The organism is Ruegeria sp. HKCCA5426 (assembly GCF_013034585.1).
Classification (GTDB): domain Bacteria; phylum Pseudomonadota; class Alphaproteobacteria; order Rhodobacterales; family Rhodobacteraceae; genus Ruegeria.
The window spans coordinates 1-57,671 of the sequence record NZ_WQGH01000015.1; the positions used below are offsets into that span (position 1 = coordinate 1).

General features: G+C 54.5%; 44 protein-coding genes (1 of these 44 running past the window's edge). 28 read left to right on the forward strand and 16 right to left on the reverse strand.

The genetic code is table 11. The features are described 5' to 3' along the window. Positions 1 to 3,335 (reverse strand): DUF5801 repeats-in-toxin domain-containing protein (locus GOV87_RS18725; protein ID WP_217360904.1); only part of this gene is annotated, 3,335 nt, incomplete at its 3' end. Positions 3,336 to 3,869: 534 nt separating this feature from the next. Between GOV87_RS18725 and GOV87_RS20615 the strand changes: the two genes are divergently transcribed. From GOV87_RS20615 to GOV87_RS18740, 3 genes are all read left to right on the forward strand, one after another. Further along, the gene (locus GOV87_RS20615; protein ID WP_171212779.1) at positions 3,870 to 6,101 is read left to right on the forward strand and encodes an Ig-like domain-containing protein; all 2,232 of its coding nucleotides are present in this window, start codon (positions 3,870 to 3,872) and stop codon (positions 6,099 to 6,101) included. A gap of 276 nt (positions 6,102 to 6,377) precedes the next feature. Next, positions 6,378 to 8,102: a type I secretion system permease/ATPase gene (locus GOV87_RS18735; RefSeq protein ID WP_171212780.1), complete on the forward strand. Its 1,725-nt coding sequence runs from the start codon at positions 6,378 to 6,380 to the stop codon at positions 8,100 to 8,102. Further along, entirely contained in the window at positions 8,102 to 9,406 is a 1,305-nt protein-coding gene (locus GOV87_RS18740; protein WP_171212781.1) for an HlyD family type I secretion periplasmic adaptor subunit, read from the forward strand. The genes GOV87_RS18735 and GOV87_RS18740 overlap by 1 nt, the downstream gene beginning before the upstream one ends. 88 nt (positions 9,407 to 9,494) lie before the next feature. Here GOV87_RS18740 and GOV87_RS18745 read toward each other — a convergent pair whose 3' ends face one another. The 3 genes from GOV87_RS18745 to GOV87_RS18755 form a co-directional block, all read right to left on the reverse strand. Continuing rightward, positions 9,495 to 10,802, reverse strand: a complete 1,308-nt coding sequence (locus GOV87_RS18745; RefSeq protein WP_171212782.1) for a recombinase family protein — start codon at positions 10,800 to 10,802, stop codon at positions 9,495 to 9,497. Further along, positions 10,799 to 11,137 (reverse strand): flavodoxin domain-containing protein, encoded by a 339-nt coding sequence (locus GOV87_RS18750; protein WP_171212783.1) that lies wholly within the window; start codon positions 11,135 to 11,137, stop codon positions 10,799 to 10,801. The genes GOV87_RS18745 and GOV87_RS18750 overlap by 4 nt, the downstream gene beginning before the upstream one ends. A 327-nt stretch (positions 11,138 to 11,464) precedes the next feature. Beyond that, positions 11,465 to 12,769, reverse strand: a complete 1,305-nt coding sequence (locus GOV87_RS18755; RefSeq protein ID WP_171212784.1) for a ferredoxin reductase family protein — start codon at positions 12,767 to 12,769, stop codon at positions 11,465 to 11,467. Positions 12,770 to 13,049: 280 nt separating this feature from the next. On the opposite strand from GOV87_RS18755, the gene GOV87_RS18760 reads away from it, so the two are divergent. Further along, positions 13,050 to 13,553 (forward strand): Hsp20/alpha crystallin family protein, encoded by a 504-nt coding sequence (locus GOV87_RS18760; protein WP_171212785.1) that lies wholly within the window; start codon positions 13,050 to 13,052, stop codon positions 13,551 to 13,553. A gap of 219 nt (positions 13,554 to 13,772) precedes the next feature. Continuing rightward, entirely contained in the window at positions 13,773 to 15,365 is a 1,593-nt protein-coding gene (locus tag GOV87_RS18765; RefSeq protein WP_171212786.1) for a trypsin-like peptidase domain-containing protein, read from the forward strand. Here the strand turns inward: GOV87_RS18765 and GOV87_RS18770 are convergent, their stop codons facing one another. Beyond that, the gene (locus tag GOV87_RS18770; protein WP_171124658.1) at positions 15,366 to 16,982 is read right to left on the reverse strand and encodes a hypothetical protein; all 1,617 of its coding nucleotides are present in this window, start codon (positions 16,980 to 16,982) and stop codon (positions 15,366 to 15,368) included. Between the two features lie 43 nt (positions 16,983 to 17,025). Beyond that, positions 17,026 to 18,339: an APC family permease gene (locus GOV87_RS18775; RefSeq protein WP_171212787.1), complete on the reverse strand. Its 1,314-nt coding sequence runs from the start codon at positions 18,337 to 18,339 to the stop codon at positions 17,026 to 17,028. A 343-nt stretch (positions 18,340 to 18,682) separates the two neighbouring features. Between GOV87_RS18775 and GOV87_RS18780 the strand changes: the two genes are divergently transcribed. Together GOV87_RS18780 and GOV87_RS18785 are read left to right on the forward strand one after the other, a co-directional pair. Continuing rightward, positions 18,683 to 20,287: a Na/Pi cotransporter family protein gene (locus GOV87_RS18780; RefSeq protein WP_171212816.1), complete on the forward strand. Its 1,605-nt coding sequence runs from the start codon at positions 18,683 to 18,685 to the stop codon at positions 20,285 to 20,287. Positions 20,288 to 20,447: 160 nt separating this feature from the next. Continuing rightward, entirely contained in the window at positions 20,448 to 20,855 is a 408-nt protein-coding gene (locus GOV87_RS18785) for a cytochrome c (protein WP_171212788.1), read from the forward strand. Between the two features lie 15 nt (positions 20,856 to 20,870). Here GOV87_RS18785 and GOV87_RS18790 read toward each other — a convergent pair whose 3' ends face one another. Both GOV87_RS18790 and GOV87_RS18795 read right to left on the reverse strand, forming a co-directional pair. Beyond that, complete coding sequence (locus tag GOV87_RS18790) at positions 20,871 to 22,028, reverse strand: cation:proton antiporter (RefSeq protein ID WP_171124652.1); 1,158 nt, start codon at positions 22,026 to 22,028, stop codon at positions 20,871 to 20,873. A 111-nt stretch (positions 22,029 to 22,139) separates the two neighbouring features. After that, positions 22,140 to 22,613 carry an amidohydrolase family protein gene (locus GOV87_RS18795; RefSeq protein ID WP_171212789.1) on the reverse strand — a complete coding sequence of 158 codons (474 nt, stop codon included), beginning with the start codon at positions 22,611 to 22,613 and terminating at the stop codon, positions 22,140 to 22,142. Between the two features lie 366 nt (positions 22,614 to 22,979). On the opposite strand from GOV87_RS18795, the gene GOV87_RS18800 reads away from it, so the two are divergent. The 5 genes from GOV87_RS18800 (at position 22,980) to GOV87_RS18820 (ending at position 32,514) form a co-directional block, all read left to right on the forward strand. Then, complete coding sequence (locus GOV87_RS18800; RefSeq protein WP_171212790.1) at positions 22,980 to 24,866, forward strand: glycosyltransferase; 1,887 nt, start codon at positions 22,980 to 22,982, stop codon at positions 24,864 to 24,866. 349 nt (positions 24,867 to 25,215) lie between these two features. After that, positions 25,216 to 28,686 carry a glycosyltransferase gene (locus GOV87_RS18805; protein WP_254447420.1) on the forward strand — a complete coding sequence of 1,157 codons (3,471 nt, stop codon included), beginning with the start codon at positions 25,216 to 25,218 and terminating at the stop codon, positions 28,684 to 28,686. Between the two features lie 2 nt (positions 28,687 to 28,688). Beyond that, positions 28,689 to 29,768, forward strand: coding sequence for a hypothetical protein (locus GOV87_RS18810; RefSeq protein WP_171212792.1), 1,080 nt, complete (start codon positions 28,689 to 28,691; stop codon positions 29,766 to 29,768). Between the two features lie 368 nt (positions 29,769 to 30,136). Continuing rightward, positions 30,137 to 30,562, forward strand: a complete 426-nt coding sequence (locus GOV87_RS18815) for a sulfotransferase family 2 domain-containing protein (protein WP_171212793.1) — start codon at positions 30,137 to 30,139, stop codon at positions 30,560 to 30,562. A gap of 179 nt (positions 30,563 to 30,741) precedes the next feature. After that, a complete protein-coding gene (locus GOV87_RS18820) occupies positions 30,742 to 32,514 on the forward strand; it encodes a DUF4422 domain-containing protein (protein ID WP_171212794.1) in 1,773 nt (590 codons plus the stop codon). Between the two features lie 278 nt (positions 32,515 to 32,792). Here GOV87_RS18820 and xylB read toward each other — a convergent pair whose 3' ends face one another. Further along, positions 32,793 to 34,229 carry a xylulokinase gene (xylB, locus tag GOV87_RS18825; protein ID WP_171212795.1) on the reverse strand — a complete coding sequence of 479 codons (1,437 nt, stop codon included), beginning with the start codon at positions 34,227 to 34,229 and terminating at the stop codon, positions 32,793 to 32,795. Positions 34,230 to 34,350: 121 nt separating this feature from the next. Here xylB and GOV87_RS18830 point away from each other — a divergent pair, with 121 nt between their 5' ends. The 7 genes from GOV87_RS18830 (at position 34,351) to GOV87_RS18860 (ending at position 41,889) form a co-directional block, all read left to right on the forward strand. Further along, positions 34,351 to 35,376, forward strand: a complete 1,026-nt coding sequence (locus GOV87_RS18830) for a LacI family DNA-binding transcriptional regulator (RefSeq protein ID WP_171212796.1) — start codon at positions 34,351 to 34,353, stop codon at positions 35,374 to 35,376. Positions 35,377 to 35,471: 95 nt separating this feature from the next. Next, entirely contained in the window at positions 35,472 to 36,773 is a 1,302-nt protein-coding gene (locus GOV87_RS18835) for a sugar ABC transporter substrate-binding protein (protein WP_171212797.1), read from the forward strand. Positions 36,774 to 36,881: 108 nt separating this feature from the next. Beyond that, on the forward strand, positions 36,882 to 37,748 hold the full coding sequence (locus GOV87_RS18840) for a carbohydrate ABC transporter permease (protein WP_171125479.1): 867 nt from the start codon (positions 36,882 to 36,884) through the stop codon (positions 37,746 to 37,748). Positions 37,749 to 37,760: 12 nt separating this feature from the next. After that, positions 37,761 to 38,591 (forward strand): carbohydrate ABC transporter permease, encoded by an 831-nt coding sequence (locus tag GOV87_RS18845; RefSeq protein ID WP_170448185.1) that lies wholly within the window; start codon positions 37,761 to 37,763, stop codon positions 38,589 to 38,591. Between the two features lie 12 nt (positions 38,592 to 38,603). Beyond that, on the forward strand, positions 38,604 to 39,608 hold the full coding sequence (locus GOV87_RS18850; protein ID WP_171127047.1) for an ABC transporter ATP-binding protein: 1,005 nt from the start codon (positions 38,604 to 38,606) through the stop codon (positions 39,606 to 39,608). Further along, entirely contained in the window at positions 39,605 to 40,378 is a 774-nt protein-coding gene (locus GOV87_RS18855; protein WP_171212798.1) for an L-iditol 2-dehydrogenase, read from the forward strand. The genes GOV87_RS18850 and GOV87_RS18855 overlap by 4 nt, the downstream gene beginning before the upstream one ends. Further along, positions 40,378 to 41,889 carry a mannitol dehydrogenase family protein gene (locus tag GOV87_RS18860; protein WP_171212799.1) on the forward strand — a complete coding sequence of 504 codons (1,512 nt, stop codon included), beginning with the start codon at positions 40,378 to 40,380 and terminating at the stop codon, positions 41,887 to 41,889. The genes GOV87_RS18855 and GOV87_RS18860 overlap by 1 nt, the downstream gene beginning before the upstream one ends. 158 nt (positions 41,890 to 42,047) lie before the next feature. Here the strand turns inward: GOV87_RS18860 and GOV87_RS18865 are convergent, their stop codons facing one another. The 4 genes from GOV87_RS18865 to GOV87_RS18880 all read right to left on the reverse strand — a co-directional run bounded on the left by GOV87_RS18865 (position 42,048) and on the right by GOV87_RS18880 (position 45,284). Continuing rightward, entirely contained in the window at positions 42,048 to 42,695 is a 648-nt protein-coding gene (locus tag GOV87_RS18865) for a DUF3299 domain-containing protein (protein WP_171212800.1), read from the reverse strand. A 10-nt stretch (positions 42,696 to 42,705) separates the two neighbouring features. Beyond that, positions 42,706 to 44,052, reverse strand: a complete 1,347-nt coding sequence (gntH, locus tag GOV87_RS18870) for a guanitoxin biosynthesis MBL fold metallo-hydrolase GntH (RefSeq protein ID WP_171212801.1) — start codon at positions 44,050 to 44,052, stop codon at positions 42,706 to 42,708. Between the two features lie 194 nt (positions 44,053 to 44,246). After that, positions 44,247 to 44,453: a hypothetical protein gene (locus tag GOV87_RS18875; protein WP_171212802.1), complete on the reverse strand. Its 207-nt coding sequence runs from the start codon at positions 44,451 to 44,453 to the stop codon at positions 44,247 to 44,249. Between the two features lie 240 nt (positions 44,454 to 44,693). Next, on the reverse strand, positions 44,694 to 45,284 hold the full coding sequence (locus GOV87_RS18880; RefSeq protein WP_171212803.1) for a hypothetical protein: 591 nt from the start codon (positions 45,282 to 45,284) through the stop codon (positions 44,694 to 44,696). Between the two features lie 379 nt (positions 45,285 to 45,663). Between GOV87_RS18880 and iolG the strand changes: the two genes are divergently transcribed. The 8 genes from iolG (at position 45,664) to iolB (ending at position 54,668) form a co-directional block, all read left to right on the forward strand. Next, entirely contained in the window at positions 45,664 to 46,677 is a 1,014-nt protein-coding gene (iolG, locus tag GOV87_RS18885) for an inositol 2-dehydrogenase (protein WP_171212804.1), read from the forward strand. Positions 46,678 to 46,801: 124 nt separating this feature from the next. After that, complete coding sequence (locus GOV87_RS18890; RefSeq protein WP_170427125.1) at positions 46,802 to 47,743, forward strand: sugar ABC transporter substrate-binding protein; 942 nt, start codon at positions 46,802 to 46,804, stop codon at positions 47,741 to 47,743. An 81-nt stretch (positions 47,744 to 47,824) separates the two neighbouring features. Continuing rightward, positions 47,825 to 48,949 carry an ABC transporter permease gene (locus GOV87_RS18895; protein ID WP_171212805.1) on the forward strand — a complete coding sequence of 375 codons (1,125 nt, stop codon included), beginning with the start codon at positions 47,825 to 47,827 and terminating at the stop codon, positions 48,947 to 48,949. 1 nt (position 48,950) lies between these two features. After that, positions 48,951 to 49,769, forward strand: a complete 819-nt coding sequence (locus GOV87_RS18900) for an ATP-binding cassette domain-containing protein (protein ID WP_170466954.1) — start codon at positions 48,951 to 48,953, stop codon at positions 49,767 to 49,769. Between the two features lie 84 nt (positions 49,770 to 49,853). Beyond that, positions 49,854 to 51,686, forward strand: a complete 1,833-nt coding sequence (gene iolD / locus GOV87_RS18905) for a 3D-(3,5/4)-trihydroxycyclohexane-1,2-dione acylhydrolase (decyclizing) (RefSeq protein ID WP_171212806.1) — start codon at positions 49,854 to 49,856, stop codon at positions 51,684 to 51,686. Then, complete coding sequence (gene iolE, locus GOV87_RS18910) at positions 51,683 to 52,582, forward strand: myo-inosose-2 dehydratase (protein WP_171212807.1); 900 nt, start codon at positions 51,683 to 51,685, stop codon at positions 52,580 to 52,582. Before iolD ends, iolE begins: the two co-directional genes overlap by 4 nt. Before the next feature lie 50 nt (positions 52,583 to 52,632). After that, entirely contained in the window at positions 52,633 to 53,814 is a 1,182-nt protein-coding gene (locus tag GOV87_RS18915) for a phytanoyl-CoA dioxygenase family protein (RefSeq protein ID WP_171212808.1), read from the forward strand. A gap of 47 nt (positions 53,815 to 53,861) precedes the next feature. Next, the gene (gene iolB, locus GOV87_RS18920) at positions 53,862 to 54,668 is read left to right on the forward strand and encodes a 5-deoxy-glucuronate isomerase (protein WP_171212809.1); all 807 of its coding nucleotides are present in this window, start codon (positions 53,862 to 53,864) and stop codon (positions 54,666 to 54,668) included. 24 nt (positions 54,669 to 54,692) lie between these two features. On the opposite strand, the gene GOV87_RS18925 is transcribed toward iolB, so the two are convergent. From GOV87_RS18925 to iolC, 3 genes are read right to left on the reverse strand one after another with little or no spacing between them, the layout of a single operon-like run. Continuing rightward, on the reverse strand, positions 54,693 to 55,532 hold the full coding sequence (locus tag GOV87_RS18925; RefSeq protein WP_171212810.1) for a class II fructose-bisphosphate aldolase: 840 nt from the start codon (positions 55,530 to 55,532) through the stop codon (positions 54,693 to 54,695). Continuing rightward, complete coding sequence (locus tag GOV87_RS18930) at positions 55,529 to 56,365, reverse strand: 5-deoxy-glucuronate isomerase (protein WP_171125442.1); 837 nt, start codon at positions 56,363 to 56,365, stop codon at positions 55,529 to 55,531. The genes GOV87_RS18925 and GOV87_RS18930 overlap by 4 nt, the downstream gene beginning before the upstream one ends. Positions 56,366 to 56,374: 9 nt before the next feature. Next, positions 56,375 to 57,355 carry a 5-dehydro-2-deoxygluconokinase gene (gene iolC / locus GOV87_RS18935; protein WP_171212811.1) on the reverse strand — a complete coding sequence of 327 codons (981 nt, stop codon included), beginning with the start codon at positions 57,353 to 57,355 and terminating at the stop codon, positions 56,375 to 56,377. A gap of 115 nt (positions 57,356 to 57,470) precedes the next feature. Here iolC and GOV87_RS18940 point away from each other — a divergent pair, with 115 nt between their 5' ends. Next, on the forward strand, positions 57,471 to 57,671 hold the 5' portion of the coding sequence (locus GOV87_RS18940; RefSeq protein ID WP_171212812.1) for a Gfo/Idh/MocA family protein. 903 nt of this gene lie beyond the right edge of the window; the window shows 201 of its 1,104 coding nt (coding positions 1–201); the start codon lies at positions 57,471 to 57,473; its stop codon lies beyond the right edge, outside the window.

Below are 57,671 nucleotides of genomic sequence, written 5' to 3' on the forward strand. Positions count from 1 at the left end.
GCCGGCCCGTCATCGGTGAACGAGATTTTTTGGGTGAGGTCGACATAGTCCGTCGCGGTATCTGCGGCGGTCTCGGCATCGCTGAGGGTGCCGACCAGACGGATCGCATCGGTCAGGGCCGCGCCCAATCCGGTGATATCCGAAGCATAGCCCGAGGTATCTGCCGAACTGTGTTCGACCGCCCGGTTCTGGGTCAGCGTCACCGCGCCGGTGCTGCTGACGACCGAGACCGAGAACACGACGTCGCCGAACGAGTTTTTGCCCTCGATGACGCCAGCATTGTTGCTGAGAACCACGGTATCTCCGGTGGCGGTGTCTTTCAGGGTCACCGACCCGGCATTGTTGCCCAGTTCAAGACTGTAGACCAGCGCGCCCAGACCATCTTCACCCGGATCATTCGTGGTCACGTTGAACAGATCGCCCACACCTTCGGTGTCCGTATCCGGACCTCCCGTCAGATCGGCATCATCCGTCTGCAGGTCTGCGGTGCCAAGGGTCATGGCAAAGGCCGGCCCGTCATCGGTGAACGAGATTTTTTGGGTGAGGTCGACATAGTCCGTCGCGGTATCTGCGGCGGTCTCGGCATCGCTGAGGGTGCCGACCAGACGGATCGCATCGGTCAGGGCCGCGCCCAATCCGGTGATATCCGAAGCATAGCCCGAGGTATCTGCCGAACTGTGTTCGACCGCCCGGTTCTGGGTCAGCGTCACCGCGCCGGTGCTGCTGACGACCGAGACCGAGAACACGACGTCGCCGAACGAGTTTTTGCCCTCGATGACGCCAGCATTGTTGCTGAGAACCACGGTATCTCCGGTGGCGGTGTCTTTCAGGGTCACCGACCCGGCATTGTTGCCCAGTTCAAGACTGTAGACCAGCGCGCCCAGACCATCTTCACCCGGATCATTCGTGGTCACGTTGAACAGATCGCCCACACCTTCGGTGTCCGTATCCGGACCTCCCGTCAGATCGGCATCATCCGTCTGCAGGTCTGCGGTGCCAAGGGTCATGGCAAAGGCCGGCCCGTCATCGGTGAACGAGATGGCAGGCGCAATGTTGACGGCATCGGTGGCTTGGTCTGGCGGTGTCTCAGTATCGCTGAGAGTGCCGACCAGGTTAATGTAATCCCCGGCACCAAGACCCAGCCCGACAGCGTCGCCGTTATATGGCGCTTCAGTGTCAGCCGTACTGTGTTCGACCGCCCGTTCCTGGGTCAGCGTCACCGCGCCGGTGCTGCTGTTGACCGAGACCGAGAACACGACATCGCCGGTTGCGGCGTTCGAGGCATCCGTACCTTCACGACCGACGATGTCGCCGAGTTCGTCAAACAGGTACACTGTGTTGCCGGTGGCGGTGTCCTTCAAAGTCGTTGTAACTGAGGCAGCGCTCAATGCCAGGGAGTAGACAAGGCCACCGTTACCGTCGGCACCTGGTGAATTGGTTTCGACCGTAAACAATTCGCCGATGCCCTTGGTGTCGGTGTCCGGACCGCCTGCCAGATCTGCATCGTCTGTCTGCAATCCACCTGTACCAAGCTCGATGTCGAAGAGTGGTGCGTCGTCCTCAATGAGGCCACGGACATCATTCGCTGAGAAGTTCTGCTTGTCACCATCCTCGTCAAAGGCTTCGAAGAGTTCCCCAAGACCAATCCCGAGGATGTCGTTATCGGGGTTGCCCGTCGTCACCGCGCCGTGCTCGACAGCGGCGAGTAGTTCCAGCCGGATATCTCCGTCGGTATTCACAAGAACCCGGAGATGATCGGTGCTGCTGATCGACAGGATGACTTCGTCGTTATAGGTCGTGCCGCCCACGTCGACGTTAACACCTTTATTCACCTCAACGTCAAATGTTTGACCATCGTCACTGTTCAGCGTCGTTCCGTCTTTCGTCGCATCCGCGCCAAAACCCAGGCCCGGTGCGTCCTGGCCAGATTGGAATATGCCGCTCAGATTGTCAGTCGCGACCAGCACGTCACCCGAGCCGTCAAGGTTGCCGCCGGTCAAGGCGTCCTCATAAACCGTCAGATTGACATCCTGTGCGCCTTGGGAAGGGCCATCGTCGTAAAAATCGAGCTTGGACCCCGCCTCGGCCCGTTCGGAGGAGGTGCTTTCCAGGCTGAAGGCCTGAATACTGAACGCGACCTGATCATCGCCGTCGTTTTTGATCGCTATCCGGTTGAAGGACGGAGCCACGATACTGATCCGGTCATTTTCAACCGCGCCGATTACGGTAAATGTGCCGTCACCGTTATCCTGAACCATCGTTGGGTCGCCGGTGACGTCGACACCATTCACGAAGACTGCGGTAATGTTCACCTGAACATCATCGCTATGGCCGGATATGAAATCTGTTCCGGTCTCAAGATTTATGCCCGCGCCTTCGGTATTCCACGCAGACAGATGGACCAAGGGGTTTGTGGTTGGGCCACCTCCAGTGACCTTCACAACATTGAACGCCGCACCGGTCGTCTGGAACACGTCCGTGAATAGAATGTTGTTCTGGTCACTGGCCTCGGTGGGGGTCAGCCCGGGTACGATATATTCGGTGTCAAACCCAGTGGTGAAATTGAAGTTCAAAATCTCTCCAGCGCCAATGTCCTGAGAGTTGGTACCAAGCGCGGTTTTATCTGAACCGTCGCCCAGATTGGCACCCTGGCCACTGTTCACTGAATCGCCGTTGGCCTCGCCGGAGGCCACAATCGTAACGTTCCCCGAGCTGAAGGCCATGAATTCATTCTGGCCGGACGGGGCGCCCTCGAATGAAAAGTCGATGACCTGCTCGGCCGAGACAAAGACTTTATTGGCTAAATCCACTACATCGTCGGGGTTGCTCCCATCCGGATGTTTTATCGGCTCGAATAAGGCGATCCAGAAATCGCCGCCGATGATATTGCCGCTAACCGGATCAGTGACTTCTTCCAGGTAAATCGCAAAGATGACTTCCTGGGTAACCGAATCAATTCCCAAAACGACATTATCGTTCGCAGCCGACAAGAGGTTGATGTTGTTTCCCGCAAGCGAGTCGAGGCCGGAATCAAACGTACCATCGAATAAGAACCCGCTGTCATCGGTCAGGCTCAGCCCAGTGATCGGGGGATCAGCGGTGATCTGCACATCATTGCCGCCGGTTCCGTCAGTGGGATCGCCCGCGATCTCAATCGCATCACCGACTGCCACGCTATAGCCTGTGACTGTTGCGCTATAGGCCGCCAACGCGGTGTTGAAAACCGACTCTACATCAGTCGGGAAAACGGCAGGGGTTCCAACAATGTCTTGCCGTTGGTCACCAAGGGATTCATCAATACCAGTAATGCCGTCAATATTAATCGTAAGTGCCATAATACTTCCCCCAATGGTTTACACTGGAAGCAATGAAGACAACGAGATGCACCGCTCAAATTCTATGTCTCGGATAACTTCAGATTCCAGCAGTCAATCAAGACGCAATAATGTACTCAGAAGGAGACGGCTTTGGTGGGGGCAGATGATGAGCCAGATAAAGTCACAAATAGGCCGTGCACCGCTGAAACGGATTCGCACAGCTTAGGTTTCTACAATTTCGATTTTTTGACTTTAAGAGATGTGAACCGCGACATTGGCACCCCCATGCCAGATAACAGGTTCTCCTTCAAACTGTGGCAGCACGCTACCACATTGTTCCAAATTTCTCAACGTTTTCAAAAGGTCAGGCGAGTGCGTCAAGGGTGGTTCGCGTAAAGGTAGGTTCCGCTATGTGATTTTTTGCCTGCTTTTCGAGCAAAGTCCTGCCCAAAAAACGCTCAAATTTCGGCAGCTCTTGCGACCACCATTGTTCGGGTTTTATCAACAATCCAACCGCAAAAGTTACAAAAGCGGGAAGTTTGAGGACAAGCGATGGCTAAGGGCAAGGGCAGCGCCGGTCACGGCGGCAATACCGTGCTAAAAGGTGGGCGCGGAGACGATACCTATATCGTGCATACATCTGGAATTTCCGTTAGCGAAAGAAAGAATGGCGGTATAGATACCGTTGTCTCGAGCGTGGACTATGCGCTTGATGATAATGTGGAAAACCTTTTCCTGGATGGCGCCGACGATCTTAACGGAACCGGCAATGAGCTTGACAATGTTCTCGAAGGCAACGACGGGGACAACATTTTTTCTGGCTTGGATGGCGACGACACGATTCTGGGTTTTGCTGGCGACGATACTTTGCTGGGCGGTGAGGGATTTGACCTGATCGACGGTGGCGAGGGGTATGACACCGTTCGCTTTGAAGGGAAGTTGGAAGACTACTCTTTCGAAATAGTGGGTGAAAGTATTTATGTCACCTCTTCTTCTGGCGAGCGGGACTACCTGATAGATGTCGAGGTGCTGTCCTTTTCTGACATAGATTTGTTGGTCGTAGACTTGGAAACGCCCGACGATCCTAACGCTGATTCGCCGCAAGCACTTGACGACTATGGGACGGTGCAGAGGGATGGTGCGGTGATCCTGGCTGTTCTGACGAATGACCTTGGCGCGGGATTGCGAATAGCTTCTGTAACGGAAGGTGTGTCCGGTGCAGTAACAATCAACGAAGACGGGACCCTCACTTATGTTCCTTATGAAGGAGTCTCTGGCGCGGACACTTTCAGCTATACCGTTGTTGACGACCAAGGGCGCACCTCGACTGCGCAGGTGACGATGGAGATTGTAGACGGCAACTCGGCCCCAGTCGCTGTCAACGATACCTTTATGGCCGCTGAGGGTGAAACTCTCGAGAGTTCGGCCAGTATTCTCGACAATGACAGCGACGGCGATGGTGATACGCTGACCATTACGCAATACGATGCGGTCAGCACCAACAATGGATCAGTCGTTGTGAACGCCGACGGGACGTTCAGCTATACTGCGGCCATGGGTTTCACCGGCACCGACGCCTTCAGCTATACGGTTGAAGACGGTCACGGAGGTAGTTCTTCCGCCGTTGTGACAATAGAAGTCGAGGGTGCCTCAGAGCCGGAAGTCCCTTACTATGTTACTGGGCTGATTGTAGGAGACGATTATCGTCTGAACCCCAACGATCCGGTCGGGACAAGCGTCATTGTAACTTATTCTTTCGCTTCTGCGACACCGGATTACTACCACGACGGCCATTTTGCCTGGACTGACTTCGAAGCTTTCACGGCAGAAATGCAGGCGATTACGCGTAGCGCGCTTTCCAGTATTTCGGAGTTCGCGAACATTACGTTCGTCGAAGCCCCACTTGAAGAAGCCAGCATTGTATTCGGGATCGCGGATATCGGCGGGTCCGCCCGAGGGTTAGCCTATTATCCGAATGCCTATACAGTTGGTGCACCTGCCGGAGATGTCTGGATCGATTCATCATTGTCAGGACTTTCTTTTGAGCCTGGGACTGAGGAATATAAAACGCTGATTCATGAAATCGGGCATGTATTGGGGCTTCAGCACCCAGAAAACCTGCCGCTTGATGAGTTGAATCGGCAATATACTGTGATGTCGGATTATGTGCATCCGTCCTTCGACGGCGAGGCAAGTTCGATGTTATTGTATGACGTCGCGGCTATCCAATATGTATATGGAGCCAACGAGACCACTAGAACAACCGACGACGTATATGACTTCGATGCGTTGTCCGAGACTGTGGAAATAATCTGGGATGCGGGTGGGCGTGATGCCATCGACCTCTCAGCTTCAACGCATGGCGTTGAAATCGATTTGCGCGAGGGTTCATTTAGTACCGTTAGCCAGTCAGGTAGCAACAACATTGCTATCGCTCATGGGACAGAGATCGAAGACGCTATTGGCTCTTCTTTCGATGATACGATAGTTGGCAATGATGGCGACAATTACATTTTCGGGGGCGGCGGAAATGATGTCTTGTTCGGCGGTGGCGGAGATGACTATTTCGATTTCGATTTCGACGGCTCCAACGGAAATGACCAGATTTCTGATTTCACGAACGGACAAGATGTACTTGCATTCAGCGGTCCAGAGACGTCGATTGACGACCTGACAGTCACGACGCAGGATTCTGGGGTTTTGGTAGAGTATTCCGGTGGCTCAATCCATCTTGATAATGTTCTGTACCTGACAAGTGACGATGTAGTCTTCGGGGTCGCATAATCTGCAATTTTAGCACTGTAAGCACCGCTGGCTCTGTCGGAACGAACAGGTTTGAGACGAGGGAGGGCTTTGGTTGGTAAAACTTCTGCAGAATAATCGGGATAAATGAGACCGATATTAGGAGGCTGCCAACTTCAGGGCAAAGCAGACAAGTTTGCAATGACACCTCGCGACTCCATTAGGGAAATTTCCTTGAGAACCCTACCTATTTTGTGCTGAGATGGAGCCGGTTTCAAAATCACTGTCGTTTACAGAATGTATTGGCGGGCATCTCTTATGGTTTCGACTACCGGTGGCGACAAACCTAAGAAGATCCGACCGCATATTCGCCGGCTTGTCGCAACGGTCATCGTTTTCAGCATTTTCACCAATCTTTTGATGCTGACAGGGCCTCTCTTCATGCTTCAGGTCTATGACCGGGTGCTTGCCTCTCGATCAGAGGAAACCCTGGTTGCCCTGTTCGGTCTTGTCGCGATCCTTTACCTGTTTTACGGGCTCATCGAGTTTGCCCGCGGACGCATCGCTGCGCGTGCCGGTGCCCGGTTTCAGACGGCTTTCGACGAGTCCGTTTTCCGAGCCGTACTTGAAGACACTGCCGTACGGGGTGGACAACATAAGCAGACCGCCCCGCTCGACGCGCTGGCCTCAATTCGAACTTTCTTCACAGCTCCAGTTTTCTTGTCGCTACTGGATCTTCCATGGACCCCCATTTTTATTGGCTGCATTTTTATCTTCCATCCCTATCTGGGATGGATGGCCGGCGCAGGCGGCCTGACTCTGATCGCTGTCGCTTTCATTAACCAATTCGTAACTTATAAAAGGCTTACCGAGGCCAACGGGCTCTCACACCGGGCAGATCGCTTCGCGGATCAAGCCGAAGAAGGGGGCGAACTCATCTGGGCACAGGGCATGTCGCAAGCAATGGTAAAGCGGTGGCAAGACATGCGAGCGGAAGGTGTTAAACGCACGATCGCTGCCACCGATTGGACGGGCTCTTTCACCGCCAGTAGCAAAGCATTCAGGCTCTTCCTTCAATCTGCAATTCTGGCGGTTGGTGCCTGGCTCGTTTTACAAAATGAAATCAGCGCAGGAGCCATGATTGCGGCCTCTATTCTGATGGGTCGTGCTCTCGCACCGGTCGAGCAGAGCCTTGGAAGCTGGCAAATCGTGCAGAATGCGCTATCTGGCAGGAAGCGCCTGAAAACCTTTCTTGCCGACAACTGCGAGCGTGAGCCAACTCTTGAGTTACCGCGACCCGAGGCCAAACTCCTTATCAATGATGTGTCTGTCGTTGTCCGCCGAGGCGATGAACCGATCCTGAAATACGTGAAGGTCCAGGTTTCGCCAGGAGAATCGCTCGGTGTAATCGGAAAGAGCGGCTCCGGCAAAACCACTCTTGCTCGCGTGATCGTAGGTCTTGTGACGCCCGTCGCCGGCGAGGTGCGCCTAAATGGGGCCAAGCTGGAACATTATGGCCCGGAACAATTGGGTCAGCATATTGGCTATCTTCCACAGGACGTTGTGCTTTTTGATGGTAGCGTCGCCGAAAACATCGCGCAAATGGACTTAAACCCGGATTCTGAACTTGTCATCAAGGCCGCTAAAAAAGCGCGGGTGCACGGCATTATTCAGAAACTCCCTGACGGGTACAATACTCGGATCGGAACCCACGATGCGCAATTGTCGGGTGGACAAAAGCAACGGCTTGCATTGGCTCGCGCGCTTTATCGCGATCCTGTGCTTTTGGTCCTCGACGAGCCGAACTCGGCACTGGATGCTGATGGATCTGAGGCCCTAAACTCGGTCGTGCGGGAAATGAAGGCGGACAACAGAGCCGTTGTTATTATGACTCATCGACCGACGGCGATCTCAGAGTGTAACAACCTGGTTATTCTGGACCAGGGTAAAGTCGCGGCGCAGGGCCCGCGAGACGAAGTTATTAAGTCGACGTTGAAGAATGCCAACCAGGTTCAAAGCGTCGTCAGCGGAAAGACAAGCTGATGTCAGAACAGAAGGAGAGCTGGAGTGCCGTCGTGCCAACCACAATTGGTGCAACGGCGATCATCGTGATCTTGGGTGTCCTTGGGGTTTGGAGCGTCAAGACGCAGATTGCCGGTGCCGTGGTGGCCTCCGGGGTGATTGAGGTTGAAAGCGAGCGGCAGGTGATCCAGCATCCAGACGGTGGGGTGGTTGGGGCTATTTTCGCGCGCGATGGCGATCTAGTGGCTGCCGGCGATGTGCTTGTGCGGTTCGACGATACATTTCTCAAAAATGAACTCGCGATCGTCGAAGGTCAGCTCTTGGAAATCTTCGCGCGCATGGCGCGCTTCGAAGCCGAGCGTGATGACGTTGAGAACGTGACATTCGACACTCCTCCAGAGCTGATTTTAGTGCCAGATGACAAAATCACGGAGCAACTAGAAGGGCAGAAACGTCTTTTTCAAGCGCGTCGCATATCACTCGCGCAAAACGCCCAGCAAATAGCTGAACAGAAGACTCAAGTTGCACAACAAATTGAAGGCGTAGAGGCGCAGCGCAGGGCACTTGATCGCCAGCTCAAGCTCATCGAGCAGGAACTGGCTGATGTACAAAACCTCTTTGATCAGGGACTGACGAAATCGTCGCGCCTCCTCGAATTGCAACGCGCCCAAGCTAAGCTCGAAGGAGAAATCGGCAGTCTGACGGCGCGCGTTGCCGAAGCGCGCGCGCAGATATCAGGTTTGGAAATCCAGAGACTTAATCTTTTTGACCAACGCCGCGAAGAAGCAATAAGCCGATTAAGGGACTTAGGTTTCAACGAACTCGAATTGGTAGAGCAGCGTCTTGGGCTTATCGAAAGGCTGTCCCGACTCGATGTCCGAGCGCCTGTCGCCGGCATTACTTTTGGATCAAGCGTCTTTGCAGAACAGTCTGTAGTCCGTGCAGCCGATCCAATGATGTATATCGTGCCCGGAGATCAACCGCTTCACGTGTCCGCACGGATATCACCGACAGATATCGAGCAGGTCTACACCGGTCAGGATGTATCGCTGATGTTTACCACGTTCAATCGACGCACGACTCCGGAAGTTGCAGGTAAAGTCGTCCGCGTTGCCGCTGATGCTGCGCGAGATGAAGCCACAGGCGAAACGTTCTACGAGGCGATCCTCATGCCCGACGCGGCATCGCTCGAGGCCCTGGAAAATGTCTCACTTGTCCCAGGCATGCCGGCCGAAGCCTTCCTCAAGACCGAGAACCGGACTCCGCTAAGTTATCTGACGCAACCGCTCACTGTGTATTTTCAGCGTGCGTTTCGCGAGGATTAATTCACCGGCCCCAATAATGCCGGTGGTGCATACGTCCAAACTTTTCTACTTATCATGACTAAGCTAAGAGTTGCGCACGGGAGTATCGTTAGGACGTCAATTTTGAGGACGTTCGGCAAAGGCCAAATCCTGCTCCCGCAACCAATTTTAGCAAACAGAGTCTCGAACAAGCCGCCGCAAGGTGGCTTTTGTCGTTCTGGGCCAGCCCAATCATTGCTGCCAGCGCACCCTCCAGTTCGATCTGCACGCCATCCCGTTCATGTTGGTCCGAGACACGTTCGATCAGGCTCCGAATGATCTCCAAAGCCCCTGTGCGGATCGACGGATCCGATAGCGCCTGTGCAAGATCGGAGACCTTGGAGCGATAGAGTTCGGACAGATTTGGGTGCAGTCGCACCGGTGAGGGCGCAGGCTCAGACAGCTTCGCCTCAAGATCGGCAATCTGCGCTTCGAGTTCTTCGAGCCTCGCTTGAAGTCCGGGGGTGCGAATGCCCTCAGAGATTGCATCATAAAACCCATTCAGTTTGCGCGCAGCTTTGTCCCGCTCGGATTGCAGACGCGTCCGGGCTACCTCCGCTGTGCCTGCTTCTGCGTTGGCGGCTTCGCTGAAGGACTTGGTAAAAGTGGCCACTGCGTCGGGCTGCATCAGACGCTGACGAAGCAAATCCAGAACGGCGTCTTCCAGGACATTGCGACGAATGGATTGCTTATGGGAACAAGTACCGAGTTTGCGAGCGGCAGAGCAGGCGAGGTAGTCGCGCCCGACTGTGGCGAGTGGCCCTCCGCAGGTGCCGCAGAATGCAAGACCTGTCAAAAGGTGCTTCTTGCGACGCTTCTCCCAAAACTTGGTTTCCTTGATGGCTTTGACGCGGGGCTCGGCCTCGATCTCACCTTGTCGCTGCTTGACGGCCTCCCAAAGTTCATCCCCGACGATCCGCAGCTCAGGGACCTCCGCGATGATCCATTTGGACGGATCGTTGAGACGGGAAACACGTCTTCCGGTCTCCGGGTCCTTGATGTAGCGCAGCCGGTTCCAAACCAGGCGGCCGAAATAAAGCTCATTGTTGAGAAGGCCCGTCCCACGCACTCGGTGCCCTCGATTGGCGGTGTCACGCCATAACTTGCCACGGGGACCGGGGACACCCTCGGTGTTCAGGCGGCGCGCAATGGCTTTCGGGGAGTGCCCTTCGGTGAAGTTATGTAATACCTGCCGGATAATCTCAGCTTCCGCTGCGTTGATCATTCGTTCTCCCGTGACGGGTTGGCCGTCGGGCCCAAGACGCCGGACGACGTCGTAACCATAGCTGTTGCCGCCGCCGGAACGGCCAAGCTCGACCCGCCCGCGGAGACCACGCCGGGTTTTGTCGGCCAGGTCTTTGAGGAACAGTTGGTTCATGGTCCCCTTAGCATTTCGTTGAGATAGTCGCGCGCTTCTTCTCGACCTGACACGAAAGCAGCTTTTAGACCGATGGAAAGCACGAGAGACTTTCGTTTCATTAGGGCATCTCTATTTGAAGCGACAAAAGCCTCGAATGACTCGGGGTGTCTACGCTCGTGGACAGGGGCCAGAAGAACAACCTTGACCACATCGTCAAGCGATACGTGGCTGGACATTTCATCGGTATTGAACAGCTTTGCATTGAAACCGGCATTCTTCGCGACACTGCTGATGAAGCGCGCAATCTTTGCTGTCTGGCCTTCAACTGTAGCGAAGGCGATGAGTACGGTCATTCCGATCCTCCCATAAATCGGTCTGAATAGATTGCTGATTATGAATAAGAGGCGTGCTTTGCCCTTGAACTCCATCAAAGGCGTTACTTGGGAGAGTTGTGAAATTCCTTTTCTGTCCACGCAGATCATGTCTTTTGAGTAAGTTCGCGACGACATACATCTCCACGCAAATCAGCCTTTTTCGGCTGATAATTTTGAAGTTAGCCAAGGCTCAATAGTCTGCCTGGTTACCGTAAGGAAAAGGCCAAGACAGCGATGAAGACTATGAAACTGATGCACCAAACTGCGAACTTCACCTGTTTGCGTGTGGGCAGGTTTCTGAGCAGTCTAATCATAGTCAAACCTTTCAGACAAAATCCGGTGGGGCGCGGTGCCCCGTGCGATCAGATGATCTTCGACGGCGTCCATCATGGCAGGGGGGCCGCAGAGAACAAAAAGCCAGCTTTCAAATTGTTCAGAAGACAAATTGCGATCCAACAGGGGACCGTCGATCAAGCCTGTCTCTCCGGACCAATCCCTTGGCGGTTCGGATAGAACAAATACTGTTTCTTCTTTGGACAATTCCTGGCGAAAAACAATCTGCTCCTCCACCCGGTTGCCATAGATAAGCTTGAGATCGCGCTGTGTTCTACTCAGTCGAACTTGACGCATAATGCTCAACATGGGCGCGATCCCGACACCACCTGCGATTAAAACAATTCCTGTCTCAGGGCGGTGGCTGATCGACAGATTCCCATGTGGGGCATCCAGATAGACCCGGGTTTGCGGGGCGATCTGTCCGAGACTGCATGTAAAATCCCCAAGTTCCTTTATCAGGAATGAAACTTCGGAGCCTTCGGCTGGTGCCGAACTAATCGAGAATGGGTTCTCGTGCAGCGAGAAAGCACTGTGGCCGACGTTTAGCCAGGCAAACTGCCCTGCTTCGAAGGTTAGTCCGTTGTGACCATCTGGCTTGATGCGAAACTCCCATTGCCTCGGTGTTAGTCGAGACACAGAAGTGACGCGCCACGGCCTTTTCCTCTGACGTAAAGGCCGAACGAGATAGACATACAGCACAGTTCCAACTGCAATACTGGTCAGGGTAAGCCAGAGATACGCCAATAGCGGATGCCCACCGTAGCGCCCAGCATAGACCGTGTGGTGCAACAGCAGGCAAGCAATCACCAAGGCTCCCAGCCCGTGAAAGAGGCGCCATGTCTCGTACTTGTAATCAAGGGATTTACGGGCAGTTGCCGAGGCGACCAGAATGAACAGTAAAAAATATGCGCCGATGCCCGATACCAGCGCTGAAAAGTCGGTCAAAATCGTAATTTGATTTGTTTCATCCCATGGTCGGCGTCCGCCAGAAGGCGTACCCTGATACAGAAGCGGGTGTATCAGCGCAAAGCCGAGTGCTGTACGCGCCATCAACTGATGCACCCGCATGGTCACATCCATACCCAAGCCGGAAGAGATGAACCTGAACCGCCCAGACAGCAGGAACTCGACTAAGATTATTGAAAACGCAAGCATTCCAAGCCCGGACGCGAGCTCTTGATGAAAGGATCGTGGTGGCCATCCCAGAGACCAAGAAAAACCCAAGGGAGCCAAGATCAGCAAAACGTAAATCAGCGCCAGATAAAGCCATTTCATACGGTTTCGCTCCACTGTGCTAAAGCTAGGCAGCTCGGGCTCATTCAAAATAAACGCTAGGCTGACCTGGGGTTCCGATCAAGACTACTGAGATTGGTGTTAAATCCACCACGACATGGCAAGCTTGGTGGGCGATGTTACCCGATTCTGTTCGTTCAACCGGTGCGTGCGATCTGGCGAAGGATGAGGTTGCATGCTTGCGCAAGATCAAGGTCCTTGACGGCTTTTTCTGTCATAATGTTGCGCGCGCGAAATCAGACCAAAGGAGGAGGCTCAAAAAATGCTAGAAGACAAAAAATCCCCGCAACTTTTCACTGGAACGCATCCGCTCTCCGACAACTTTTGGCGTGAAATGGAAACCCTGATGTCGCGTTTTTTCGGGGGAGGATCACCTTTCCTACCAATGGAAACGGCTGCGCAACGCACGGGTTTTCCGTCTCTTGACATGACAGGTGCGATTTCACCTGCAATCGATGTCCAAGAAACGGATTCTGCGATTGTCCTGACGGCTGAATTGCCAGGGCTCGAAGAGGATGATGTGGAAATTGAAATCAAGGATCGCAGGCTAATCCTGCGCGGTCAGAAGAAGATTGCGCATGATGAAACGGGCGATCTACGTGTCAGCGAAAGAAGCTATGGCAGTTTTTCTAGAGCCATGTCGCTGCCAGACACTGTGGAAATCGACAAGATTTCAGCTGAATTTGACAAAGGCGTTCTGCACATCGAAATGCCGAAGTCTGAGCCTCAGAATCCAAGCCGTAAGATCAAGGTATCGTCGAAATAGACGGTCTGTTGGCTCGATACCATGCAAAAAAATGCCAATGCAGAGGGTCGATCATGGATCGGCCTTCTTAGAGTTGCGGCCTGATAAGTGTCTTTGGTTGAATCCGGGCAGGTATCGCAAGTGTTTGTATAAATGCGTTTTTTGTACATTCGCACCAGGCCATGGGTTTGGTGTTGCAGCGTGGTAGAATGCCCTCACGCGTTTGGATAGGGGGCCATAATGCGAAAACCAGAAGCGAGTAGCATTACATCCTCAGGAAATGCTGGTGAAGGTGAGGTGCGAGCCTTTCTGGAGAGCCTGACCGGACCCTCGCGCGGAAACGTGAACTGGCTTGTAGATAAAACCCTAACGGTTTCAGTTGACAATGGCAGGGTGCTAAACCTTCGACCTAAAGACAACCTGCCTCCCCATGATAACGATATTGCGACCCTACAGTGGGCTGACGACGGTTACACAATAACCGCATCGGTAGGGCGCAATGTATGGGTAAACGGACAAAAAACCTCATCGGCGTCTCTTAACCATGGCGACATGATCGAGTTTGGCGAAATGGGTCCTATGTCTCGATACAGGTTGTGCGATCACTCATTTCCCGCGCACCATACAGTCGAGGATATCCTCAGTGATGCATATGCTTACACCCGAACGAGCCGTCGACCTTTCGCTAAAAAGATGTCTGGTGCCCTGCGCGATAGTGGGCGGCGGCTTGCCTCTCAAACGACGATATTGTTCAGGATCACAGTTCTTTCGACGCTTCTTGTGATCGCGTGGTTTGGGTACCTGCTTTACCAAAACGACCGGCGCTTGGCGGATAGTATTGAACAGGAGTCCCGCAAGATTGAAGCGGTCGCAGTTATGCTCGCTCAGACGCGAGAAGACGCGCTTACGCCTGATGACTTGGCTTCGTTGCGTGACGCTTTTGAGAACCAGGTTTTGTCGACCGAGCAGCGTCTTGGAACCTTGGAGCAACGGGCGGGGGCACCCACACGGGTGATAGCTGCCTCCACTCGATCTGTAGCTTTCCTTCAGGGGGCTTATGGATTGCGCCACGTGGAAAGCGGGAAGATATTGCGGCACGTTTTGGGACCGAACGGAGAAAACCAGAGGACCCCGTTTGGCCAGCCTTGGATAGAACCGGACGGGACCGGCGAACCTGCAGAATTTCAGTTCACCGGAACAGGGTTTTTGATTGCTGGGGTGCCATTGATGGCCACCAACCGCCATGTCGCTTTGCCCTGGACCTCGGGGAACCGAGAGAAAGCGCTGAGCGACGCTGGTCTTGAGCCAGAGATGTTGAGGCTGCTGGCCTATTTGCCTGATCAGACGAAACCAATAGAGGCGCGTTTGGTCCGGTTCAGTGAAGCGGCAGACTTGGCGATTTTGGCAGTTGAGCCAAGCCGCGTTCAGGACCGCGGCCTTCCTTTGGCGGATGCCACGTCGCGCGTCGGTGAAGAGCTTTATCTGTTGGGATATCCAACGGGTTTGAAAGCTTTGATCGCGCAGGCTGGTCCGAGCTTTCTAGAGGAACTGGAGGCAGAAGGAACGATGAACTTTTGGTCGATAGCGTCCCGGCTTTCCGCTCAAAGCAAGATTCACCCGCTAGCAAGCCGGGGGATCGTTGCGCGGACGAGTGGGAGCGCCATCGTTTATGACGCTGAGACTACGACCGGTGGGAGCGGAGGGCCAGCATTGAATCGGCGGGGCGAAGTAGTTGCCATCAATGCTGCGATCCTGCCCGAGTTTGGTGGTTCAAACATCGGCGTCCCGGTCTCACATCTCAGAGTTCTGCTGGGAGAGGTGGAAAGCCAGTAATCATTCGCTCGTTCGGAAGCGCGAGTTTTGAACGACGAACACTGTAGCCAGTGGAACGATCACTGAGATCACGGCCACAGAGATCAGCAAGTATCCAAGTTGACTATAGTCCGCGGTGGACGTGACCTCACCGGTCTCAGGGTTGGTGACAGCGCGCGTGATTACGTACGTCTGGTTGAGGTACTTGGTGCTGAGGCTGCTGGCCGACAATGCCATGTTTGTGAACGATGCCATCACGGCAAAAAAGGTCGCTTTCAATTGAACTGGGGCATTGCGTGCGATCCAAGCCAACATCGGGACCATGGCAATCTGCCCAAGCGGCGATTCAACCGCTGTATCAAGAATGGCAATGAACCTTGCGTCGACAACTCCGCCGGTATGCGCCGCCGTCCATTCATGTACACCGTAGTAGAGGGCAAGGTTGGGCAGTGCGAGAACGCCCGCGGCGATCGTCAGCAATGCTACCACATGCGCAATGGAGCGATTGGCCATAAACGGCCGGAGAACGATTAACCCCAGCAACGCCAGCAGCGAAGTTAACAGAGCCAGAATTGCTAGGAATTGTTCATCGAACCCCAGTTCATCGATTTCAAACCAAGTCAGGCCTGGTCCCGGCAGAGGAACGGCACGGAAAACAAAAATGATTGTCGCTGTCCCGATTAAGGCTTTGGCTTGGGCCGGTTCCAGCTCTTTGAGCAGGCGCGACATGAGGTACAAGATTACCGCCAGGGAAACCGCAAAGACTGTTTCCTGCGCAAATTCGAAATCAGCGGTTCCCAGCACGATGCTAAGCACAACGAATGCCAGGCCGCCCAGCAATATGGACCATTTGACTTCGGTGACTTCATCCGGTGTGTAGGGCGGGTGGCCCGATCTTATACGCTGACGCTGGATCAAGCTGTGAAGGACGACGCCGCTTACGGACAATACAGGGATAGCCAGAGCTATCAGGTAAACTTGGCCATAAAGTGCAAGACGATCGGGCTTTTGCAAGTCCTCTTTTCCAGAGAAAATCCAGATGTTTACAGCCGCAACCGCGGCAAACCCTGAAATAATGGAAACTCTGCCCAAGGTTTGCATCGTCGTGTGCTGAGCACGGGTTTCTTCAGGCGAAAATGGTAGGCCGTTTGGGTCAACCTTTGGCACCGCCTCAACCGTCATGGCGTCGGCAACAACGTCCTGAATGGCATAGCCCGAAGGCGCCAATAGCAACGCGACGACATACCAGTCTTCCAGTGGCATAATGGACGCCATTTGCACGGGAGCGGTCACAAGCCCATACATTGTGAGCAAAGAGAATGTGATCAGGGATGCGCCGAACAGTATCAGCAGGGACTTCCAGCGCCAGAACAGGTCCACGACATGGCCAAGCGGCATTTTGAGGATCCAAGGGATACCGGCCCAAAACGCGAGTCCTGCAACGAAAGAGGCGGATAAATCGAGGTAATCTTTCAGGAAAAAAGCGCCGACGACCGAGGTCAGGCCGGACACGCCGGCCGCAAAATAGACCATCAATGGCGGCAGATAGGACCATTGCAGCTGCTGAACTAGATCCACAAACGTTCTATGCCACCAGGCCGAGAGTTTTGATCCTATAGAAGTTTGGTCAGTCGTCATATGCCGTGGTAGCTCGTGCAAGCCTTTGGGTCGTTGTATTTAGTTAGAGAAATCCAGATCCGAAAAGCAATGCGCTGGTGATCACCCCAAGGATCGGTACCATAAGAGGAACGCGGACGTGCTTGGCAGCCTCGTCCGTCTGCATCTTCAGCAGGATCAGCGAAATGTTGACAAGTACAAAGACACCCAGAACGATCTGGGATGTGCGCTCTGCCAGAGTACCAATCGGTAAAGTTTGAGTCAGCAGTACGATGATCGCCACGACCAGCAAAGTAGCAACTACTGGTGTCTGTGTTGCTTTAGGGACTATCGCCAGAACCTTCGGCAAATGGTCACGGTCAGCTAGTCCGTAGATCACCCGCGAGGCCATGATCATCTGGATCAGTACTCCGTTGACTGTCGCCACAATCGCGACTGCGGAAAAGCCCTGTTTAATCACCTCGGGGGCGTTTGAAAACACAAGCGCGAGGGGTGCTGCGGACGTCGAAAGAACATCGATCGGAACAACAAGTAGAACGGTCATTGAGGTTCCAAGATACAACACGGTCGCCAGAACGAGCGTTAGCATAATCGCTTTTGGGATGGTGCGCACAGGGTCTTTAACCTCTTCAGCGACATTGGCCATGTCCTCAAAGCCAACAAATGCAAAGAAGGCGAGAAGTGATGCTGCGAAAATGCCTCTCCACGCGTCGAGTTCCAGCGGCGGAAGCATCGAACTGATCCCATATCCCTGCGGATCTTGGATCGACATGCCCCAGCCAATCACAAAAAGAAGACCTGCGATCTCAATGATCGTGATGACAGCCGCGACAAAGACCGACTCAGTGATCCCCCAAAGCGCGATTAGACCCATGATCAAAACAACACTGATAGTCAAAATAGGGATCGCAAAACCGGTCAAAGCGTGAAGGTATGATGCTGCGCCAATCGCAACGGCAGAAGCGGAGATAACGCCCGAGGCTGCCACCGCGAGCCCAACGAAAACCGCCATCCAGTTTTTCCGAAATCCGGCCTCAACATAGGCTGCTTCACCTGCGCTGACAGGAAATCGAGTTGCGAGTTCTGCATACGAAAGCGCGGTGAGTGATACGACGAGCGCAGCTACAACGAACGACAACGCCGCAAACGGTCCGGCAATGTCTGCTGTTGCACCGACTAAAACGTAAATGCCAGCTCCGACCGTTACCCCAAGGCCATAAAGCGTGAGCAACGGGGTAGTAAGGGCCCGTCTGAGTTTCTGTTCGTTTGGATCAACAGAGTTCATAAGTGATTTCCGCCAACTGCCCATTCCGAACGCCGTCAGTGGCGTCCTTCTCTTTTTGTCTCGATTGGCGCAGCGACTTAATCCTTTGGTCAAAGCTGCACCGAATGCCTTGTGTCTCAACGTCTGGGCGCATTCGGCGCCAATCAACTAACTGGGGGCTCGCCATCACTCCTGCCGAGCCCCCGTGGGTGGAACCTCCACTCCTTCAAAATTCCGTTCACCTTTGTGTTACTTGGGGACAGGACGGTGAACGTAGAATATGTTGAAACATTCGAATTTCACTATGTATTTCATGTTGGTGCTTTGATCTATGTCAATCAACTCGCGGCGTCGGGTCTGCGAGGCTGAACGCAAACCAACTGTCGTTTGTCGTCGAACTTAAAGGCAAAGCAAACGTGTTAGGCGGTGTGAGATTTAGGGTGGAAAGCTATTCGTGATGTTTTGGAACCTGTTACCAGCCTTGGGCGGCATCGGCCTGTTCCTTGTCGGAATGCTGTTGATGACGGACGGATTGAAGGCTTTGGCAGGGGCGCGACTGCGGGATATTTTGGGCCGGTTCACGTCGACACCGTTTACCGGGGCCGTAACAGGCGCGGTCACGACAGCTGCAATCCAATCTTCCAGTGCGACCACAGTTGCGGCCGTCGGATTTGTCGCGTCTGGTCTGCTCACGTTTCCCCAAGCGCTTGGGATCATCTTTGGGGCCAATATCGGAACTACCATGACAGGTTGGCTCGTCGCGCTCTTGGGGTTCAAGTTAGAGTCGGGGCAAGTGATGTTGCCCGTTGTTTTTGTTGGGGCTTTGCTGGCGCTTTCGGGAAGGAAAGCGGTTGCCGGCCTTGGGCTGGCGTTGGCCGGATTCAGCTTGATTTTCATTGGGATCGAGCAACTCAAATCCGGGCTTGACGCCTTTCGCGGCGTAGTTACCCCTGCCGATTTTCCACCTGATACGCTGCTGGGCAGGCTGAAGCTTGTATTGATCGGTGTCGTTATCACCATGGTGACGCAGTCTTCGAGTGCTGGTGTTGCAACGGCATTGGCTGCGTTGAGCGCCGGTGCCGTGAACTTCCCCCAAGCAGCGGCACTGGTCATTGGAATGGACGTGGGGACAACTTTCACCGCTGTTCTGGCCACCTTGGGTGGGGGCACGATGGCGCGCCGCACCGGTTTTGCTCATGTGATCTACAACGTGATGACAGGGGCAATGGCATTTTTCCTGCTAGGGCCGTTTACTGCGGTCTTTGTAAGCGGGACGGGGGCTGGAAACTCTCTGACCGCGCTTGTCGCGTTCCATAGTTTCTTCAACGCCATAGGTGTGGCGCTGATCTTGCCGTTCGCGAAACCTTTCGCCAGATTTGTCGAGGCGCTCGTATCCGACAAAGGGGCTGACTTAACGAGACCTCTGGATCCTCTCGTCCTCGGGATGCCGGAAATAGCGGTGGATGCAGCAAAAGCCGCAGTCGAACAAATTGTAAGGGCCGAAGTGGCGCACCTTCGGTCATGTATCGGGGCATCTCAGCCAAGCGGACCCGACTATGGGCGGGACAGCATTGAGACTGCTGTATCGGAAGCGCGCTCGTACCTAGACAAGATTGAACTGCCCAGCAGGTCCGACGCAGAGATATCCAGCATCAAGGGTATGTACCATGTCCTCGACCATCTTGACCGGCTGCTTTACCGGTGTAGCCAAGATGATCGGATAAGCGAGTTACCAAAAGACCGGCGTTTGAAACGGCTTGCTTCGGTGTTGATTACAGCGACTGACGGCTATTTGGAGATCGACAATCCAGTGCAGTGTGAAAGCACGCTGAACCGTCTTCGCCGTTTTATGCGGCGACAGAGGAAACTTCGCAGAGACTTGCTCATCTCCGACGCTGCAACTGACAGTCTGCCGGACGACGTCGTTTGGGCTCGGTTGGATGCTCTCAGATGGCTGCATCGGGTGTCTTATCACCTCTGGCGAATTCGCTGGCATTTGAACGCATTGGAAGGAGTGCCGTCTGGGCGCAAGGGTGCTGAGGTCAATGACGACGTGGCGTAGTTGGAGGCTGGCCTTGATTAGATTTGGCACGTGCTCAAGCGCCATTCGACCTAAACGCCAATCTTCGTGCTGAAGGGTGCAACATGAGCGAGGTCAAAGAAGTTTCTTAAGGATGCGCATTAATAAGATTTGCATCCGGGGCAGCTAATTGGAGGAGCGTATGCAGATTGTTCGCGGGATTTTACTGGCACTGTTCGTCACGGGGCCCGTACTAGCGCAGGAGGTCAGCGTCGATGAGGGACGAGATTTGTACCGGACGTATTGCTGGCAATGTCACGGTTTCGAAGCGACCGGAGACGGACCAATGGCCGAAATGCTGGCTATTCGAACACCCGACCTAACCAAATTGGCGGGCGAAAACGACGGTGTGTTTCCGATAGTTCGCATAGCTGAACAGATTGATGGTCGTTCACAATTGCTCGCCCATGGCGGCGAAATGCCAATCTTTGGCGCGGTGTTTGAGACAGACCAACAAATCGCAGTGGCTCTAACTAATGGGCAACCTATGATGGTAGGCCTGCCGTTGTCGAATTTGCTCGCCTTCCTTGAGTCAATCCAGTCTGAATAGTCACTGACCAATCTGCTAGTCCGTGTCAGCCGTGCGTTTGATTGACATGAGAGTCAGTGGCGGCCCCAACACCTCGAAGACCACAGTACTGGCTAGAGTAAAGGCCATGATCGACGCGGCCCAATGCGGAAATTGTTCTCCAGCTACAAGGGCCATACCTACCGCGACACCAGCCTGTGGCAACAAAGCGGGACCGTACCAGCGGGTCTGACGGCGAGGCAGGCCGCCCAGTTTTGCTCCGCAGTAACCTCCGACAAGGCGGGCCACGGCACGCAAGAATAGGAAAAGAGCACCAGCCCAGCCCATCAAACCGAAGGCTTCAATTTCCAACGTGGCGCCAGCCAGTAGGAAGAACAAAATCATGAACGGCCACTGAATATGTTCGATCTCGTGAAAAGCACGATCATGATGGCGGGCAAGATTCCCGATCACTGCGCCCGCAACCATGCCTGCGACCAAGAATGAAACCTCCAGCCAAAGCGCGAGGCCCGCTGTAAGAAAGACTATTCCCACTGCTTCTGCCTGCATTGGCTCTCCCGGTTTCAAGCGGCCAGTCAGGTAAGCGGATGGCACGCCTAGTGCGGAACCCAACAAAATAGCCCCTCCGAAATCCCAAATCGCCGTGGTCGTGACTGTGGCCCAACCATCCGAATGACCGGCCAGAACTAAGGCGATGCTGAAAACTAACAGACCCCAAGCGTCATCAATTGCGACGACGCCCTTTAATGTCTCGGTGAAGCTGTTGGACACCCCAGATTGATTGATCACGTCTGTCATTGCGGCCGGAGCTGTAGCCGTAGCAATTGCCGCCAGCACCAACGCCAACCCGAAGGGTACGCCAATTGCGGTCAGTCCGGCAGATACAATAACAAGGGTTGCCACCACGATTGAAACCGAAATCGTCAGAATGGCTCGGCCATGTTGGACCAGGTTCTCGCGAGTCAAAGATCCTCCAAGAAGAAACGCGACCATCGTCAAGGCCACAATGGATATCTCGTCGAACCACATTGCAACGTCGAGTGGGATCAACCCCATTCCGGCGTTCCCGGCGATCAGACCGAGGAAAAGCAAGGTTGTAACACGAGGAAGATGCGTGGCCCGACCAAATTGATCGGCCGCCAATCCGGCAAGGAAGAGGACACCAAGGGTAATCAGAAAGCCGGCAACGTGCATAGAAAACAAAGCGTTAAGTTCTTGTCTGGATTACTCTAACTCCAACCCTGCCTGCTAGGAACCGGTGTCGGAGAGAATGCGAGCGCCCTGTCGCGGTTTAAGCCGAGAGTGCTAAAGATAAGGGATACGCGGTCCGGGAACGATACCTTCGTCAATGGCCTTTGCTATACCGTAGGACGGGCCGCCCGCATCCCGCAGGGTCGTGAAGCCCCGCATCAGCATGCGCTCCGCTTCGCGCGTGACGAGGGCACCGGTGTATGTCCAGTGAAGGTTGTACGCCAATGCCAGCGGTGAAGTCGGCAGCATGATGTGGTTGTGCCCGTCTATCAAGCCCGGGATCAAGGTCCGCCCTTGGCCGTCAATAACAACAGCGCTATCCGGTTCGATCGGGTCTGTCGAAACCTTGGCAATCAGATTGTCCTCGACAAGAACATTGGCGTTTTCGATAACCACCGCATTCTCGCTGTCGAAAACATCGACATTGATAAAGAGGGTGCGCGGCAAGGTTTCTTGGGCATTCGCTCCGACGGCTAATAGAATTGCTATTGTAGCCGAGAGAATTACCCGCATTGAGACCATCGTCATTGTTCAACCCATTCGTATTTTTTGGACCGCAATCCAACATTGCTTGCGAGGGTATTCAAGTCAACTTGGCCGCCTGTTTTGATGCCCCGGCTTGAGTTCCTGTTCCGTAATTTACATCGCTGCGCCGTGCTTGCTGAGTGATCTCGGCACGGTGCGCCGTCGTTCGTCTGCAATCGAATTGGTACTGTTTAGTAATTGCCGATCCCGGCACTTCGAGATTTTGCTCTCTCTTGCTTGCAGTCGGGTTCGTAAACGGCGTTGCACCCATGCACAAAGATGGTAGACACTAAATATTGTCAATTCAGGGCGTCTTCTTCAGGTCGGGCCGGAAGAATTGTCTAAGGGATTTCAGTTTCAGTGAGCCGAATGAGCATCGAAGTCACCAAGTCGATTAACGGTCAAAAAGACCTAGTAGATGAAGTCATTGCCAGTTTTCCGGAAAAAGGGCGCATTATTGACATTGGGACAGGTTCGGGGCTGGCGGCGCGAAGCTTTTTCAATGCGGGTTGGGAAGTCGTGGCATCTGGCATGGATATGGATGCCTATCTTGATGCCGACAACGCCGGCTTTCCGCCGGGTATCGAGTTGTTGCCAGACCTAGACATTTGCGACATGCACCCGCTCGCGGATGCCAGCCTTGACTGTGTCTGGTGTGCGCATGTGTTAGAGCATGTGTCTGATACGGGACGCGCGCTCAGTGAAATTCGCAGAGTGCTGAAGCCGGATGGACGCTTGTTCATTGCTGTCCCGCCTTTCAAGCACAATGTTGTTGGCGGGCATGTAAACTCGGGTTGGAACCTTGGGACGCTGATGTATGTTCTGGCTGACGCTGGGTTCGATCTTTCGGATGGCAGGTTTATCCATCACGGTTACAACGTGTTCGGAATTGCCAGACGTGGAAAAGGCCCCTTGCCAACAGGGGCTTTGCGACGGGCGAACGGGGACATTGAAACGCTAAAAAACGACGGGCGTTTCCCCGCAGGGTTCGCTGCCGAGCAAGGGTTCAATGGCCAACTGAAGCAAGTCAACTGGATGTGGAACACGACGCCTGAGCAAGTCCCAGTTGCCAGAAAGATGTTGATGTCCCCGCCGCCCATCCAAAAGATGAAAATTGGATTTTTCATTCCCTTTATCACAAAGGGAAGAGGGGGCACTGAAAACGTCGGTCAGATGATGGCGAATTCGATGGCCAAACGAGGTCACGATGTGACGGTTTTCACCTTTGAAGACGAGGATGTGCCGTCGCAGTGGCCCCTTGACGAAACCATTGACCTAGTTCGCTTGAGCGAGGCAGGGAATGAGCGCACCGATGACCAGATGTTATTGGCGATCGCAAGCCGAACACTGGATTTGCTTGTTGGTTTGCATATGAACCGCACATTCAAACGCTATGTGCGATGCGCGCATCGCGCCGGCGTGCCGTTGGTGTTGTCCGAACATATTGATCCTCGCTTTCCACGCTGGATAGGCACAAATACCATGCATGAGAGACAAGTGGCTTTTTATGGAGCCAGTCTCATTCACTTGCTGACCGAGGGGTTCCGGTCAACATTGCCGGGGTTTATGCGTGAACGTATTCGCGTCATACCAAATACGGTTAAGGCGCCAGAGCAAGCGGCTTGCCCCGGGGATGCAACCAAGCAAAAAAAAGTTTTGCTGACTGTCGCCAGACTTGTTCCCAGAAAGAATGTTCACTTGACGATTGAGGCGTTCGCAAAAAGCTTGCCGGAAGCTGAGGAATGGGTTCTACGGATCGTCGGAGACGGGCCAGAGCGTCAAAACCTTGAAGAACAGGTTTCTGATCTGAAGATTGCCGATAGCGTTGAATTCGTAGGTGAAACCAGCGACCCATATGCATGTTACAGGGACGCGGATGCTTTTGTCCTGTCGTCCTTCTTCGAAGGTTTTCCGTTATCCACGCTCGAGGCTATGGCACACGGGTTGCCTTTGATAGGCTTCGCAAATTGCAGCGGAGTGAATGAACAGATCACAGAGGACAACGGTATTTTGTGCGACGCGAGCTGTCCGTCCGAAAGCTTGGCCGCTGCGATCCAGCGCGTAATGGCTGATGCGAAACTGCGGGAAGAGATGGGTCAAGCGTCGCTAAAGCGGTTCGAATCGCATTATTCTGAAGAGCAAATATTCGCGCAATGGGAAGAAATGTTTGCCGAAGCGGTCGAGCGCGGTTTGCCAAATTCAGGTTCAAACCTTGAAACAAAATTGCGGGTAGCTGTGTCCGAATTGACCAAATGACCCCGAATTATGATGCCCTGAGAAAGGCCGAATGGCGCCACAAATGAAAAGAAACTTTACGCAAAAGAAAACCAGCTTTTTGGAGTTTTTGGCGCTTCGGCAATCTAGTCATGTGCCTGGCCGAGATATTCGCGAATACGTTCTTTCATTGAAAGATGAGGCAGTCACCTTTGGCTATGTCGAGCAGACACTTCAAAGAAGCTACGGCGCCAACCTTAGAAATCTGTTTCCAAATATCGTTTCGTTCAAGCAATCCAACGCCAAAAAGGGCAAGGTGTTTTTTGGATTAGGCACGATTCTGCAAAAAGAAGAACAATCCCATAAGGGCCTATTGGGTTTGTTCGATGTCATGCCAGCCAATGCCGAACTAATCTTGTTTGAGCAGGGTTTCCTGGCAAGCACCCATAGTTGGTCACACGCCTTTCGCGAGAATAATCCCCGCTATGCTTGTCTGGGATATGTATATGACGACATTGCTCATTACTTTATGGCCGATTTCCCAAACCGTCTGAACCAAAAGCTAAACAGTCAAGACACGCTGTCCGAGGCGGAACTTTCACGTGCGAAAGTACTTATTCAGCGCATCGCAGGTCAGCGGATCAGCAAGTACAACGCACAACCCATGCGGGCGCCTGCTGCAAACCCGGCTTATAAGCGACGTGTTCTGGTATGCGATCAGGCGTATGCAGATGCATCCACCATTTATGGGAAGGTCGATAAGGCTGACTTCCAGAATATGCTGGTGGCTGCGCTTAACGAAAACCCGGATGCCGAGGTTTTGGTTAAAACGCACCCCGACACGGCTTGGGAAAAGGGAACCCGAAGCGGATACTATTCTCATCTCACATCCACAGGCCGGGTCCGTCTGATCCGAGAGCCGGTCAACCCGTTCGCGATATTTGATCAGGTCGACAAAGTATATGTGGGCACCAGCCAGATGGGGCTGGAAGCTTTGTTTGCCGGGAAAGAGGTCGTTTGCTTCGGCGCGCCGTTCTATGCCGGGTGGGGGCTGACGGATGATCGGAAGCGCATTCCTCATCGTACTCGGGAACGTAGTCTCGAAGAGTTGTTCCACTATTTCTACCTTTGGTACACGATCTACAACGTGCCAGGGAAAGAAGCGCCGAGCGAAATTGAAGACGTTTTGGATTTTATCGAGGAAAATCGGCCCTACGAACTTCCTTGTCATTCCAGTCAAGCCGATCAGCCGCCCAAGGTATCAGTCATAATCCCCGTCCATGGCGTCGAGGCTTATATTGAACAATGCATATCCTCTGTTCAAAATCAGACTTTGCGCGAGATCGAAATAATTCCGGTCAACGATTGCTCGCCAGATTCAAGTCAGGACATCATTGATCGTCTGGCAACCGAAGACGAGAGAATTCGCCCAATTGTCCTGGAAAAGAATGTTGGACAGGGATTCGCGCGTAACAAGGCAATTGAAGCGGCGCGAGGTGAGTACATTTGGTTTCTTGACGGCGACGATTGGCTGGAAGATCCAAGTGCGTTTGCCAAGCTGTATGAGCGTGCGGACTCTGGCAAGTTTGATATGGTGCGTGGCCGTAAAGCCTATGAAGCGATCTTCGTCGGTGACGATCTTGTGGAAAAGCGACCTGATCGAAGTGAGAGGTTTTTCACCGAAGATGTTCCCCGGACCAGTTTCGTGTCCGACCCAATCATTCTGAACAACAGGCATTTTTGGGTATGGTTATACCGGCGTGACTTTTTGCTGCAGAAAGAAATCCGCTTTCAGACGCCGCAGTGGGAAGAAAGGGCATTTCTTGTCAATGCCCTGGTGAATGCGGGTGATGTCAGCTTGTGCAATGTCGATGCGACAGCCTATCGCGTTCGCGTCGGTTCAACAGCACGTCGAGCACGCAACGCGCGTGACTTCGAACTGATGTTCAGAAACTTCCGATCAACATTCGAAACTCTGGTTGCGGCTGGAGCCAACGATCCGAACAGCCCGCTGCGAGAGCATTTGGCCTATAATGCCGCGCAATTTCTAGCGTCGATGGTTGACGGAGATGCGTACACATTTGCGGCGTCTGCTGGGCAGGGCGAACGGAGCACGTTCTTGCAGCGTGTAAAAGAGTTGCTGGAATTCTGCCAATTGTCGGCAAATGAGATTCCGTCTGAATTTGTTCACAGTAACAAGGAACTATCACGTACGTCCGGGTATCCGTTGATTGCGGCCAGTATTCTCGCAGATCGCCAGGATATTCTTGAATATGTGATTTCGCGAAAGCCGATACCACAAGACGAACTCTACAAGGTAACGCTCAAGGAAGCTCCTGCGGGCTCTTCCGAACATGACCTTCAGGTTTTGCTCAATACCTACGCGCGCAATGAACGCGTGACCTTGGCCGAGAAGAAAAGCAAAGCGTCGTTCAAGAAACCTAGAATCGTTGTTCATATAGGTTCGACCAAAACGGGCAGCACGTTCATTCAACACCTGTTGGAACAGAACAGGCCAGAGTTAATGCGCAATGGCGTCTGGTATCCGGAAATTGGGCTGTTCTGGCAGAAAACCCGACCACACAAACAAGCAGGGCACGCCGAAGTAGTGCCTTATGTTGTCGCGGACAACCGGTATTTCAGGCAATACATAGAGCGCGGCCTGCAATTGATGGAAGATCGAGTGCACACCATTGTTCTCTCGAGCGAAGCCTATTTTCTGCAGAAAAACGCGCACAGGATTCCTGATTATTTCGACGGCTACGAAGTTGAAATGATCGTTTACCTTCGCGATCAGGTCGAATGGGCGAATGCGCAATACTGCGAGTTCGTCGCAGGCGGCGCAATGGGGCGCGTAGATGTCCCGATTTCCCAGTGGCTGGAACGGCCCGAGGTCGCAGGGTTCTTGGATTACCGGAACGTCCTTAACGCCTGGGCCGGTAAAATTGGCCGGGACAATATCAAGGTCAGGCTATTCCAGAGCTCGAAAATTCTGAACAACGACCTGATTTTTGACTTTGCTCATTCAACGAGCCTGGAGATGTTGGCTGAACTTCCGCGCCCCTCGCAGTCTCAGGCAAATTCGGTTCAATTGTCGGGCCCACATGTGGAACTCATCCGCAGTTACAATTCCCGATCTTTCCGCACGCGGGAATCCTATCTGGATTTCATCGAAGAAATCACAACGAAGTTAAGCAATTGGCGAAAGTCGCGCGGCCTTCCAATGCCTAAACCTTGGCAATTGTCTATAGAGGACGAGGACCACATCAAGGCGTTGACCCATGACGCAAACGCGGAAATTGCGAAGGACTGGCTGGGATTGACGTCCAACTCCCTGTTTGAAGGCGAGCGTAAACAGCCTGAAAGCACCTCGTTGTATCAAGAAGAAATCGCGTTGGTCGCCGAAGTGTATGACCGATATAAGCCGATTGAAGATGTACCCGAAAAGCGACCCCAGGCTGTTAGGAAGCGGCCGAAGATCATTGTAAATTACGGTATCTTCGGTTGGAGGCTTTGGCTTTTGGCGCCAATTCTCAGAAAAGTCTGGAAGCGCCGACTTACGCCTGAAACCAAGGCGCAATACAAGCGAAACCCAGCTAAATATGCCCGCTCTCACTGGACAAAAAAAAGGCGTGATCGCCGAATTGTAAAAATGTGCTTTCCAGATTGGGATGTACTGGGCCCGTTCGGGGTGCTGCGCATTTGGCGCCCGATCCTTCGTCCGATTATTAAGTCCAAACGTCGGGCCGGTTGGGTCGAACAATTTGACTCTGACCCAGTTAAGTTTGCACGAAGCCAAGACAAGAAGTTTCGCCGTGTCATTGGACGATTGTTATACCCGATGGGCGAGTTGAGGGATTAACCGTGTCAGATACCGCTGTAGAAGTTATTCTTGAGCTGTCGGAGGGCCATCTGTTCAACCAGGCAGATGGCGATCGGCATAGGATGTTCTACACATCACTCATGCTGGCGCTCAGTGATCTTTCGGTTCGCGTTCAACCGATCAGGTTGCCGTTTGGGGCTGACAAAGGCCCTCGTGTTTATAAGCCAAATCAGTTGGTTATCAGTTTTCACTCCATTGGTCCCGAAGGTAACATTCTGCGGTTCAAAGAGAGCTACATCTCTCCCTATTACACATTGGACAGACTTGGGTATTCGGGGTTTTCTGAGCTTGCCAAAACGCCGTCAAAATTTCTGGAAAGTATTGAAGCGATTGCACCGCAGGAGGCTGACAGCTTTGTAAGTCGGCTGGCCAAGTCGCAAGCGGAAAGCAATTCCTCAAAATACAAACAACCGAGCCATACGGGACGTCCGCAAGGCGGATATGTGTTTCTGCCTTTACAGACGATTGATGATACCGTTGCTGAACTCAATCACGTAGAGCCAGGCGAAGTCGCTTTTGCTTTGGCTGAACTTTGTGACAAGCTGGGTCAAACCCTCGTCATCAAGCGTCATCCATCCTGTAAAGCGGGGGCAGTGACGTCTTTGTTGAGCGATCTGCAACGGAGGTTCGAAAGCGTCCAAATTTCTGACGGCTCGATTCATGGATTGATCCGCGGAGCTTCATGCGTTGTCGGTGGAAACTCAGGCGTGTTGTTCGAAGCCTTGGTGCAAGGCGCACATGTGGTTTCATTCGCCAAGTCTGACTATGCGCTTGCGACCACACATGTGAATAACATTGACAGCCTGCTAAAGGCCTGTGTTCGGCCAAGCGAGGTTGATCCGGTGTTCCAGCGAAAGTTTGTGACGTGGTATCTGACAAGATACTGTGTGCAGGCGGATGACGTACCAGAAATAAGAGCCCGGATTTCCGAAGCTCTATTTCAGTTGGATATTCCCACGCGGCAGGTAAATTCGAAACAGCAGAGCCTTTTCGAGCGTTATGCAAGTTCTGAAATGCAGCGGCGTGGCGACATACTTTTTGCTGATGGTCAGTCGACTTAGGTCTGAGCTTGGTTGAAGTTTTGGCTATCGAAACGAGAATTATGCCGCCAGTCGGAAAAACAATGAGCGGGCCATTATTCTTTCATAGTTTAATGGTGAAAAGGTCTTCGGATCAGGATGGTAATAGTGTTAACCATTTTGGGACCTAATAGGTAAGACCAAGTCTAAGCCATTGGGGACTTACAACCGCTTGAAATGACAGGACTGTCGATGCCGATTTTCCGGTTTGCAACCAAACTAGTGCAATTTGTTCATATTCCCAAAACAGGCGGCAGCAGTATAGAGCATGCGCTTCGCGGTCTGGGGGGGGGAAGAGCGCTCTGATACATAGGTCGCCGCTTGGCTACGCCAAGTGCACACCGCAGCATATGCACGCCGAGTTATTAGAAGCGTTTGTTTCCCACGACTTCTGTGACTTTACATTTGCCCTGGTGCGTGACCCACGCGAGAGACTGATAAGCGAGTACAAAATGCGCAAGGACAAGGCGCAGTTGCCGTTCAAAGAGTGGGTTGTTTCGACCTTCGGAAGGTATCAGAAAAACCCTTACGTTTATGACAACCATATCAGGCCACAGGTTGAATTTGTCACGAAATACACAAAGGTCTTTAAGTTCGAAGAAGGGTTGTCTGCACCTGTGTCCGAAGTGTGTGACCTTGTTGGTCAGGAGCTACCAAACATGCCACACAAGCGAAAATCTATTTCCTTTTTTCCGGAAGAGGATAGGGAGTTGCTTGATTTGATTTTCGACTTTTACCGGGAAGACTATGAAGCGTTTAACTACTCGCTTTCGTGAAAACGGGAATACAAAACTTGGTTGCATGGCCAAGAAAGCATCTTCCACTTGTTCAAAAAAGAGGGAAACTGCACTTCATAATGAGCAGTATGAGTTCATTGCCAACTGAAGTCGCATGTCGCTAGATTTTGCTTTTCCACTTGCCCGAAAGTGAATGGCTGTTGAAAGCCTAAAAGAAAATGAAACACAAAGACGTATTCATCGGCGTTTGTTACCATAAAAATTCACCCGCAATCCGTTCGCAGTGCTTTACGCCTATCCACGTTGGCGCTGCACTCTCGTCTGAAAGGCTGGAGTTTGCGGTGCGTGACGACACAGGAGACTCGATATCTGAGCGCAATCCAAACTGGTGCGAACTTACAGGTTTGTATTGGATGTGGAAGAACGTCGACGCAGAGCACTATGGGTTGATGCACTATCGCAGGCTCCTGAATTTCAATCAAAGAGCGTCGGGCCGTACCAAGGTTTTTGAAGAGATATCCGAGCGCGAAATTTTCAAGTTTGGCTGGGATGATACCAGCGTACGTCGCGCCTGTTCGTCGGCGGACATTCTGACGGCACCTATCTATCCGGTTCATCCTGTTGAGGCGCCGGACTCAATAATGACGAACTACGAGTTTTATGAGTGGGAGCATTATGCAAAAGACTTAGACGTCGTCGAGAAGATCGTCGCTGAACTAAGCCCGCATATTCGCCCATTTTTCATCAAGATGCTGAACTCGAAAACGGCTTTCTTCGGCAATGTCACGGTGATGAAAAAAGCGCTGTTTCATGAGTACTGCGAATGGCTGTTTCAGGTTCTGTTTGAAGCGGAAAAGCGGATCGATATCTCGGGCTATGATGCGTATCAAAAACGCATCTGGGGGTTCCTGGCAGAACGCATGACCGTTGCTTTCGTCGATTATGCCATGACTGTTCGTGGTGCGTCACGTCGCACGCTTCCCTTGGTGTTTCGACCGATCCCACCTGCCAAAATTGACGCGAAGTCCCAGCTTGCTGGGGCTGCTGCAGCGATCTCTTCGCCAAACAAGGTCGGGCAACGAGGTGGCGGGGAAATCATCAATATTCTGATGGCCGTAGACAGTGCTTATGTTCCGCACGCAGCAGCGACGATTCATTCAGCCCTGACCCGAGCGTCTGAACCGCAGAGTTTTTGCTTTCACTTTCTGGACAACGGCTCGTTGACCGAAGACGATACAACCAACCTTCAAGCCTTAGTTGCTCAGTTTGGTGCCGAGTTGCGAGTTGTAAATATTGACGACGACAGCTTGCGTTGGCTTCCTCTGAATCGCGCGCATATTTCGCTGCAGACCTATTACAGACTACTTGCTGCAGAGGTTCTACCAGACGTTCAGGAAGTAGTTTATCTGGACGCCGACATCATTGTGACCGCTGACCTTAAGGAACTTTGGGATCACCCGATGGAGGGAAGCCCGATTGCTGCGGCGCCGGACGAAGGCGGGCGTTTGCAATCGCGCCGCCTGCAACTGCCCCTGACACATGACTACTTCAACGCAGGGGTCTGTGTGCTGGATCTTGATGCACTGCGCAGCGTGAACCTTCACGAAGGAGTTTTGCTAGCCTGTCGAAAGTTTGGTGAATTGATAACGCTTCAGGACCAAGACCTGTTGAACATCATCTTTGCAGAAAAAACGCAAAAGTTGCCGCTGGAGTGGAATGTGAACACTCGGATTTACAGCGGCAACTTACTGGAGCCTGCTTATACTGAACAAGAGGCGCAGGCGGCGGCCAACCATCCCAAGATCATTCATTTCACCGATCGGCACAAACCGTGGGACGTGAAGTGTCTACATCCGTTGGCACCACTGTATTGGTTGCACAGGAATCAAACTGTTTGGCGAGAAACGCGGTATCAGTCCGTCCAAAGGCACGTTCTAGGCTGGGTTCGGAGTTGGGCCGTCGCAAAAAACCGAAAGGCGCGCCAGCGATAACCTACAGAATTGATCCCAAAAGCTCATCGCCGTTACCGGCGCGGCATCTCTGTAAACTCGCTGTGCAGCGTTCAGGGGGAGCCTTTGTTGGGCAAACTTCGTCAGGTTTTTCCGGACTAGAAAACAGAGGAAGAAGTGGTTCCGTAGCGCATCTATTAGAAATCGAATGCTCTGTCGGTCAAGGTGAGCGTGTTTGCGGATATCCGGATCGTTGAGATAGCAACAAACCCACCGTGGGAAGGGCAGGCGGCGTAAATTTGGTTGACCGTGCCGGGTAATTATTCAGCCAGACTGACTGCTGTATAAAGCTTCCGAAACCGCGCCAACCGTTCGAACAATGGTGCCATATCCGCCGGTTCAAACATGTCTGTTGTTGGTGGTTGAAATGCAAGGTCAGCTCTGTCCAATGCACCTTCTCCAAAAGCCGCCAGCCGGACGGCGCCATATGCCGGACCGGAATCTGCCCCATCCGACCTCACAACCGGCTTTTCGGTCACTGTCGCGATCAGTCTCAACAGCAGTTCTGATTTGCTGCCTCCTCCGATTGCTGCGAGTTCCGGCAATTCTTTAATACTGTCACCGAAACTCTGTGCCGCATCGGCAAAGCAGAAGGCAATCGCTTCCACCACGGAACGGCAGATGTCTGCGCGTGTTGTGGAATCCTCCAGGCCAAAGAAACAGGCTCGGATATGCGGGTCGCCATGCGGGCTACGTTCCCCCGTTAGATAGGGCAGAAAAATTGGTACACGGTCCCCGCTGACCGTTTCGGCAAGCGCGACAACTTCGGCTGCGGACAGTCCCAATTGACCGCCAATCCATGAAATAGGCCTCGCGCCATTCAACATCGCTGCCATTTGATACCAACGGTCGGGCAAAGTGTGCGCAAAAGCATGTACGTAACGTTCGGGATTGGGTTTGTAGGCCCGGTCCGCCACGAACAACTGGCCGGAAGTTCCTAAAGAGATGAAACCTCGCCCCGGTTCGGTGGCGCCCAAAGACACTGCCCCGGTTGCTGCATCTCCACCTCCTGCAACGACTGGCGTGCCGGGTTTCAAGCCCGTCTCAGTTGCCGCTTGCGCTGACACAGCCCCAACGCAATTGTGGCCATCGAATATCTGCGGAAGCCAGTCCCCTGCAACATCAGTGGCTTCGACGATACCGGCGTGCCAGTCGCGCGACGCTTGATCGAGCCACAATGTTCCGGCGGCATCGGATGCGTCGGTTGCCAACTCTCCATGCAGGCGCAACCCAACATAGTCCTTGGGCAGCAGAATATGGGAAAGTTTTGCATAGTTGGCAGGCTCATGTTTTTTCAACCAAGCAATTTTGGGCGCGGTAAAGCCCGGCAAGGGAGGGACGCCGGCAATATGACCAATCTCCGGCTGGGCCGCGCGTAGGTCCTCACATTCCTGTACTGCCCTGCTGTCATTCCACAGGATTGCCGGGCGGATTGGGCGCAAATCACGGTTCAGCAAAACGGCTCCGTGCATCTGGCCTGACAACCCGATCGCTTTCACCTCGGACAGCGTGATTTGCCCAGATAGTTGGTCCAAGGCGTCGCGTGTCGCCTGCCACCAAAGATCCGGATGCTGCTCTGACCAACCGGGCTGCGGTGAGGACGTTTTTATCCCTACAGAAGACGTCGTCAGAATTCGATCAGTGTCTGCACAGACAAGTTTGACCGCAGACGTTCCGATGTCGATCCCGAGATACATTCAAACCCCTTACCTGCACTAAAGTTCGGAACTTGTCTTACTATTGATCTTTTTGCCGCGCGCAAAGAATATGTAAAAATAGGATAAGATCAAGGCGGCTCAGGTCGGCAGGCAGACAGGTATGACCAAGATAAAGAACATGGAAGAGTTCGCAGCCCTCAGCGGTATCTCGCGGCCAACGGTGTCCAAATACTTCCACGATCCCGATAGCGTTCGCCCAACGACGAGGGCGCGGATAGAAGAGGCGTTGGAGCGGTTTGACTACCGCCCAAACATCTATGCAGTGAACCAGAACCGCAAGCTGACCAAGAATATCGGCATCGTCGTACCCTATCTGGCCGATCCGTTCTTTGCCGAAATCGCACGGTATCTAGAGCAAAGCTGTATCGCGGCAGGCTATCGCCCGTTTCTGTTCAGCTCTCATGGCGAACAAAAACTGGAAAATGAAATCCTGGACGGCTTGCAATCTTTGAAGCCTGCGGGCGTTTTGTTGGCGCCTTTGGGACGTATCTCGGACAAGTCCGCGATCGAGAAATTCTGCGCCAGAGTGCCGACGGTTTTGTTTGACAGCAATCTCGACGGTTTGGGCGCGGCGTTTATCGGGTCCGACAACTTCAGCTTTGTGTCTCAGACCGTGGAATACATGACCCGCACGGGTGAGCCGCCTTCGTTCTTCGAAATGCGGACACCTGCGAACCCCAATGCCAATAAGCGACGTAAGGCTTATGTAGACGTAATGGACCGACTGGGCTTTGAGCCTCATGTGATCAAAATTGAAGGCACGGGCTGGGCCTTTGAAGAGATTGGCCGAAAGGGTGCGCTCAAGATTTTGGGTGAACGCAAGCTGCGCACGGATTCGGTCCTGTGCAGCAATGACCGATTGGCCATCGGTTTTCTGGCGGCGTGTTTCGAACAGGGGATTCGGGTTGGGCGGAAAGACGATTGTGCATTGCGGGTGGCGTCGAACGACGATCATCCGTTCGCAAAATTCACATGTCCGTCGCTGACAACCGCCGCGCATGACTATGATAATGTGGCGGCGCGAAGCGTCGAAACGCTTTTTGAACTTATTGAAAACGGTGGAAAATTTGAGAAACGGACAGAAACCCTTTTCCCGGCGCGATTGGTCCTGAGGGAATCTGCATGACAGTTAAAAATTAACGCGCGTAAAGTTTTTATTGACGGCGCGACAAATCCTGAACTAGGCTCTCTGCACAGCATCCAAGCTCAGGGAGGACAGGGATGTACTTGAAACACGCACTTCGTGCGGCGACTGCGCTGACTTTCGTCGCAACGGCAGCGGCCCACGCACAATCCATAACGATCGCAACCGTAAACAACGGCGATATGATCCGGATGCAGGGCTATACCGACAAATTCACCGAAGCGACGGGCGTTGAAGTCGAATGGGTGACGCTGGAAGAGAACGTTTTGCGCCAGCGCGTGACCACCGACATCACCACCAAGGGTGGCCAGTTCGACATCATGACAATCGGCATGTACGAAACCCCGATCTGGGGTGCGAACGGCTGGCTGGTTCCGCTGGATGGTTTGTCAGAGGAATATGACGTCGGTGACATCCTGCCTGCTATGTCGGGCGGTCTGAGCCATGACGGAACACTTTTTGCTGCGCCGTTTTACGGCGAAAGCTCGATGATCATGTATCGCACCGACTTGATGGAAAAAGCAGGCATGGAAATGCCCGAAGCGCCAAGTTGGCAATTCATCAAAGAGGCCGCTGCGGCCATGACTGACCGGGACGCTGACATCAACGGCATCTGCCTGCGTGGTAAAGCCGGGTGGGGTGAAGGTGGCGCGTTCATCACGGCCATGTCCAACTCGTTCGGCGCACGCTGGTTCGACGAAGATTGGAAGCCCCAGTTTGATCAGCCTGAATGGTCCGACACGCTGAATTTCTACGTTGAAATGATGACAGAATCCGGTCCCGCAGGCTATGCGACCAACGGGTTCAACGAGAACCTGTCATTGTTCCAACAGGGTAAATGCGGCATGTGGATCGACGCCACTGTTGCGGCGTCATTTGTGACTAACCCCGATGACTCGACCGTTGCGGACAGCGTTGATTTTGCTCTGGCACCCGACACCGGATTGGGCAAGCGCTCCAACTGGCTTTGGGCTTGGGCACTGGCCATTCCGGCCGGTACACAGCAAGAAGACGCGGCCAAGCAATTCATCGAATGGGCCACGTCAAAAGACTACATCGAGTTGGTCGCAGAAAACGAAGGCTGGGCAAATGTCCCACCGGGCGCGCGATCTTCTTTGTATGAGAACCCGGAATACCAGAAGGTTCCATTTGCCAAGATGACATTGGACTCGATCCTGTCGGCTGATCCGAATAACCCGACGGTCAAGCCGGTGCCATATGTCGGCATTCAGTTTGCGGCGATCCCGGAATTTGCAGGTATTGCGACGCAAGTCAGCCAGGAGTTCTCAGCCGTCTATGCCGGACAGCAAACGGTTGAGGAAGCTCTGGCCAAAGCGCAGGCTTTCACAGCCGAAGAAATGGAAGCCGCAGGGTACTGAGGCCTCCTCCCCGGCGGGCGGGCAGCATTGATGCCCCCCGCAATTCTCTTCCACGACTAGCGTTTTTCTCGCAGGCTAAGCTACGCCTGAAAATAGAGGGTTTGCGTTATGGCAACTCAACATTCCCGCTCGGTTGCTCGCCTGATGATGGCACCTGCAGTGGTCCTGCTGCTTGGCTGGATGCTCGTGCCGCTGACGATGACGCTTTATTTCTCCTTCAAGAAATATCTGCCTCTGCGCGGTGGGGATCTGGGCTGGGTTGGAATTGACAACTACGTTCGGTTCGTGTCGTCCAGCTCCTTCTGGCCCGCAGTTCAGGCAACGCTGGTGATCGTCGGAGGCGTTCTGATCATTACTGTTATCCTGGGCATCCTACTGGCAATGCTTCTGGATCAACCGATGTGGGGCCAAGGTATTGTCCGCATCCTCGTGATCGCGCCCTTCTTCGTTATGCCAACGGTATCCGCGCTGGTCTGGAAGAACATGTTCATGGACCCCGTCAACGGTCTGTTGGCCCACCTGTGGCGCTTTTTTGGGGCCGAGCCGATCTCGTGGTTGTCCGAGGCATCCATGACCTCGATCATCATGATCGTGTCCTGGCAGTGGTTGCCCTTTGCCACGCTCATCCTGCTAACCGCGATCCAATCGCTGGACAGCGAGCAGTTGGAAGCAGCCGAGATGGATGGTGCGCCGGTACTGAAGCGCTTCTACCACATCATCCTGCCGCATCTGAGCCGGGCGATCACCATCGTGATCCTGATCCAAACAATCTTTCTTCTGTCGATCTTTGCCGAAATCTTCGTGACCACCGGCGGCGCATTCGGCACCCGCACACTCACCTACCTGATCTTCCAGCGTGTGCTGGAAAGCCAGAACGTTGGCCTCGGATCAGCCGGAGGTGTCTACGCAATCATCTTAGCCAACATCGTTGCGATCTTCCTGATGCGCATCGTCGGCAAGAACCTGGACGCGTGAGGAGGTAAGACCATGGCCCGCGCTGTCACCACCCGCCGTAAATCGCTGAATACCGCTCTCGCTTGGGCCGTTGGTTTGCTGATCTTTTTCCCGATCCTCTGGACCATCCTGACCAGCTTCAAGACCGAGGCGCAGGCGATTGCCAGCCCACCGCTGTTCTTGAACTTCAATTGGACGTTGGAAAACTATGCCATCGTGCAGGAACGCTCGGACTATATGCGGTTCTTGTGGAATTCGGTCATTATCGCCGGGGGCTCGACTGTTCTGGGTGTGATCATCGCCGTCCCCGCCGCATGGGCCATGGCCTTCGTGCCCTCGAAACGCACCAAAGACATCCTACTGTGGATGCTGTCCACGAAGATGCTGCCAGCGGTTGGCGTTCTCTATCCGATCTACCTGCTGTTCATTCGGCTGGGACTGCTGGACACGCGCGGAGGGTTGGTCGTGGTCCTGATGCTGATCAACCTGCCGATCATTGTCTGGATGCTTTACACTTATTTCCGCGAAATCCCCGGCGAAATTCTGGAGGCCGCGCGGATGGACGGGGCGACCTTGAAAGAGGAAATCCTCTATGTCCTGACGCCCATGGCTATCCCCGGCATCGCCTCGACCGTCTTGCTGAACTTCATACTAGCCTGGAACGAGGCGTTCTGGACCCTCAACCTGACCGCCGTCGACGCGGCCCCATTGACGGCCTTTATCGCCAGCTATTCCAGCCCCGAGGGCCTGTTCTTTGCCAAACTTAGCGCGGCCTCGACAATGGCAATTGCACCAATCCTGATCCTTGGCTGGTTCAGCCAGAAACAACTTGTCCGCGGCCTGACCTTCGGCGCTGTGAAATAAGGAACACGACACATGGGACGCATCCAACTCAAGTCCGTGACCAAAAGCTTCGGCGATGTGCAGGTCATTCCACCACTTGACCTGACCATCGAAGATGGCGAGTTCACTGTCTTCGTCGGTCCGTCAGGTTGCGGCAAATCAACCCTGCTGCGTCTGATCGCGGGGCTGGAGGACATTACCTCGGGCTCCATCGACATCGACGGTTCTGATGCCACCGATGTCCCGCCGGCGAAACGAGGGCTGGCGATGGTGTTCCAATCCTATGCTTTGTATCCGCATATGACGGTGCGTAAGAACATCGCTTTTCCCCTTCGGATGGCAAAACTGGATCAGGCCGAGATCGACAAACGCGTCGAAGGTGCCGCCAGCGTCCTGAACCTGACCGACTATCTGGACCGCCGCCCAGGACAGCTATCGGGCGGCCAACGCCAGCGGGTTGCCATCGGGCGCGCGATTGTGCGCGAACCGGCGGCATTTCTGTTCGACGAACCTCTGTCCAACCTCGACGCGGCGCTGCGGGTCGGTATGCGGCTAGAGATCAGCGAATTGCACGAACGCCTCGCCACCACAATGATCTACGTAACCCACGATCAGGTCGAAGCCATGACCATGGCCGACAAGATTGTCGTCCTTCAGGCTGGCGTTATCGAACAGGTCGGGAGCCCGCTAGAGCTGTACCGGACACCGCGCAACCTGTTTGTTGCGGGCTTCATCGGCTCCCCCAAAATGAACTTCATTGAGGGCGAAGAGGCCGCGAAACACGGCGCTCAGACCATCGGAATACGGCCTGAGCATATCACAGTTTCAGAAGCCGAAGGGGACTGGTCCGGGGTGGTGAGCGTTTCCGAACATCTGGGCTCGGATACATTTTTCCATGTCCACGAAACCGGGCTGGCCGATACGATCACTGTCCGCGCAGATGGCGAGGTCGGTTTCCGACATGGCGACCGCATTCACCTGACACCACGCGCCGATGTGATCCACCGGTTCGATGCGAAAGGCTTGCGGATCGAATGACACGTCTGGCTGGTAAAACCGCCCTGATAACAGGGGCTGCGCGCGGCATAGGGCTGGCCTTTGCCAAAGCCTATGTTGCTGAAGGCGCCCGTGTCGCGATCGCCGATATCGACATCCAGCGCGCGCAGCGGGCCGCGACCGAGATCGGCGTGACGGCTTTAGCAATCGAGATGGACGTGACAAACCAGCAATGTATCGACGACGCCATCACCCGTACGGCATCCCATTTCGGCCCGATCGACATATTGATCAACAACGCGGCGATCTTCACTGCCGCTCCGATTGTTGAGATTGAGCGCGCCGACTACCAGCGTGTCTTCGACATCAACGTCGCCGGTGCCTTGTTCACCATGCAGGCCGTCGCGCGCCACATGATTGCGCATGGCACCAAAGGCAGGATCATCAACATGGCGTCGCAAGCCGGGCGGCGCGGTGAGCCTCTGGTCGCCGTTTATTGCGCCAGCAAGGCTGCGATCATTTCCCTGACTCAATCTGCGGGCCTGAACCTGATCTCAAACGGGATAAATGTGAACGCGATAGCTCCGGGTGTGGTGGATGGCGAACACTGGGACGGTGTCGATGCGTTCTTTGCCAAACACGAAGACAAACCTTCGGGGCAGAAGAAACGCGAAGTGGCGGCGGCCGTTCCCTATGGCCGCATGGGCCGGGCTGAAGACCTAACCGGGATGGCAGTGTTTCTAGCCTCGGACGAGGCCAAGTACATCGTCGCCCAGACCTACAATGTTGACGGCGGAAATTGGATGAGCTGATGACCCCTGTGGCAGATTCAACCCCTCCCATCCAGCTAAGGCGCGACAGGCTTGCAGACCTGCCAGCGACTGTCAGAACCCCTGCTTATCAACGTTCGGACCTGACGCCGGGCATCGTCCATATCGGGCTTGGCAATTTCCACCGCGCCCATCAGGCTTGGTACATTCATCAGCTTTTGCAGCAGGGCCAGGCCCGCGATTGGGCCATCATTGGAGCAGGCGTACGCAGTTATGATGCCAAGATGCGCGAGAAGTTGCAGGCGCAAGATTGTCTGACCACCCTGATTGAGCTGGATCCCAAAGGAGTATCCGCAGAGGTCATAGGCCCGTTGATTGATTACCTGCCGATCGAAGAGGACAACGCCGCGCTTATCCGGGCGATGGCTGATCCGTCTATTCGGATTGTGTCCCTGACTGTGACCGAGGGCGGCTATTTCCTTAGTGCAAGCACCGGCGGTTTGGACACGGATCACGATGATATCCGCTATGATGCCGCAAACCCAAACCATCCGCGAACGGTTTTTGGTGCAATGGTCGCAGCGCTCGGGATACGCCGCGCGAACGGCTTGTCCCCCTTCACCGCGCTGAGCTGTGATAATCTCCAGGGTAATGGCACTATCCTTCGAAATTGTATTGTAGGACTGGCCCACCTGTCGGACCCTAATCTGGCCGATTGGATCGACCGGAACGGTGCTTTTCCCAATTCGATGGTGGACTGCATCGTGCCGGCAACGACTGACCAGGTGATTGCGCAATGCCAAGCGTTTGGTGTTGATGATCACGCTCCGGTTTCGCACGAGAACTTTCGTCAATGGGTCATCGAGGATGACTTCTGCGCCGGACGACCGTCGCTTGAACATGTAGGTGTCACACTGACCAAGGATGTTCACGCGTATGAGGCATTGAAGCTTCGCATATTGAACGGGGGCCACCAACTGCTCGCGAATGTCGGGGAGATACTGAATGTCCCCACGATTTCGGCCTGTATGCAAGACCCCGACATAGCGGCGTTTTTCAGAAAAGTTCAAATCGAAGAAATTCTACCTCAGGTCGACGCTGTTCCTGGAACGACCCCGCAAGAGTACCTTGGGCTGGTTGAACGTCGGTTTGAAAACACTGCAATTCACGACACAACGCGCCGAGTCGCGTTCGACGGATCGGCGCGACACCCTGGGTTCGTTCTGCCCTCGGTGCGTGATGCAATTGCTTCAGGCTCTTCTATAAACGGACTCGCTCTAGCAGAAGCTTTTTGGTGCAGGATGTGCGCAGGGATTCGCGAAGACGGCTCAGAGATCGCCCCCAATGATCCCGTTTGGGAGGATCTGAGAAAAACGGCGCTGGCGGCCAAAGCTGATCCAGGTCTTTGGCTTGAGCAGGACCTGTATTGTGGCGAATTTGGCCATGGTGCACAGTTTATTGCAGCCTTTTCCGGGTGGTTAAACGAGATTTGGAAAAGTGGGAGCAGAGCAGTTCTTGCCCAATATGTCTCCCATAACTCTTTTTCGTTCTAGCTTCCTGGAACTTCTAACATGCAACCACGGGACACATTGATTTTCGCCCCTTTCAGCGGTTGTGGTATGGAGCGGCATTGGTCACGAAGGGCTCGCTGCGAACGTTAGCGGAATTTTTCGAATGATCGCCCAACAGGACACAGCAGCCTTGCTGGTTCTCACAATGGATCAACAAAAACCGCCTCCATCTGATACCCGATATCAAGTGATGAAATACCATCGGAAAATCCAATCGAGCGTACCGTATCACCCCTAACCAATTGCCCAGAAATAGCCACCGCCTGGAATAAGCCGTTTACCAAAAAACCTTCCGGATAATTGACCACTATCATTTGATTTCGCGACGGAGGGGGTGTGTGAACACATGCTCCTGCAAAAGGAACCAAAACAAACTCAGTTATCTTTGTGTCGGAGAAGTTCAGAGGTAAAACGAAGCCGGAAATTTCAATATTTTGACCCAGAAGACGATCATTCAAGTCATTGCGACTGGAGTCCATCATTTTGCCGAACGCTGCTACATCAGTAACTTTGGCGGCACCGTCGATGCCAACACTGTTTAGCGCCGACAGTGCTATTTTTTCGCCCTGTAGCACATGCGGGGAAAGAGCTTTACCGGCTTCCCGCATCTTTGCTGTATGCACGAGAACTCCCACCAATCTGGCTTCGTCTGCGGTTAGGCCGTAATACGGGTTCTTCTGCGACGATAGGTTGTTGCCTAGATCAGTCCAATCAACCGGTCGAGCAGGCCCGGCGAAACTTGCTGAACCTAGCAACGTGAGGATCAGCATTATTGACGGAATTCGCATTGGCTCCGCTTTAATTGGCAAACGGGTTTGGTATTGTGATGTCTTCGGTCAAAGGCCACTCGCGTACAAGCTCTGGCTTTTTCTCAGGTGGATACCAGAGTTCTGGGTCTATCTCGTTGGCCTCAATAGTTTCGTTAATCACATCGTAAACTTGATGTTTTGGAGCCGGGAACGTGATCTCATCATCTGTACACACTGGTCGTGGAACCTGATTGGATTCACCTGTGACCCCCTCGCGCCACCATACTTTTCCGTCACCGTGCAAGTTGAAAACGACGAGGTCAGGCGCACCGAACGCAAACGCTCCTTTATAATGGTAGCGCACCTCGGCAACCGTTTCGTTGTTGAAAACATCGTCATAGCTGTAGTGCGAGGCGACACAGACTTTAGGCTGAGTCTGCTCACAGATATAACCTAGGCCATAGGCTGGCGTGTGCGATGTGTCGATTGTGTACGCCGCCATTGCAGCCGGCATTCCCAGTGCACGAGAGGTAACAGAGACAGTGGCGGTTTGAACTTCGCTGATCAGCATGTCCACGCCTCCACAATACTTTATCGTCAAGCTGTTCGGACGGTTGTCACCTGTGTAGCAAAGGCTTTTACCATTCCAATCCAATCTGTAGCTCGTCGCGCCATCTTTGGTGTGCGATGTTGGCCAATGGGTGACTTTGACCCCGTTGGCTTCGTACACCGTCCCACCCTCATCCATGTAGTCGAATTCCACTACATTAGGGTTATAGCCTTCGCCGACGGGCCAGGCATTAAAGCTATCTTGGTGCCACGATGTCATGGCCATCATGCTGTCGACGAAATGCTGCGTTCCATACTGAGGTTCGGACCCGCTCGGGCCGTAAATATTCAATGGTGTGTAACCACCTTGAATGGGACGGAACATCGTGAAGTAGGGCAGGTCGCTCACGTGATCCATATGAAGGTGGGAAATGAAGACGTGATTGATTGTATTGAAGGGAACGGAGAAGCTGTTGTAGTTCCGCAGTGAACCAATCCCCATGTCAAAAACGAAACGATTACCATTTCCGAGCTCGACATAAATGCTCATCCCGGATTGATCCTGTGATGGGTAGTATGTCGAACCCATGAAGCTCGCGCGGATCTCATTGTCCTGCAATTCTTCAGTTCCGGGATAGTAAAGCATGGCTGCATTAAAGTGGGATGCAGCCTCGACGTGAGGAACCATCGTCTCGCCTTCAATCCATCGTCCTTCAGGATTTCCCGCTTGGTTGAAGAACTCGATTGCATTCTGCATCTCTGGGGTTGGCTGCTCCTGAGCAAGCGCTTCGATTGACTGGGAAAAAGTCAGAAAACCCGCGGCGCAGACTGCCTTCAATCCGTTCATGATAAGTGCCCCTCTTGTCCTGTGCAGATTGCTTTGGGAGGTTAACCGAGGATAACGGATTTTCAAAACGTGCTTCCGTTGCGGCTACTGAAAGTAGGGCTTCCCGAGGCATAGCTCAAAGCAGTCGGTGAAGCGTCATGGACAAGATGCCATATGCGAACGACTGGCTAGAGGTCAAAATAACTAGTCCGGTCTTAATAGGACAGCGCGAAAGGTGGACTGGACTTACAACCCGACCAATCGCAGTCCTTTCCAGTTTCCTGCTTCAAATCTATGCACGCTTCATCGACTTCTTCTTCTAGATATGCGCGATCGTCGTCGGCCTCGTCGCGAACTTCTTCAGCTTCGCCCTCCAATTCCTCTCGAACTTCACCGCCCACTTTCTCGTCTGTGTCCTTCACAGCGTCGCGCGCATCGCCGTGGATCCGATCCCCATCAACCCGATCCCCCCCCCATCGTCCACGCGGTCATGCGCTCTATCGCTAACATCATGTGTTTCGGCGGAAAAGCACAGCCAATGGATGTTAGCGACTGGGAATTTCGCTCAAACGGGAGGACGGCAGTTCGGCTACTCGGCGAATGCGCGACACAGGCTTTGTTTTGTCCGGTTCATTCGGCGGCGTTCCCGCCATCATCGTCACTTAGAATTTTGCGCGAACCTCGGCTGCGATGCAGCTTGATACGGTCGGGGTATCAGAGACACTATCAGAACCAGTGGTCGTCGCACCTGAACCGACAAACCCAGCGGATGGTCCCGGATCGACATCGTCGCTAGAGACCGTGTTCTTTGGCGACTCAGAAACGGTCAGCGTGACCCCGTAAGAGTTGGATCGGGATGTCGTCACAGGGTTTGAGGCTGGCAAATCGCTTGTCATCGAAGGGGTCGAGGTCAGCCGCTCGAACATTCGGTTCAACCGCAACTCGGACTTGGAAATTAACGCAGATGGCGATGGCGGTACGGATTTGACAATCCTGCCGGGCCTTGCGCCCGGATTCCGTATTGCGGATAGTGCGGTCAACAGGATCGTCTTGGGTTTTTCGTTGTTCAAGACGAGGCCGCGCGGGCGGCAGATCTGCTTGATGCCGATGATCTTGGTTTCATCGCCAGCAACGGCGGCTTGGCCGATGTGGATGATGAGTTCGACTTTGTATCGACGGTGAACGGGGATTCGGCGGGCGTTACCACTTTCCACTCGGAAAAGGCGACATTGAACGCCGATGATTAGCAACACGCGGTGCCCAGAACCGCCAGGGGCGGTGAGGCAATGATCATCGGATTCGAAGATCTGACCGTTGCCGGGGGCTTTGATTTCGAAGATGTTGTCTTCTTCGTTACACGTGTTGAGGCGGACGCCGTTTAATCTTGCGTATGGCGGGCGCAAGTAAATCAACGACAGGATGATAAAGCCGAAGGAGATTTCGGCTTCGTTCCGCGTTCAAATTCCCCAAGACACAACAAAATCAAGCGCGGGCTGCGTGCCTGCCCAACTGTTGAAGGCCGCTGAGGACAAGGCGATCCCTCGCAACTTTCCCAAGTTGATGAAAAAACATCTTGCAACCGGTTGCAAAGAGAAACATGCTGCGCGCGAAGACTGGATTCGGAGAAGCTGCATGCTCAAGATCGGATTGTTAGGGGCCGGACGGATTGGTCGTGTACATGCGCAAGCCATCAGTGAGCATCCTAAAAGCGTATTGGCTGCGGTGTCAGATGCCGTTCCCAAAGCGGCAGAAAGTCTGGCGGGAGAATATCAGGCCGAAACACGCAGTTCGGAAGACATCATCGCGGATGCGTCCATTGATGCGGTTCTGATTGCCACGCCCACCGATACACATTCCGACCTCATCGAGGCGGCGACTCGCGCGGGAAAAGCCGTACTTTGCGAAAAACCCGTCGATCTGGACCTGAATCGGGCTATTGCGTGTCAGACAAACGCATCGGAAACCGGTCAGCCGGTTATGGTCGGGTTCAACCGTCGGTTTGATCCCAATTTCTCGGCACTAAAAGCCTCGTTCGAGGCAGGAGAGATTGGCAAGGCGGAATTGCTGTCGATCACGTCCTTTGACCCGGCCCCGCCACCTATCAGCTACGTCAAAGTCTCGGGCGGTTTGTTCCGGGATATGATGATCCACGATTTCGACATGGCAAACTATTTGATGGGGCAGTTGCCCACAGTGATTTCAGCTGTCGGAACATCAGTTGTCGACCCTGAGATTGGTCAGGCGGGGGACTATGATACCGCTGTTGTTACAATGACTTACGCAGATGGTCGGGTCGCTGCAATCAAGAATTCTAGACGCGCCGTGTATGGTTATGACCAGCGGGTTGAGCTGTTGGGGTCGAAGGGGCTGCTTCAGGCGCACAACATCCTGGAAAACTCGGTGGTGAAGTCGACGGCGGATGGTGTTGTCGGTGCCAAGCCGACCTACTTTTTACTGGAACGTTACATGACTGCTTACCGGACAGAATGGGGCGCATTTGTTGACGCCGTACAAGCCGGGTCGGATATGCCGGTTACTCTGGAAGACGGCGTCGCAGCACTGGCGACGGCCGAAGCTGCGACCCGTTCGGCGCGTTCCGGAATGCCGGTCATGCTGAGTGATGTTTTGAAACCGGTTGCAAAATGATTGGATTTCCTGAAACTGGACACAGCCCCGGTTCACTTGGGGGCGGAGGAGATTCGGCCAATGCCGAATGACTGGGGCTGAAGCCCAGACAATACGATTGACAGTTCTATTGGGAGGAATGGAAATGAAAACGTTCGTAAAAGGGGTTCTGATGGCCAGCGCCGTCGCATTCGCCGGTGCCACAGGCGCGGCAGCGGAGGGCGAGAAGTACATTCTGATCAGCCACGCCCCGGACAGTGACAGCTGGTGGAACACCATCAAAAACGGCATCGCCTTGGCGGGCGAGCAAATGGGCGTTGAGGTTGAATACCGCAACCCGCCGACCGGTGACCTTGCAGACATGGCGCGGATCATTGATCAGGCCGCAGCATCGGGACCAAACGGCATCATCACTACCCTGGCTGACCCGGACATTCTGGAAGGCCCGATCAAGGCGGCCGTGGATTCTGGCATCGACGTCATCATCATGAACACCGGGACACCGGAAAAGGCGCGTGAAGTTGGCGCGCTGATGTATGTTGGCCAGCCTGAATATGACGCCGGTTTTGCTGCAGGCCAACGGGCCAAAGACGATGGCATCGGATCCTTCCTGTGTGTGAACCATTACATCGTGCAGCCGTCCAGCCAGGAACGTTGCCAGGGCTTTGCCGACGGTCTGGGTATCGAGTTGGGCGAGCAGATGATCGACGCGGGTCAGGACCCGGCCGAGATTAAGAATCGTGTTCTGGCGTATCTGTCGGCCAACCCTGAAACAGAAGCAGTTCTGACGCTTGGCCCGACCTCGGCGGACCCGACCATTCTGGCGCTGGAAGAAAACGGCATGGCCGGCGACATCTACTTTGGCACCTTTGACTTAGGTGGCGAGATCGTCAAAGGCATCAAAAGCGGTGTGATCCAGTGGGGCATCGACCAGCAGCCCTTCCTGCAGGCTTACCTGCCGGTTGTCGTGATGGCTAACTACCACCGTTACGGCGTTCTGCCGGGCAACAACATCAACTCGGGTCCCGGTTTCGTGACCGCAGACGGGTTGGAAAAGATCGAAGAATTCGCGGGCGAATACCGCTGATCTTTAGAACTGTGCGGACGCCGGATGTGTGTCCGCACCCCCTTATTCAAGCATTCAGAACGAAGCGCGAAGGAGGCAACAATGGCTGAGTCAGCGCAAACCGTAAGCGGCGGCGACGAGCGGATCAAAGAGATCTCACCCCTGCGCCGAGCCCTGATCCGCCCGGAATTGGGTGGCATGGTCGGCACGGTGGCAGTGTTCACGTTTTTCCTGCTGTTCGCCTTTGATAGCGGCATGTTCACCGCTCAGGGCGTGATGAACTGGTCCGTGGTCTCTGCGCAGTTCATGATCATTGCCGTAGGTGCGTGTTTGTTGATGATCGCGGGCGAATTTGATTTGTCCGTTGGTTCGATGATCGGCTTTGCAGGCATGATGATCGCGATCTTTTCCGTCACGCTCAGCTGGCCGGTCTGGATGGCCATTATTGTAACCTTCGCGCTTTGCGTATCGATCGGGGCGGTCAACGGGTACATTGTCGTGCGTACCGGCCTGCCCAGTTTTATCGTGACGTTGGCATTCCTATTCATTCTGCGCGGCTTCACCATCTACCTGCCTCAGACCATCGAGCGGAAAACCATCATCGGCGGTATCCGCGACGTGGCCGAGGGCGATTGGCTGGCGTCGGTGTTCGGCGGCAAAGTTGGTCAGGGCTTTTTCGTCTGGCTCGGTGACAACGGCCTGATCGAAACCTTTGAACGCGGCACGCGTCAAGGTCAGCCTGTGGTCGACGGTATTCCGATGCTGCTGATTTGGGCACTGGTGATCATCATCTTTGGCCATGTGCTGCTGACCAAAACCAAGTTCGGAAACTGGATCTTTGCCTCGGGCGGAGACGCCGAGGCCGCAAGGAACTCGGGTGTTCCTGTGAACCGGGTCAAGGTGTTGATGTTCATGTTCACCGCCTTCTGTGCGACCGTCTTTGCGACCTGTCAGGTGATGGAGTTCGGCTCGGCCGGTGCGGACCGGGGCCTGCTCAAAGAGTTCGAGGCCATTATCGCGGTGGTGATCGGTGGCGCGTTGCTGACCGGCGGCTATGGCTCGGTTCTGGGTGCGGCTCTCGGGGCGCTGATCTTTGGTGTGGTTCAGCAGGGGTTGTTCTTTGCAGGGGTCGAAAGCTCGCTGTTCCGGGTGTTCCTTGGCGTGATCCTGCTGGGCGCCGTAATCCTGAACACCTACATCCGTCGCATCATCACGGGAGAACGCTGAGATGACCGAAGATACCAAATTCCATCACGGCGACGCCCAGGACCAGAAACCAATCATTCGGATGGTAGACATTCAGAAACACTTTGGCTCTGTGATCGCCCTTGCCGGTGTCAGCTTTGATCTGAAACCTGGGGAGTGTCACTGTCTGCTGGGCGACAATGGTGCGGGCAAATCGACCTTCATCAAGACCATGTCCGGAGTCCACAAACCAACAGCAGGTGAGATCTTCTTCGAAGATAAGCCCATGCATTTCGAAGACCCGCGTGACGCCATTGCAGCCGGGATCGCGACGGTACACCAGCACCTGGCGATGATCCCGCTGATGAGTGTCAGTCGGAATTTCTTCATGGGCAACGAACCCACGCGCAAAGTCGCCGGGATCAACTTCTTCGACAAGAAGCTGGCCGATGAAATCACCATGGAAGAGATGCGCAAGATGGGCATCAACCTGCGTGGGCCGGACCAGGCTGTAGGTACTTTGTCCGGTGGTGAGCGTCAGACAGTTGCAATTGCTCGTGCGGTGCATTTCGGCGCAAAGATCCTGATCCTGGACGAACCAACTTCGGCGTTGGGCGTGCGCCAGACGTCCAATGTTCTGGCGACCATCGACAAGGTGCGCAGTCAGGGTGTGGGTGTGGTTTTCATCAGCCACAACGTGCGTCACGCTCTGGCCGTCGGCGATCGCTTTACCGTGTTGAACAGGGGCCAGACGCTGGGCACCGCGAAACGGGGCGAAATTTCACCCGAGGAACTGCAGGACCTGATGGCAGGTGGTCAGGAGCTGGCCGAGCTGGAAGGGTCTTTGGGCGGCACGGTCTGACGCGTTCCCGCTTGGACTGTACATATTTGAGAAATTGGAATTCAACCGACTGGCCGGGGTGGCCTTAAGTTGAAAGGGATCACAATGGGCAAGACAATCAGACTGACCGCAGCGCAAGCTTTGGTCCGCTATCTGGGCGCGCAGATGAATGAGGCCGGAGAGCCATTCATAGCAGGTGTCTGGGCTATTTTTGGTCACGGCAATGTGGCCGGGCTGGGTGAGGCGTTGCATGCCGTAAAGGACAGGCTGCCGACCTATCGCGGCCACAATGAACAAACCATGGCGCATTGTGCCATCGCCTATGCCAAGCAAATGCGACGTACGAGGGCCATGGCTGTAACCTCGTCCATCGGGCCGGGTGCAACCAATATGGTGACGGCGGCCGCGCTGGCCCATGTGAACCGGTTGCCGATTCTGATCATTCCCGGCGATGTCTTCGCGACACGAGGTCCCGATCCTGTGCTGCAACAAATCGAGAGTTTTGGCGACGGTACGGTCAGCGCCAATGATTGCTTCAAACCAGTCAGCCGGTACTTTGATCGCATCTCACGGCCGGAACACTTGCTGACCGCGTTGCCGCGCGCGTTCCGCACGATGACGGACCCAGCTGAATGTGGGCCGGCGACTTTGGCTTTCTGTCAGGACGTTCAGGCCGAGGCGTACGATTATCCGGAAAGCTTCTTTGAACCGCGTGTCTGGTATCAGCGCCGCATCCGTCCGGATGAAGGCGAACTGGCCCGCGCTGTCGCGGCCATCAAGGTGGCCAAACGTCCGGTCATCGTCGCAGGGGGTGGGGTGCACTATTCGGGCGCGACGGATGCGCTGCAGAGTTTCGTGGAAACGCACAACATCCCGATTACGGAAACGCAGGCTGGTAAGTCCGCCTTGGCATGGGATCACCCGTTGAACCTTGGACCTGTAGGCGTGACCGGTGGCGAACCGGCCAATTCGATCTGCGCCGAGGCGGATCTTGTGCTGGCCGTTGGCTCTCGCCTGCAAGACTTCACCACCGGGTCTTGGGGCCTGTTTTCCAATCCGGAACGCGAGATGATCTGCCTGAATACGGCTGCCTATGACGCGGAAAAACACGGCGCTATGCCGTTGCAATCGGACGCGCGTGTTGGGCTGGAGGAATTGGGCGCAGCATTGCAGGGATACCGCGCCGATCCTGTGACGGCCTCGCTGAAGGCCGAATGGTACGGCAAGGTCGACAAGCTGACTGACGCGCCGGGCGACGGAAACGCGCTTCCAACAGATATGCAGGTTGTTGGCGCGGTTCAGCGGGCGTCACATGACGATACAGTTGTCATGTGCGCGGCGGGAACCATGCCGGGGGAACTCCACAAACTCTGGAAAGCGCCGCGCCCTGGTGCCTATCACATGGAGTACGGCTTTAGCTGCATGGGCTATGAGATTGCCGGCGCAATGGGAATTAAAATGGCTCAACCGGATCGCGATGTGATCTGCTTTACCGGCGACGGCACCTACATGATGGCGAATTCGGAAATGGCGACGGCGGCGATGATGGGTGTCTCGTTCACCGTAGTCATTACCGACAACCGTGGCTTTGGCTGCATCAACCGTCTTCAGATGGGCACTGGCGGAGCCGAGTTTAACAACCTTCTGGACCATGCAGTGCATGAGAACCCCTCGGCCATTGATTTCGCGGCCCACGCAGCGGCGATGGGGGCGACATCCGTCAAGGTTAGCTCGGTTGCTGAACTGGAAGGCGCGCTTGCCAAACGGGGCGATGTCAAAGGGCCCTATGTGGTTGTCATCGACACTGATCCGTACCCCTCGACCGAATACGGCGGTACGTGGTGGGAAGTGGCAGTTCCGGAAGTCAGCATCCGCCCCGAAGTGAACGAAAAACGCGCAGCCTATGAGCTGGCGATTAAGGAAAGAAACACGAAATGAGTGTGAAAATCGGGATTTCTCCGATCGCCTGGCAGAATGATGATTTGCCGGACCTGACGGCGGCTTACACGATGGAGCAAGCACTGAAGGAAGCGCGTGAGATCGGTTATGTCGGTGTCGAACGCGGCCAGCGTATGCCCAGTGATACCGAAGGGTTACGCGCCTATCTCGAAGGCAATAACATCGCGCTGTGCGGCGGGTGGTGCTCGGGCGCGTCGCTGGTCAACGATTTCGCGACAGAGCGCGAAGCGGTGCGCGAACAGGTTGAGCAGTTTGTTGCCCTGAATAGCCCATGCATCGTCTATGCCGAGTGTTCGAACACCGTTCAGGGGCAGGCTGAGACCCCGGTCAATAACCGACCCAAACTGTCCAAGGACGAGGTTCTGGTCTATGCCGACAAGATCACCGAACTGGCCAAATGGATGGGCGATCAGGGGATGCCGATGGCCTACCACCACCACATGGGCACGATCATCGAGACCGAGGATGACGTGAACTGGCTGATGGAAGGATCAGGACCTGAGGTAAAACTGTGCTTTGACACTGGCCACCTGTTGTTCGGCGGTGGCGATGTCATGGCGACCTTGAACCGTTGGGGGGACCGGGTCCATCATGTTCATTTTAAGGACATCCGTCCAACGGTTGTTCAGGATGTGCGTGAAAACGACCGCAGTTTTCTGGATGCCGTTGTTGCCGGTGCGTTCACTGTCCCGGGTGACGGGTGCATCGATTTTCAGGCGGTGGCGAACGCTTTGAAATCCATGGACTACGACGGCTGGATCGTGGTCGAGGCCGAGCAAGACCCGGCCAAGGCACCGCCCTACGAATACTCTAAGAAGGGCTACGAGCATATTCTCGAGGTCTGCGCGAAAGCAGGATTGGAGGTCCAAGCGTAACGATCGGCCCCGCGGTGCGACACCGAAGCCATGAAAAAGGGAGATGTCTCATGGTAAATCAGGAACTGGGTTTTGTTGGTTACTTCGACCGTGAATCCTGTGATCTGGATGAATTCAAGGTGTTGACCTCGCAGAGTCTGGCAGCCGAGGCGGTGCCCCATGCCGCCTCGATTAAAAAGAATGTTCCGATCTACGACATGCACGCATTGCGCCCGGAGCTGGAGAACGCAGGCAAGCGCAAAGCTCTGTTGGCCGAGTGGGGCTATGTTTTGGGTAAATCGGCCGGAGTGATCGCTCTGAAAGGAGCGTTCGCTGATACATCCGTCATCGACCGTGCCAGCGATGTTTTCCGCCAGATCATCGTAGAGGAACGTCAAAGCGGAGCTGGCGAAGGTGATCACTTCGCCGCCTCTGGCGCGAATGACCGGATCTGGAACGCGCTGCAAAAACAGTGCCTGCGCGACCCTGAAGGTTTTGCGCTCTATTTCGGGAATACGGCGATTGCGGCGGCGTGCGAGGCGTGGTTGGGACCAAATTTTCAGGTTACCGCTCAGATCAATCAGGTGCGTCCGGGCGGCAAGGCACAACAGGCGCATAGGGACTACCACCTGGGGTTTCAGAGCGCGGAAAGAGCAGCGAATTATCCCGCGCACGCTCATCTGGTCACGGCATCGCTGACATTGCAGGGCGCGGTCGCCCATTGCGATATGCCGGTGGAAAGCGGGCCAACCAAGCTGTTGCCCTTTTCCCAGTTGTATCCGCCGGGCTACCTTGCGTTCCACGACGAGAGCCACCGGACCCATTTTGAGGAAACCTGCATTCAGTTGCCGCTGGACAAGGGAGATGCCGTTTTCTTCAACCCCGCGCTGTTTCACGCGGCGGGCGAAAACCGCAGTGCGGATATCGACCGGATGGCCAACCTGTTGCAAATCTCATCCGCTTTTGGGCGCGCGATGGAGGCCATCGATCGGCGATCCATGTCCGAGGCGGTGTTCCCCTCGCTTGTCGCCTTGAAACAACGTGGTGAACTGAGTGGTCGCGCGCTGGACGCTACTATTGCAGCCACGGCAGAGGGCTATCCATTCCCGACCAATCTGGACACAGATCCACCAATCAATTGCAACGCTCCGGAAAGTCAGGCCGATATTCTACGTCGTGCGGTGGCCGAAGGATGGAGCGAAGGACAACTGGCCGAGGCGTTCTCGGCCCTACAAACAAGGCAAGCTGCCTGAGGAACTACAGGCGGGCCCGTCAAGCCCGCCTAATACGGAGAGAACACATGTCGGACCTGCTGAAAAAGCCCTTTGGGCGCAGAGGAAAAGTGCATGACATAACTCCGGCCAGTGCCGGGTGGCGCTATGTCGGGTTTGGTCTTTACCATCTGCGGGCAGGGGATAGGGTCAGCGAGGCAACCGGCGATCGTGAGGTCATTCTGGTCATGGTTGAGGGCAAGGCCAGCATTACTGGGGCAGGGCAGGATTGGGGTGTACTGGGCGATCGGATGAACGTGTTCGAGAAGACGCCGCCGCATAGCCTGTACCTTCCGAATGGTACTGATTGGGCGGCTGTGGCTGAAACCGATTGCGTAATCGCTGCGTGTTCCGCGCCAGGCAAAGGTGGTCACGAAGCGCGCCGGATCGGGCCGGACGGTATCACCCTGACGGAACGGGGAAAGGGCGTGAATACGCGCTATATCAACAACATCGCGATGGAGACCGAGGATTACGCCGACAGTCTGCTGGTGACCGAAGTTTTCACACCCAACGGCCACTGGTCGTCTTACCCCAGCCACCGCCATGACGAGGACGACTATCCACGTATCACCTATCTGGAAGAGACCTATTACCACCGACTGAATCCGGCCAACGGTTTTGGCATTCAGCGGGTCTATACCGATGACGGTCAGTTGGATGAAACCATGGCCGTTTCGGACGGGGATGTTGTGACCGTCCCGCGCGGCCATCATCCCTGCGGCGCGCCTTATGGGTTCGAGATGTACTATCTGAACGTCATGGCGGGACCGCTGCGGAAATGGCGGTTCGTCCCGGCCCCTGAGGTCGAATGGATCATGAAGCGGGACGGATAATCTGTACCAACCCCGCCCCGGGCTTTACCTTTGCGGCGGGGCTCCGAAGGCGCGGATCACCATTCTCGCTGCGGCCTCGACCGGGTCATGGGTTTCTTTCAGAATCGTCACGCGATCGAACCGTTCCGGGTCGCGATTAATCGCCTCGCGCAAGGCGTGGCCGAATGCCATACGTAGCTCTGTTCCGATGTTGAACTTGCAGATCGACGTTTCTCGCGCCAACCGGCTGCGCTGTTCGACCGGCACGCCTGAGCCGCCGTGAATGACCAAAGGCACCTCGGTCGCGGCGTCGATTTCCGCAATGCGCTCTTCGTCCAACCCGCCCTCTTTGTTTTGCTGCAGGTGGACGTTGCCGACCGAGATTGCCATCGCGTCCACACCACTTTCGCGGGCGAAATTTGCGGCCTCGACCGGGTCTGTGCCGTTCGACCCTTCGCCACCGGAATAGCCCACGAACCCGATCTCGCCCTCACAAGATATACCGGCCGCATGCGCCATCTCGGCTATTGCGGCGGTTTCGTCGATATTCTGTTGCAGGGGCTTGCGCGAGCCGTCGAACATCAGCGAGGTGAACCCGCTGTCCAACGCGATCTTGCACTCCTCGAACGTGTAACCATGATCCAGATGTGCCACGACCGGGACCGAGGCGTTCTCGGCCAGGTGGCGGAACATCTTACCCAGAATGGGCAGCGGAGTATGCTCGCGGCAGCTTGGGCCCGCCTGCAGGATCACCGGTGCGTTTTCAGCTTCAGCTGCGGCCACATAGGCGCGCATGTCTTCCCACCCAAGGGTGACAAGGCCACCCACAGCATAACCTTGTTCATACGCCGGGATCAGAACGTCTTTCAGGGTGGCCAGTGTCATTTGAACTTGGCAATCATGTCTTTGATGCCCGGGATCGTTTCGATCTGATAGGCATGGGTGGGTTGAAAAAACTGGACCAGAGAACGCTGTGTCAGACCGCCGAGAATGGTGAAATAATACATCTCGTACCCGGGCAGCACGCAGCAGGGGTGGTAGCCCTTGTCGATGCAGATCGTTGAGCCGTCGACGATGTGATAGGCGTCACCCGGCTCGTTGTCCTCGCGTTGCAACATTTGCAGGCCCGAGCCCCAGTTGGGTTTGAAGCGGAAGTTGTATGTCTCGTCGTGCCGGGTCTCGTCCGGCAGACGATTGGTGTCGTGCTTATGGCTGGGGAAGCCGGACCAGCCGCCTTGGCCAACGGTGAAGAGTTCACTGACCAGTAGACGACCAACCTTGTCGTGCTGTTTCTGGCCGAGGATGTGCTTGATCTTGCGATGAGTTTTAGTGTCGTCGCTGCCGTATTGAACCAAGTCATGTTCGCGCACGTCGAAAGGGTCCAGCACCTTGTCGTATTTGGCTCCTGCAACGAACACTTCCGTCTCGTCCGACACGCAGACCAGTTGGACCTTGGCGCCGACAGGAACGTAAACGCCTTCCGGCTCACCGTCCCAAACGTCTTCGCCCCGGTTGCCCAGCTTGGCGAATTGTACGCCCTCAACGTCAACGTCGACACTGCCGGTGGCTGGAACGATGCAGGTCTCATAGCCCGGCACCTGATACTCGAACGCCTCGCCGTTTCTCAGTTTGACGATGTTAAAGTAATTCAGCGGTACAGTAGGGTCATCGGCGTCAACGATGGGTTTGTTCTGATTGTCATAGGGCGCGATATGCATGGAAGTCTCCTATGTCGTAAGGCCGGGGTGAGAGGCGAGAAACGCGTCCAGTTCCGGCGATGTTGGCATAGCCGGGGCACACCCGGGTTTTGATACGACGATTGATGCACAGGCCGAGCCGCGCATAACGGCTTCTTTCAGCTCGCTGCCTGCTGCAATTGAGGCCAACAGGCCAGCCATAAAGCTGTCACCTGCGCCATTGGGTTTCACGGCCGTAACCGGATAGATGCCAGTTTCGATTTCTTGCCCGTCAGCAAATGTGACTGCGCCTTTTTCGCCCATCTTGTAAATGACGATCCGGCCCGGTTTTGCGGCCAGTTCCTTTGCCTTGTCCAAGCCCTTGTCGATGCCTCCGGCCATGAACCCGAACTCTTCGTCATTACCGACGATCAGGTCGCTGGCTTCACCTGCGCGCGATAGAACCTCAGCGGCGACCTCCGGGGATGGCCAGCTATACGGGCGGTAGTCAATGTCGAAAATGACCGGCAAATCTGCCTTGCGAGCATTGTCGAACGCGCGAAACGTGGCGCTGCGCGAAGGTTCCGAGGCGAACACCGTTCCGGCAGAGATCACCGCCGAGAACTTACCGTAGTCGACCTCATCCATATCATCTTCGGTCACCTGAAAGTCGACGGCACCGTTTCGGTAGATGACATTCTGAAAATTCTCGATCCGGCTTTCGTAGACGGCCAGCGACATGCGGTATTCGCCACCTACGACCCGGATGTAGGACGTATCGACGCCGTAATGCGCCAGCTTGTTCAAACAGAACCGGCCCACGGCATCATCTGAGACAGAAGTGATCAGCGACGCCTGGCTGCCCAGTTTGACCAGCCCGGCACAGATGTTCGCCGATGACCCGCCCAGATCCGCGTGAAACGTGTTCGCGTCTTCGCTTTTGACGCCAACAGGATCGGCATAAAGGTCCATGCCAGCACGGCCAAAGACCGCAAACCGGTTTCCTTTGATACCGTCTATCAAAGCGTTCACGTCGTTACCTCCGGCAAAAAGGGGCTGGCGAGGATCGTTGGTCCTTGCGTTGAATCGATTCACACGATACTGATTTTGCAACCGGTTGCAAATACATTGTTCGGAGCCGTGACGGATGCCTGAAATCGGAATTGGAATCGTTGGTGGCGGCTATATGGGCAAGGCTCATTCGGTCGCGATGTCTGCCGTCGGCGCAGTGTTCAACACTGCGCTTCGACCGCGTCTTGAGATGATTTGCGCGTCCAGCCCGGAAAGCGCCGAGCGGTATCGTACAGCCTATGGTTTCCGACGGTCGACCGAGGATTGGCGCACGCTG

Bases quoted from the DNA above. Each gene is read 5' to 3' on its own strand.
- GOV87_RS18930 (WP_171125442.1), bottom strand. From the start codon at position 56,365: ATGCATATCGCGCCCTATGACAATCAGAACAAACCCATCGTTGACGCC.
- GOV87_RS18850 (WP_171127047.1), top strand. From the start codon at position 38,604: ATGGGACGCATCCAACTCAAGTCCGTGACCAAAAGCTTCGGCGATGTG.
- GOV87_RS18820 (WP_171212794.1), top strand. From the start codon at position 30,742: ATGAAACACAAAGACGTATTCATCGGCGTTTGTTACCATAAAAATTCA.
- GOV87_RS18815 (WP_171212793.1), top strand. From the start codon at position 30,137: ATGCACGCCGAGTTATTAGAAGCGTTTGTTTCCCACGACTTCTGTGAC.
- xylB (WP_171212795.1), bottom strand. From the start codon at position 34,229: ATGTATCTCGGGATCGACATCGGAACGTCTGCGGTCAAACTTGTCTGT.
- iolG (WP_171212804.1), top strand. From the start codon at position 45,664: ATGCTCAAGATCGGATTGTTAGGGGCCGGACGGATTGGTCGTGTACAT.
- GOV87_RS18860 (WP_171212799.1), top strand. From the start codon at position 40,378: ATGACCCCTGTGGCAGATTCAACCCCTCCCATCCAGCTAAGGCGCGAC.
- GOV87_RS18845 (WP_170448185.1), top strand. From the start codon at position 37,761: ATGGCCCGCGCTGTCACCACCCGCCGTAAATCGCTGAATACCGCTCTC.
- GOV87_RS18760 (WP_171212785.1), top strand. From the start codon at position 13,050: ATGCTAGAAGACAAAAAATCCCCGCAACTTTTCACTGGAACGCATCCG.
- GOV87_RS18835 (WP_171212797.1), top strand. From the start codon at position 35,472: ATGTACTTGAAACACGCACTTCGTGCGGCGACTGCGCTGACTTTCGTC.
- GOV87_RS20615 (WP_171212779.1), top strand. From the start codon at position 3,870: ATGGCTAAGGGCAAGGGCAGCGCCGGTCACGGCGGCAATACCGTGCTA.
- GOV87_RS18785 (WP_171212788.1), top strand. From the start codon at position 20,448: ATGCAGATTGTTCGCGGGATTTTACTGGCACTGTTCGTCACGGGGCCC.
- GOV87_RS18800 (WP_171212790.1), top strand. From the start codon at position 22,980: ATGAGCATCGAAGTCACCAAGTCGATTAACGGTCAAAAAGACCTAGTA.
- GOV87_RS18855 (WP_171212798.1), top strand. From the start codon at position 39,605: ATGACACGTCTGGCTGGTAAAACCGCCCTGATAACAGGGGCTGCGCGC.
- iolB (WP_171212809.1), top strand. From the start codon at position 53,862: ATGTCGGACCTGCTGAAAAAGCCCTTTGGGCGCAGAGGAAAAGTGCAT.
- iolE (WP_171212807.1), top strand. From the start codon at position 51,683: ATGAGTGTGAAAATCGGGATTTCTCCGATCGCCTGGCAGAATGATGAT.
- GOV87_RS18900 (WP_170466954.1), top strand. From the start codon at position 48,951: ATGACCGAAGATACCAAATTCCATCACGGCGACGCCCAGGACCAGAAA.
- GOV87_RS18915 (WP_171212808.1), top strand. From the start codon at position 52,633: ATGGTAAATCAGGAACTGGGTTTTGTTGGTTACTTCGACCGTGAATCC.
- GOV87_RS18740 (WP_171212781.1), top strand. From the start codon at position 8,102: ATGTCAGAACAGAAGGAGAGCTGGAGTGCCGTCGTGCCAACCACAATT.
- GOV87_RS18830 (WP_171212796.1), top strand. From the start codon at position 34,351: ATGACCAAGATAAAGAACATGGAAGAGTTCGCAGCCCTCAGCGGTATC.
- GOV87_RS18865 (WP_171212800.1), bottom strand. From the start codon at position 42,695: ATGCGAATTCCGTCAATAATGCTGATCCTCACGTTGCTAGGTTCAGCA.
- GOV87_RS18840 (WP_171125479.1), top strand. From the start codon at position 36,882: ATGGCAACTCAACATTCCCGCTCGGTTGCTCGCCTGATGATGGCACCT.
- GOV87_RS18805 (WP_254447420.1), top strand. From the start codon at position 25,216: ATGCCAGCCAATGCCGAACTAATCTTGTTTGAGCAGGGTTTCCTGGCA.
- GOV87_RS18795 (WP_171212789.1), bottom strand. From the start codon at position 22,613: ATGACGATGGTCTCAATGCGGGTAATTCTCTCGGCTACAATAGCAATT.
- GOV87_RS18755 (WP_171212784.1), bottom strand. From the start codon at position 12,769: ATGAAATGGCTTTATCTGGCGCTGATTTACGTTTTGCTGATCTTGGCT.
- iolD (WP_171212806.1), top strand. From the start codon at position 49,854: ATGGGCAAGACAATCAGACTGACCGCAGCGCAAGCTTTGGTCCGCTAT.
- gntH (WP_171212801.1), bottom strand. From the start codon at position 44,052: ATGAACGGATTGAAGGCAGTCTGCGCCGCGGGTTTTCTGACTTTTTCC.
- GOV87_RS18770 (WP_171124658.1), bottom strand. From the start codon at position 16,982: ATGACGACTGACCAAACTTCTATAGGATCAAAACTCTCGGCCTGGTGG.
- GOV87_RS18895 (WP_171212805.1), top strand. From the start codon at position 47,825: ATGGCTGAGTCAGCGCAAACCGTAAGCGGCGGCGACGAGCGGATCAAA.
- GOV87_RS18765 (WP_171212786.1), top strand. From the start codon at position 13,773: ATGCGAAAACCAGAAGCGAGTAGCATTACATCCTCAGGAAATGCTGGT.
- GOV87_RS18890 (WP_170427125.1), top strand. From the start codon at position 46,802: ATGAAAACGTTCGTAAAAGGGGTTCTGATGGCCAGCGCCGTCGCATTC.
- GOV87_RS18780 (WP_171212816.1), top strand. From the start codon at position 18,683: ATGTTTTGGAACCTGTTACCAGCCTTGGGCGGCATCGGCCTGTTCCTT.
- GOV87_RS18735 (WP_171212780.1), top strand. From the start codon at position 6,378: ATGGTTTCGACTACCGGTGGCGACAAACCTAAGAAGATCCGACCGCAT.
- GOV87_RS18750 (WP_171212783.1), bottom strand. From the start codon at position 11,137: ATGACCGTACTCATCGCCTTCGCTACAGTTGAAGGCCAGACAGCAAAG.
- GOV87_RS18925 (WP_171212810.1), bottom strand. From the start codon at position 55,532: ATGACACTGGCCACCCTGAAAGACGTTCTGATCCCGGCGTATGAACAA.
- GOV87_RS18790 (WP_171124652.1), bottom strand. From the start codon at position 22,028: ATGCACGTTGCCGGCTTTCTGATTACCCTTGGTGTCCTCTTCCTTGCC.
- GOV87_RS18745 (WP_171212782.1), bottom strand. From the start codon at position 10,802: ATGAACCAACTGTTCCTCAAAGACCTGGCCGACAAAACCCGGCGTGGT.